Source organism: Mesorhizobium sp. P2_B11 (assembly GCF_056404855.1).
Map to the genome: position 1 here is coordinate 328,723 of NZ_JBFUDF010000008.1, position 56,557 is coordinate 385,279.

Consider the following 56,557-nt stretch of genomic DNA (forward strand, 5'->3'; position numbering starts at 1 on the left):
GCTTGCCGCTGCCGGCAAGGCCGGCACCGACGCGCCGATCAATGTCGCCGCCGGCGACGGTTCGGAATCGGCCTATCAGCGCATCCGCGCCGGCCAGTTCCAGAAGGTGACGGTCGCCGAACCGCTCAACCTGCAGGGCTGGCAACTGGTCGACGAATTGAACCGCGCCATCGCCGGCGAAAAATGGTCGGGCTATCTGTCGCCGCTGCATGTGGTGACTGCCGACAATGTCGAGTTCGACGGTGGCCCGAAGAATGCCTTCGACCCCGAGAATGGCTACCGCGACCAGTACAAGAAAATCTGGGGCAAATAAGCACGCACGGAGGCGGGCGCATCACCTGATGCGCCCGCAAGCCGACAGACTTCTCAAGCGCACAAAATCAGGAAAGCCTCGCCATGATCATTCGCTACGCCCTCTTCGAAGGTGAAATCCATCCCGGACAAGAGAGCGAATTCCGGCGCTTCGTCAGGGACAGGCTGGTGCCGCTGTGGACGCAGTTTCCCGGCGCCGAGGAAGTGCGCGTTCTCGACGGCACGGCGCGCGACGAAGGCGCCCCCACCTACGCGATGGCGCTGGCCATTCGCTATCCCGACATGGACACCTGCAACCGGGCGCTTCAATCCGATGTAAGATTTCTGAGCCGCGACGTCACCGGCGAACTGCTCAGAATGTTCACCGGCCGTGTGCATCACCATGTTTTCGAGGCGAATGAATACGCTCCCGCCTGATCATCATCCTGACCGGCCATGCACTGTCGCCAGCATGTGGCTCGGCCAGCCCTGGGCGATCGAGCGAGGGTAGGATGCCGACAAGCAGCCAGTCACCTACGCATTGGCCAGCCAGGCCTTCGGCTGATCTCCGCGGCATTTGATGGCCTTGAGGTAGACGACTAGCGACGCAAGTCCATCGGGCCAGAGAAAATCGGGAGCCGCAGCCAAGAGCTGAACGATGTCGGCGCCGTTCATGCGAACAAATGATGGGCGTCGCCGGAAACAGCTTGCGCCTGAGCCAAATCTCGACGGCGCTTGATTGGCTCGCGATCAGCTCATTTGGACACCCAGAATTTGTGAGCGGCAAAATCCGTGGATCGGGAACGATGAGACGTAACGGCCCACCTTTTTTTCATCGCCGCTGCAGCGGCTGTCTGCAACAGTTTCCCCAAAATTCAATCATCACTTTTGATGGTACTCCGAGCACCGCTTCCCCCAAAGCGGTGCCTCAAACCGTCCTCAGTCTTCAGGTTCAAAAGCAGGCGAGGGCTAAGGCTGTGTGAGGCAGACAAGCAGCTTGAGAAGCCCAAGAAAATCATCGACGAAGGTGAAGATGACGGGAAGGGCAACGGGGCTGAGGACGGTGAAAGTCATCAGGCCGCCGATGACCACAATTGCCATCAGCTGACGGAAGCTGGAGTCGCCGCCGCTGAAACTGAGGGCTACGGGAAGCGCTGGGGCGGGATGCCCGCCAGACCTCTGCGAGAATGGTTCCGCGAACAGACGACTCTCAAGAAGCTCGCGAAGCATCGGACTGGAGCTTGACTCTGTAGCCATGCCATTAATCGGCGAATACCATGCTGTCGTCGGATCGTCGCTTCGCTTCAGGAATCGAGAGCAGAAGCTGTTTTCGCGGACCAGACTTTGACCCGGCGAGCTCCGTCGAAGTCAGATCAGACCCTGAGTTGAGGCCTATCATCAGGATCAGCTAAAGTTGCGGTTGAGTAACCGGCGCAACGCCGATTTTCTCACCGTTGCGGAAAAATCGGAAGGTAATTCCTTATCTCTATAGATTTTGTCGAATATCGTCTGCCCCGGTTTGAAAGTGGCCTAATGCGCTTGCAGGGCTTGGGAGATTGACGAATTGGCACGGCTATCGGTTTTGGGAATATCAGGCGGCGTCAGCACGCCGTCGCGGACCACGGCGGTGGTGAATGCGCTGGTCAAGGCGATCGCATCGCGTATCCCGTCGGATACCGGCCTGATCGAAATCACCGAGGCAGCGCCGTCGCTTTTCGCCGGACTTTCCCGGGGTATGCTCGGTCCGTCTGGCGAAGCCATCGTACAACGCGTCGAAAAGGCCGACCTGCTCGTGGTCGGGACTCCCGTCTACAGGGCTTCCTATACCGGCGCCCTCAAGCACCTGTTCGATCTTGTCGATCATCGCGCGCTGACCGGCAAGGCCGTGCTTCTCGCGGCGACCGGTGGCAGCCCCTACCATGGCCTCGTGCTCGAGCATCAGCTCAGGCCGCTGTTCAGCTTCTTTGGCGCCGTCACCGTACCGACGGGCGTCTATGGCGCGCCCGACGATTTTGTCGGCGCCGAAATCGTTGGCGCGGCGATACGCGAACGCATTTCACGGGCCGCATCCGAAGCGGTTTTACTGATCAATTCCAACCATGCAAATGCTGCCGTCGCAGTGCGCGTCGGCTGAGCCAACGAAAAAGGGAACAACGACATGACGTCTTATTCCGACGGCCTGAAATTCGCCTACTGGGTTCCGAACGTCTCCGGCGGCCTGGTCATCTCCAACATCGAACAGCGGACCGGCTGGGACATCGACTATAACCGCAAGCTCGCCCAGATCGCGGAGGCCAACGGCTTCGATTACGCGCTGAGCCAGATACGCTTCACGGCCGGCTACGGCGCCGATAACCAGCACGAATCCGTGTCGTTCAGCCACGCACTGCTGGCCGCGACCACGACACTGAAAGTCATCGCGGCGATCCTGCCCGGCCCGTGGAATCCGGCGCTGGCCGCGAAGCAGATCGCCACCATCAATCACCTGACCAATGGCCGCGTCGCCGTCAATGTCGTCAGCGGCTGGTTCCGCGGCGAGTTTGCTGCCATTGGCGAATTGTGGCTCGACCATGACGAGCGCTACCGGCGCTCGGAGGAATTCATCCGCGCCTTGCGCGGCATCTGGACCGAGGACAATTTCACGTTGAAGGGCGACTTCTACCGCTTCACCAACTACTCGATGAAGCCGAAGCCGATCGATCCGCAGCCGGAGATCTTCCAGGGCGGTTCGTCGCGCGCCGCGCGCGACATGGCTTCGCGTGTGTCCGATTGGTATTTCACCAACGGTAATACGCCCGAAGAGATCAAAAAGCAGGTCGACGACATCCAGGCCAAGGCGAGGGCCAATGGCCACAAGGTGAAGATCGGCGTCAACGCTTTCGCCATCGCTCGCGAGACCGAGCAGGAAGCGCGTGCGGTGCTGGACGAGATCGTCGCCAAAGCCAACCCCGAGGCGGTCCAGGGTTTTGCCGACCAGGTCAAGAATGCCGGCAAGGCTTCGCCGGAAGGCGAGGGCAACTGGGCGAAGTCGTCCCTCGAGGATCTCGTTCAATACAACGACGGTTTCCGCAGCAATCTCATCGGCACGCCCGAACAGATCGCTGAACGCATCCTCAAGCTCAAGGATGCCGGCGCAAGCCTGATCCTGCTCGGCTTCCTGCATTTCCAGGAAGAGGTCGAGTTCTTCGGCAAACACGTCATCCCGCTGGTGCGCGAACTGGAAGCCGCGCGCGACAGGGAGCTTGTCGCCGCGGAATAGGCCAGGCGCGGCCTGCGGGCCGCGCACTCCTTCAAAATCAGGAACGTGTCATGATTGGTGCTTCGCTGGGAGCCGCCGCATACGAGCGTGCGCCCGAAATCTCCGGCATTCTTGCTGGCGCAGGTCCTCTCGGGGATGCGCGCTCGGCGCTCCTGCCGGCAAAGGCCGATCCAATCCTGGCGCTGACCGGCATCGGTATTTCCTTTGGCGGCGTCACGGCGCTGAGTGACGTCGACCTCGAGGTCAAAAGCGGTGAGATCCGCGCGGTGATCGGCCCCAACGGCGCCGGCAAATCCTCGCTGATCAACATCATCAGCGGCCTCTATCACGCCGACCACGGCAAGATCGCGATCGCAGGCCAGTCATTCTCCCGTGTGCCTGCGAGCCGTCTGGCACGCCTGGGCGTCGCGCGCACCTTCCAGAACCTGGCGCTGTTTGGCGGGCTTTCGGTGCGCGACAACATCGCGTCGGGCCGCGTCCACACCAGGCGCGCTAGTTTCGTCGAGCATATTGCCGGCCTGCCGCGCGCCCGGCGCGAAGATGCGGGAATCGCCGAAAAGGTCGACCTGACAATCGCCTTCCTGCATCTGGAGGCTGTCGCCGATCGCTTGGTCGCGACGCTGCCCTACGGCTTGCAGAAGCGGGTCGAATTGGCGCGCGCGCTGGTCGCCGAGCCGAAGATCCTGCTGCTCGACGAGCCGATGGCCGGCATGACGGCGACCGAGAAGGCTGAGATGGCCGGGTTCGTGCGCGCCGCGCGCGACCGGCACGGCGTCACCATCATCCTGATCGAGCACGATATCGGCGTCGTCATGGGCCTCTCCGACCGCGTCGCCGTGCTCGACTATGGCCGCAAGATCGCCGACGGCACGCCAGCCGAGGTGCGCGCCGATCCAGAGGTGATCCGTGCCTATCTCGGCACTGCCGAAGGCGAAGACGGCGAGGGCATCTGATGAGCTACTATGATTTTCTCTTCGTCATCGAAGTGCTGGTCGGCGGTTTGCTGTCCGGCGTCATGTATTCGCTCGTCGCCATCGGCTTCGTGCTGATCTACAAAACGTCGGGCGTGCTGAATTTCGCGCAAGGGTCGATGGTGCTGTTTGCAGCACTCACCTTCGTCAGCCTGGTCGAACGCGGCATCCCGTTTGCGCTTGCGCTGCTCATCACCTTCGCGGTCATGGTTGCGCTCGGCTTCACCATCGAGCGGACCGTGCTCAGGCCGCTGGTCAACCGCTCGCCGATGACACTGTTCATGGCGACGCTCGGCCTGTCCTACATCATCGAGGGTGCTGCCCAGCTGATCTGGGGCACGCAGGTGCATGGGCTCGACCTCGGCATCGACGACACGCCCTTCGAGGTCGGCGGCATCCTGATCTCGTCCTTCGACCTGCTGGCAGCCGGCATAGCCGCGGCGATGGTCGCCGGCTTGAGCGCCTTCTTCTACTGGACCCGGATCGGCCTGGCATTTCGCGCCGTCGCCGACGATCAGTTCGCGGCCCTTGCCGTCGGACTGCGCCTGCCCCGCATCTGGGGAACGGTCTGGACGGCCGCGGGCTTCGTGGCGCTGGTCGCGGGATTGCTGTGGGGTGCCCGCCTCGGCGTCCAGTTCTCGCTGTCGCTGATCGTGCTGAAGGCGCTGCCGGTGCTGGTGCTTGGCGGCTTCGATTCCATCCTCGGCGCAATCGTTGGCGGCCTAATCATCGGCGCCAGCGAAAAGCTTGCCGAGGTCTATCTCGGCCCGTTCGTCGGCGGCGGCATCGAAGGCTGGTTCGCCTATGCGCTGGCGCTGGTCGTGTTGCTGGTGCGCCCCTCCGGCCTGTTTGGCCAGAAAACCGTCGAAAGGGTCTGACCGATGGCCGTGCAAGCGCTCGATGCCGCAAGGCTTCCAATCGACGGGCACAAGTTTGCCCGAAAGTTCGCTTTGCCGGCCGTGGCGATCGTCGTCGCCTACGGCCTGATCCCGGCCTATGCCTCAAGCTATCTGGTCGAGGCGATCCTGCTGCCTTTCCTGGCGCTCAGCCTGGCGGCGGTCGGCCTCAACTTGCTGACCGGCTATTGCGGCCAGCTTTCGCTGGGTTCCTCAGCCTTCATGGCGGTCGGCGCCTTCGCCGCCTACAATTTCAACCTGCGGGTCGAAGGACTGCCGCTGGCGGCGACCATGATCCTGGCGGGAATTTCGGCCGCCGGCATCGGCGTCATCTTCGGCTTGCCGAGCCTGCGCCTGCGCGGCTTCTATCTCGCGGTCTCGACGCTCGCCGCCCAGTTTTTCGTGCAGTGGGCGCTTACCAAGTTCGGCTGGTTCTCCAACGACAATCCGTCCGGGGTGATTTCCGCGCCGCACCTTGCCGTCGCCGGGTTTTCGCTCGACGGCGCCACCGGACGATACCTGCTCTCGGTCACAACGGTCATCGTGCTGACGGCGTTGGTCTGGCGCCTGGTCAACAGCGCCACCGGCCGCAACTTCATCGCCGTACGTGACAACGAAACGGCTGCCCGCGTCATCGGCGTGCCGGTGCTGCGGACCAAGCTGCTGGCGTTCGCCATCTCGTCCTTCATCATCGGCGTCGCCGGCGTGTTGTGGGCCTTCACCTATCTGCGCACCGTCGAGCCGGCCGGGTTCAATCTCGACCGCTCGTTCCAGATCCTGTTCATCATCATCATAGGTGGGCTGGCCTCGATACGCGGCGCGTTTCTCGGGGCAGCGTTCATCGTCGTCTTTCCGCTTTTTCTGTCCCGGTTCGGCGCCTTCGTGTTCGGCGGCCTGTTCGATTCGGGTGTGCTCGACATGAGCCAGCGCATCGTGCTCGGCGCCCTCATCATCATTTTCCTCATCGCGGAACCGAACGGGCTGTCGGCCCTCTTCGACCGCCTGAAACGACGGATCGGCTCAAGGTCCAGCTGAGCGCCGCTCGACATTCTCTCACGGACCCAAAACCTCAGGAGACGCAACTCATGACCTTCTTCAGTCATCTCAAGAAAGCGGCGATCGCCACCGCCTTCGTGCTCGGCGCGACGGCCGTTCATGCCGACGAACAGTATTTCCCACTGCAGAGCTACCGCGTCGGCCCCTATGCCGCCGGCGGCACCGGCTTCTTCGGCGGCTTTATCGACTACCTCAACCTGATCAACATCCGCGACGGCGGCGTCAATGGCGTCAAGCTGACCTGGAGCGAAGGCGAGACGCAGTATGAGGTCGAGAAGGGCGTCGAGGTCTATGAGCGCCTGAAGAGCAATCCCGGCATCGCCGCCTGGAACCCGCTCTCGGTCGGCATCGCCTACGCCATGATCGACCGCATCACCGACGACAAGGTGCCGCTGATCACCATCAACCACGGCCGTACCGACACCACCGACGGCCGCGTGTTCCCCTACGTCTTCCCGCTGCTGCTCAACCCCTACAGCGAGACGTCGGGCATCGTGAACTACATCGCCTCCAAGGAGGGCGGCCTCGACAAGCTCAAGGGCAAGAAGATCGTCGTGCTCTATCACGGCTCGCCCTATGGCAAGGAGACGATCCCGATCTATGAGCTGCTGTCGCAGAAATACGGCTTCGAGCTGTCGCAGATCGAGGTGCCGCATCCGGGCAACGAGCAGCAGGCGCAGTGGCTGACGATCCGTCGCGAGCACCCCGACTATGTCGTGCTGCGCGGCTGGGGCGTTATGAACCCGGTCGCCCTCAAAACCGCCCAGAAGACCGGCTTCCCGGCCGACCACATCGTCGGCAATGTCTGGTCCAATTCCGAAGAGGACGTCATCCCCGCCGGCGACGCCGCCAAGGGCTACACCGCCATCACCACCCAGGCGTCGGGCGCCGACTATCCGGTCGTCAAGGAGATCGTCAAGACGGTCTACGACGCCGGCAAGGGCAACCTCGAGGACAAGAGCCGCATCGGCTCGGTCTACCACAATCTCGGCATCGTCAACGGCATCCTCAATGTCGAAGCCATCCGCATTGCGCAGGCCAAGTTCGGCAATCGCACGCTGACCGGCGATGAGGTCCGCTGGGGCTTCGAACACCTCAAGCTCGACCCGGCGCGCGTCGAGGCGCTCGGCGCCAAGGACCTGTTCCACTCGATCAACGTCTCCTGGGACAATCACGAGGGTGACGGCTACGTGACCTTCCAGCAGTGGGACGGCAAGAAGTGGAACGTCGTGTCCGACTGGATCGCGCCGGACTGGAAGCTGCTGCGCCCGATCATCGAGAAGTCGTCCGAGGCCTATGCCAAGGAAAAGGGCCTCAAGATCCGCACGGCCGAAGACGCCGATGCGGTGGTCAGCAACTGAGTTTGACGATCTCGCGGCCGGCCCACGGGCCGGCCGTGCCATCCATCTTCGCAGCGGAGTTATCGATGTCCAGCCCGGAAAATCCGATCCTGTCGGTCAGCCGCGTCGAGGCCGTCTACAACGGCGCCATCGCCGCCCTGCACGGCGTCGACCTGACGGTGGGCAAAGGCGAGATCGTCGCGCTGCTCGGCTCCAATGGCGCCGGCAAGACGACGCTGTTGCGCGCCGCATCCAATCTTCTGCCGGCCGAGCGCGGCACCGTTACCGCGGGCCAGATCATTTTCGACGGCGAGGATGTTTCCAGGGCAAGTCCCTCGCACCTCGTCCGCAAGGGCCTGGTCCAGGTTCTCGAGGGCCGGCACTGTTTCCGCTCGCTGACGGTCGAGGAAAACCTTCTGACCGGCGCGTTGGGACGCTCGTCCTCGCGCACCGGCGTCAAGGCCGATCTTGAGCGTGTCTATGCATTGTTCCCCAGGCTCGCCGAAAAGCGACGCACGCGGTCCGGCCTCACCTCCGGCGGCGAGCAGCAGATGACCGCGATCGGTCGCGGGCTGATGTCGCGGCCGAAACTCTTCGTGCTCGATGAGCCCTCGATGGGGCTGGCGCCGCTGATCGTCGACGAGATTTTCAGCGCTTTGAAGCGTCTCAATCGGGACGAAGGTCTTTCGATCCTTGTCGCCGAGCAGAATTCGGCGGTGGCACTGAAATATGCCGACCGCGCCACCGTGCTCGAAAACGGAAAAAGCGTGCTGGAAGGGTCGGCTGCCGACCTGCGCCAGCGCGACGATATCAAGACCTACTATCTCGGCGGCGCGCCGCTGCCATTGCAACACTTTCCCCAGGAGACAGCAGCATGACCATCCAATCCAAGCAGCCGTCCGACGCGCGCGTCGCCGTGCCTCCGGTCGAGCGCCCGTCGGCCAAGGCGCATGTCATCAAGACAGATGCCGAGGCGATCGCGATCGCAGAAAAACTGGCGGTTGAATTCGCCAGGGAAGCCTCGAAGCGGGACCGCGAGCGCATCTGGCCGAAGGAAGAGCTGGATGCGTTTTCACAGAGCGGCCTGTGGTCGATCAATGTGCCGAAGGCCTATGGCGGACCCGAGGTCTCCTATGTGACGCTGTCGAAGGTGATCACCATCATCTCGGCGGCCGATCCGTCGCTCGGCCAGATACCGCAGAACCATCTCGGCGTCGTCGCCGCCATCCGCACCGTCTCGGACGAGGCGCAGAAAAAGCTGCTCTTTGCCGAGGCGCTGTCCGGCACGCGTTTCGGCAATGCGTTCTCGGAGTTCGGCTCCAAGCGGGCGGCGGATTTCGCGACGAAGTTCGTCGATGCCGGCGACCATGTCGTCGTCAACGGCCAGAAATTCTATTCGAGCGGCGCGCTGCTTGCCCATCTGGTGCCGATCGTGGCGCTCGATGACGAGGGCCGCGCCTGGTACGCCATCGCCGATCGCGGCGCGCCCGGGCTGACCGTCATCGACGACTGGTCGAGCTTCGGCCAGAAGACGACGCTCTCCGGCACCGTCCTGCTCGACAATGTGAAGGTGCCGAAGACGCATCTCGTCCCCGGCTACAAGGGTTATGACCGGCCGACGGCCGACGGCCCCATCTTCCAGATCATCCAGGCCGCGGTCGATCTCGGCATCGCCAAGGCGGCGATCGACGAGACGGTCAGCTTCGTGCGCACCAAGTCGCGCGCGTGGATCGACAGCGGCGTCGATCATGCCTGGCAGGATCCCTACACCATCCAGGCGATCGGCGACCTTCGCCTGCGCGCCAATGCGGCCGAGGCGGTGCTGGAAAAGGCCGGGCTTGCGGTCGATCGCGCCGTGGCCGACCCCAACGAGAAGACGGTCGCGCAAGCGCAGATCGCGGTTGCCGAATCAAAGATCCTCACCACCGAGATCGCCATCAACGCCACCAACAAACTGTTCGAACTCGCCGGCACACGATCCACACTGGCCGAGCACAATCTCGACCGTCACTGGCGCAATGCCCGCACCCACACGCTGCACGATCCGGTCCGCTGGAAATACGCGATCCTCGGCAATTACTACCTGAACGAGGTCAATCCGCCGCTCCACGCCTGGAGCTGAGCGGGAACGTCGCAAAGTCACAAAGGACTCTCCATGAGCACTGCCACTCCCGACAGGATCAAGGTCCTGTGGTTTCTCCCGACCCATGGCGACAGCCGCTATCTCGGCACCTCCGAGGGGGGCAGGGCGGTCGATCTGCCTTATCTCACCCAGGTCGCCAAGGCTGCCGACGCCATCGGCTACTACGGCGCGCTGCTGCCGACCGGGCGCAGTTGCGAGGACAGCTGGGTGGTGGCATCGGCGCTGGCGCCGCTGACGCAGCGGCTGCGCTTCCTCGTCGCGGTGCGGCCAGGGCTGCAGTCGCCGACGCTCGCGGCGCGCATGACCTCGACGCTCGACCGCATTTCCGGCGGGCGTCTGCTGATCAATGTGGTCACCGGCGGCGACCCGGTCGAGAACAAGGGCGACGGCATCTTCCTCAGCCATGACGAGCGCTATGAGGTGACGCGGGAATTCCTCGATATCTACAAGGCGGTGCTCAGCGGCGAAACCGTCGCGTTCGAGGGCAAGCATTTCCATATCGAGGACGGCCGGCTGCTGTTCCCGCCGGTGCAGACGCCGCATCCGCCGCTCTATTTCGGCGGCTCGTCGGAGGCGGCCAACGCGGTCGCTGCCGAGCAGATCGACAAGTACCTGACCTGGGGCGAGTCGCCGGCGGACGTGGCTGCCAAGGTCGAGCATGTGCGCGGCCTTGCCGAAAAAGCCGGCCGCGAAGTGAGCTTTGGCATCCGATTGCATGTCATCGTCCGTGAGACCAATGACGAGGCATGGGCGGACGCAGATCGCCTGATCAGCCGTCTCGATGACAAGACGATTGCCGAGGCCCAAAAGGTTTTCGCGCGTATGGATTCGGTCGGCCAGTCGCGCATGAGCCGGTTGCATGGCGGCAGCCGCGACAAGCTCGAAATCAGCCCGAACCTGTGGGCTGGCGTCGGCCTCGTGCGCGGCGGCGCCGGCACCGCTTTGGTCGGCGATGCGGCGACCGTGGCGGAGCGGATCGACGAATACCGGCGCATCGGCATCGATACCTTCATCCTGTCCGGTTATCCGCATCTGGAAGAGGCCTATCGCTTCGGCGAACTCGTGCTGCCGCTGTTGCCGCTCGATCATGAAATCTCGACGCGGCCGACGAATGTGAACATGGGGCCGTTCGGCGAAACCGTGGCCGGCGATCATCGACCGTCGGCTCTGCGCGCGAGCCAATCTTGAGCGCTTCCCAAATGGCCAGGAAACCGGCGGTCGCCGTCATTGGCGGCGGCTTTTCCGGTGCCGCAACCGCCTTTCACCTGGCGCGGCTGCTGCCGACTGGTGTGGCCGATATCGTGGTCGTCGAACCGCGCGAGGCGCTCGGCCATGGGTTGGCCTATTCGACGGCCGATCCTTCTCACCGCATCAACGTGCGAGCATCCAGGATGACGTTGATCTCCACCGAGGCCAGCCATTTTTCCGACTGGCTGGAGCAGACCGGCGCCATTCTGGACGATACGCAGGCCATCGCCGCCAGCGGCGCGATCTACCCGCAGCGTCGGGTTTTCGGCCGCTATGTCGAATCCCACCTGCAGCCCTTCCTGCAAAGCAAGGCGATCCGCCATGTCAGGGCCGAAGTTGCGTCGGTCGAGCGCAGTGGTGAGGGCTACAGGCTCGTCCTGTCCGATGGCGCAACGCTTGCCGCCGACGCCGTGGTGATCGCGGCGACGCATCCATTGCCGGCCCTGCCGGTACCGCTGCGCAGCGTAGCCGCCGCTGCCGGACTGGTGGCCAATCCCTACGATCTCGAACGGCTGCAGGCGATTGGGCGCGACGACCATGTTCTCATCGTCGGCACCGGTCTGACCTCGGCGGACGTCATTGCAACGCTCGATCGCAGAGGTCATCGCGGCCGCATCACAGCACTGTCGCGCCATGGCTATCGCTCGCATGTGCAGGCCGCGATGCAGGGCGATCCGATTGGCGACTTCACCAGCCTGCCTTCGCGCAGTGCGACAGAGCTGCTCCGGCGCATCCGGGCCACGATCGCGGCAGCGACGCGACAGGGCGAAGACTGGTATCCCATCCTCGACGCTGTCCGGCGTCAGGGGCAGGCGATCTGGCAGGCCTTGCCGCTCGCCGAGCAACGCCGCGTGGTGCGCCATCTTCGCGCGCTCTGGGACGTGCATCGCTTCCGCGTCGCGCCGCAGGTAGCGGCCGTGCTGGATCGTCGTCTTGCCGAGGGCACGCTCGCTTATCGCGCCGCATCGATTGTCGCGGCCGAAGAGGCCGGCGGGCGTATCCGCGTCACGCTGCGGCCAAGGCGCCAACACAGCCGCATCGTCGAAGCGTTCGACAGCGTGATTGTGACGACCGGCCCGGCGCATGCTGACATTCTTCGCACCAACACGGCGATTGCCACCCTTGGACATCGGGGCTTGGTCCGTCTTGACCCGACCGGCCTTGGTCTGGAGACCGACGGACAGGGCCGCGCGGTCGGCGCGTCAGGTCAGCCGGCTGACAATATTTTCGTCAGTGGGCCACTGGCGCGCGGCAGCGTCGGCGAACTGATGGGAATTCCCGAAGTCACCGCGCATGCCGAGGGCATCGCTGCCGAAATTCACCAATGGTTGGGATACCAAACGACGTTGCGTCGCAAGGCGTCGTGACGCCGCAAACACGATGAGGCTATCCAGATGACTCTGACCGAACGCATTCTCCTTGATGAAACCCGGATCCCGCTGAAATTTGCGATGCGACATCTGGCCGGAGCCGTCTCCGTGGTCACCGCAGGTGTCGGCGACGAGCGGACGGGAGCGACCGTCACCACCGCCCACTCCTTGTCGGTCGAACCGGAGGTGATGGTCGTCAGCATCAACCTGAGCTCATCGACATGGACGGCCATCAACCGGCACCGGCATTTCTGCGTGAATGTGCTGCGTGCCGACCAGATTGCGATTGCCGACCGTTTTGCCGGACGCGGCGGCCTCAAGGGGCAGGCGCGTTACGAGGGCGCTCGCTGGTCCAGCCACGCGACCGGCGCACTGGCACTTGAAGGCGCACTTGCCGCGGTCGACTGCACCGTAGAGGACACCATTGTTCGCCACAGCCACGCGCTGATCCTCGGCACCGTACGGCATGTGGTGATCGGCGAGCCAGGTCCAGCACTGATCTACCATCATGGCGCATATGGATCGTCGTGAGTGCCGGCGTCGATCGTTCGCTTTGAGTAGAGATCGTCTGGACAATCCAAACTTTCGAGTCTTGCGAAAACACACGGCGCGTTTTTCTGGTTCGCTGGACCATACAGAACGGTGCGGGAAACCTTCTGATTTTGGCCCACGAAATAGCCAATGAAATCAATAGTTCTCACCCGCCCTCAGAGGCTAACATAATCGTTATTTATCAATTGGTTACGAAGCGGTTAGCCCAAATTGATTCAAGAAGCCGATCCAGCCACTCGCCCACCGTATTTATCTTCTACCGAATGGCAGCTTTGCGCCTATATCGGTCATCGAGGCGAACTTTGCCTCCGCCTGGAAGCAGACATTGCGGTTGACCACGCTGGCGGTCGTGGTCGCGCCGGGACCGGACATTGCATGGCTGGCATGTGCGTCATCATGCCCGCAGCTTGTCGAGCAAGGTCTTAGCCTCTTTCAAATCGAGCGTGTCGAAGCCTTCGGTGAACCAGCCGTAGGTCGGCGCGAGCAGGTCGTGCGCCTCGGCGCGCTTGCCCTGTTCGGCCAAAAGGCGCGCAAGCGATGTGGCGGCGCGCAGCTCCCAGGATTTGGCACCTTGCTTGCGAGACCGTTCGATCGCTTGGCGGAACGAGATTTCAGCCTCGTGGCGATCGCTTGGTTCCGCGGCAGCCAATATAGCACCTCGGAGCCGCAGCAATTCGGCGTCGCACCACTGCTCGCGGGTCCGGCTCACCTGGTCGAGAGCCCGATCGATCAGGCGCACGCCGTCCGACGCGCGATTGACACTCCCGAGCACCTCCCCGAGGAATCCCATTGTGTACGCCTGCGTCACTTGCGTTCCGACGGCCTGCATCCGGGCCAGGCTATCCTCAATTTGGGCGATCGCTCGCTCCTTCTGGCCCTGCTTCGCCGAGAGCCATCCCTTCTGCTGGGCGGCCATGGAAACCCAGAAGGGATAGGCCTGCTCGGTCGCGAAAGTGAGCGCACGGTTGATCCGCTCCTCGGCTTCGGCCACCTCGCGTCGGAAAATTCGTAACCACGCTGCCCATACCAGCACGTAAGCGCGGCTGAAGGGGTGCGCCAATCGCTCGGCCAAGACAAGGGCGTCTTCCATCCGGGTCAGCGCCTGGTCGGGGTAGCCGAGGTGCCAAAGCACCGCTGACCCACGACATAAGCAAATCGGTCCGGGATCCTGGCCGTAGAGGGCGAGATGAGCTCGATGTCGCTGTGGGCGATACGCTTCGGAGGCCAGCTCTAGATGTTTCCGTGCCTCCCTGAAGTCGCCGCGCCAAGAACAGCTGACCCCCCGAGCATAATGGGCTTCGACCACCCACACGGGATCGTTACTCTGCAGGGCAAGGTCGAGAAGCCGTCCGCTCAGCTCGTGCGCCGCCGTGAGTTCGGCGCGCGTGGCCGAGTAGATGGCCAGGCCGAGCAGAACCGGGAAGACAACCGCATCTTCTGACATCACCTCGCAGAGGCGGCGCGCGCGAGAATAAATCGGCTCGACCTCGGCATTTGCGTAGCCATTCTTGGCGGTGAGCACGCGGCCGAGCACCGTTAGCGCTGCGAGCTCCCGTCGCTTGCGCTCTGGGCCTGCGGGGAGCGTTTCGATTAAGTTCAGCGCTTTCTGCAGATGGCTCTGGGCCTCATCGTTGGCCGAACGGTCGTTGGCGCTCTCTCCCGCGCGCTGCCAATAGCTGATGGCCTGAAGGGAGAGGCCTGCAGCCGTATAGTGCTGAGCCACGATCTCGGGCTCGTGTTCGACGACCTCGCCGAAATGCTGCTCGAGCGCGTGGGCGATCCGGGTGTGCAGCTGCTGGCGGCGACTGCGCAACAAGGTGGAATAGGCGGCATCTCCCACCAACGCGTGCTTGAAGATGCACGTCGCGTGCGGCGGCCGACCGCGCGCGATCACGAGTTCGGCGCTGATTAGTTGGTCGAGTGCGCCATGCAGTTCCCGTTCCTCGCGTTGCGCGACCGCCGCCAGCAGCTCATAAGAAAATTCGCGGCCGATGGCGGCGCCAATCTGCGCGACCTCCCGCGCTGGCGTCATTAGCCGATCGAGCCGCGCCAGCAGAGAATCCTGCAGGGTTGCCGGGATCGCCAATGGTGGCAGCGGGCCCGAGAGTGCGTAACGGTCGCCTTCATCGGTCAGCACGTCAGATTCAATTACGGCCTTGGTCACCTCCTCGAGGAACAGGGGCACGCCGTCTGTCTTGGCCACCATCTGCTCTAGCAACCCGCCCGGCAGCGCCTTGCCCCCGGTCAACCGCTCCACCAGGGCCGCGCCCTGTCGGCGGCTTAAGCGGTTCAGCGCGAGCGAGGTGACTTGCGGGTGATCGATCCACCGCGGCTCGAACTCAGGGCGGAAACTGAAGATCGCCAGTACCGCAAGGCGGGGGATCTGCTGGACCAATCGGTCGAGAAGCTCTAGCGAAGTTGGATCGATCCAGTGGATATCCTCGAAAACCATCAGCACGGGCTGGCGGGCCGCTAAGCCAATAAGCTGTCGGGCCAGAGCATCGAGGATCAGCTCCTTCTGGCGCTGAGGGCTGAGGTTCAGGGGTGCGTAGCGGTTGCCTACCGGAAGCGAAAGAAACGCCGACAACAAAGGGGCGACTTCCCGGACCTTGTCTGTGGACCGTGCCAAGAGACGCTCTAGCTTGTCGAGTTTTACGCTCGGCGAATCGTCTGGATGGAAGCCAGCCGCGCGGGTGAGCTGGATAATCGACGGGCGAAGGGCGCTATTTGCGTGGAACGGCGAGCACTGGCAGCGGATGCGGATGTGCGGCCGGTCCCGCAGGCGCTCGCGGAGCGCCTGAATCAGGTGCGACTTGCCGATGCCGGGCTCGCCGGAGAGCAGGACCACCTGCCCCTCGCCGGACGCGGCCTTGCCCCAGAGCTCCGCGAGCAGAGCAAGCTCGTGCTCGCGCCCAACAGTGGGGGCGAGGCCGCTCGTCGCGCGCGCTTCGAACCGGGTCTCGGCGGTACTCTCGCGAAGCACGCGCCACGCGCGGATCGGGGCGTCGAACCCTTTCAGGTCGTGCAGACCCAGGTCGGTGAACTCGAACAGCCCACCGAGTAGTTGGCGCGTCGCGAGCGGGATCACGATCTGGCCGGGCGCCGCCAATGCTTGCAGCCGGGCCGCTAAGTTTGGCGACTCGCCGACCACCGCTTCCTCCTGCGCCGCTCCTTCGCCGATGAGGTCGCCCACCACCACCAGCCCCGTTGCGATGCCGACACGTATCGCCAGCGCCGCTTGTGCCGGGGTCGCGAGCCTTGCGATCGAATCAACGACCGCCAGCCCCGCGCGCACGGCTCGCTCTGCGTCGTCCTCATGCGCTTTCGGATAGCCAAAATACACCAGCACGCCGTCGCCCATGTATTTAGCCACAAACCCGCCAAAGCGACGCACGGCCTCGGCAACGCACTTCTGATAGGCCGCAATCACCTCACGCAAATCCTCAGGGTCCATTCGCGCGGAGAGTGCAGTCGAGCCGACAAGGTCCGAGAACATCACGGTGACCTGGCGGCGCTCGGCGGTGTCTTTCGCGGCGTTGTCGATTGCCTGAGGCGCATCGGATAACAGCGATGTTGGTGCGCTTACTTGAGCGCGCAAGGCTGCGATGGCGTCGAGCAGCTTACGACGATGTCCGACAAATCCGACACCAAGATCCTTCAAGTCCTCGGCCGTCAACCTCGGCAGGACCGTGTCGTCGATCTTATTCTCGCGGAAGGAGGCCTCATACTGTTCAAGGCCAAGCCTCCGCAGCCAACCTCCAACGTCCATGGTGGCGCCCCTGGCTTGCCTACCCACGCATGATCCACCAGGGGAGACAGCCTGTCTAGGACCGGGTTTTGAATGACCGGTTCGGGTCAGTTTGAGACTTCCGACCCACCGGATTGAATATCTGCATCCTCACGCGTTCCTACCAGAACCGGTCGGGCCGCTTCCGGCCCCAACTGCGGCCACTCTGGAGCATCGCTCTGCCCGTTCGCAAATGATGTTTGCTAAAGTCGACTGTATGGCGTCACGGGACCGTGCGGAACGATACGGGAAGATTTCTGATTTTGGCCCACGAAAAACTCAACAAATCAACGTTTTGATATACCCGCCGGGCCCACCAACTTGTTACAAATCAGTGATTTATGCTTGATTCTTTGAGTTTGAATTTAGCGTTATCGGGTAAGTCTCTGCCTTTTGTGTGAAATGGTTTTGGGCCCGTTCATCAATTTTCTCCGTTTCATCGATGGCGCCTGTCACACGTAGCTCAACCCTCCCGGTCTCGAAAGACCCTGCAACGATGCGTGCGGTAATCGGGGGCAACGACGTACAATTAGGCGGGTTCTGAACTCTGTGGCGAGGAGAAGTATGAAGACGACTACCTGGGCGCGTCCAGATCGTCGTCCATCAGGATACGTGCCGCAGCCCCGTCCAGATCCTCGTACTGCTCATTTCGCAATGTCCACATGAAAGCCGCCAGACCCAGCAGGCCGAGCAGGATTGCGACGGGGACAAGGAAAGCCAGATAGCTCATGTCGCCGCCTTCAATGTCTGGGCGGAAGCCAGGCCTGACGCCCCGCGCCTGAAAGGCGCGCGGTAACCCAGACGCATGGCATTGGCCACCACCAACACAGACGAGAGCGACATCGCGCCCGCCGCCACGAGCGGCGTGATGTAGCCACAGACGGCAAAAGGCACCGCAATGGCGTTGTAGCCGACTGCCAGGGCAAAGTTTTGCCGGATCAGCTTTCCGGCGTTGCGCGAAATCTCGTAGGCATCGGCGACGCTCGCAAGGCTTTCCTTCAGGAACACGAAGTCGGCTGCATTGCGGCCGACATCGGCGGCGGTCGCAGGAGCCATGGAGACGTGCGCGGCCGCCAGCGCCGGCGCGTCGTTCAGCCCGTCTCCCACCATCAACACCCTGGAGTGGGCAGCGGTGAGAGCCGCGATCCGCTCAACCTTGTCGGATGGAAGCATTTCCGCCGTGAAATCATCGACGCCGAGGTTCGAAGCCAGATTGGCCACGGCAGATTGGCGGTCACCGGACAGGATCCCGACACTGAGGCCCTGCCGGCGCAATCGATCGATCGTCGAACGTGCGCCGCCTCGTATGGTGTCTTCAAATATCAACCGTGCCAGTTGCTGCCCGTTCTGGACCAGCAGCGACACAGAAAACCAGCCGTCCGCGCCTTCCGGCATTTTGCGACCGAGCGCCCAGTCCGGTCGACCCAGGCGGTAGATGGTGGTTCCCGTCCTGGCTTCGAGGCCGCGGCCGGGGTATTCGGCGAGGCTGTTCATCGGGGTCGCTCCAACCGAGCCTTGCGGTGCGGCGGCCAGAATCGCGACGGACATTGGATGCCTCGATCCCGCCGCCATTTTGGCCGCAAGCGCCAGCGCACCGGGATCAACTTCAGCCTTGTTGACGAGATGGGGCCGGCCGAGCGTCAGTGTGCCGGTCTTGTCGAACAGCACCTTGTCGACTTCGGCGAGGCGCTCGAGAGCAGAACCATCCCTTACCATTACGCCTTTTTCGAAGAGCCGCCGGGCGGCGACGACCTGCACGATCGGGACGGCAAGACCGAGCGCGCACGGGCAGGTTATGATCAGCACGGCGATGGCAATCGAAACCGATGCGTGCCAGTCCCTGGTGATGGACAGCCAGCCCAGAAAGGACAGCAAGGCGATGGAGTGCACGACAGGCGAATAGAGCGCCGAGGCACGATCCGCCAGCCTGCGATAGTGCGCCCTGCCGCCTTCGGCGGCTTCCATCATTCTGACCATTTCCGCCAGAAATGAATCCTTTGCCGCGGCTGCGGCTGTTATCGTCAGCGGCCCCGTCAGATTGAGCAGCCCGGCCTGGACCAGGGTTCCCGCAATGGCGGGCCTGGGTGCCGTCTCTCCGGTGACGACCGAACAATCGAGTTCAGAAGCGCCCTCCGTGACGATCCCGTCGACAGGGACCCTGTCGCCGGCGGCAATGAGGATGGAGGTTCCCGGCCTGATCTCGGCGATCGGGACATAGCGCCGGCCATCGGCATCCATCACGATCGCCCCCCTCGGCGCGAGGCTCGCAAGCCCCGCCACGGCCGAGCGCGCCTTTTCCCGCATCACATGGTCGAGCGTGCGGCCGATGAGCAGGAAGAACAGAAGCGATGTCGCTGCGTCGAAATAGGCATGCGGCCCACCATGGATGGTGTCGTAGAGGCTGAGCCCGAACGCCATCAGCACGCCGATGGAAATCGGCACATCCATGTTTGTCCGGCCGCTTCGCAAGGCTGTCCAGGCCGAGAAAAAGAATATTCGTCCCGAATAGACGATTGCCGGCGAGGCGAGCCCTGCGGAGATCCAGTGAAACGCCTGCCGGGTTCCGCCTTCAGCTCCGGACCAGACCGAAACCGACAGCAGCATGATGTTCATGGCGCAGAAGCCGGCGACGGCGAGCGCCTTGATCAGCCGGGAATATTCGGGACTGCGCTGGTCGGTTTCGGCGGTGAAGACATGTGAGGCGTAGCCCGCCGCTCTTAGCGCGCCAATGAGATCGGGGGCCTCATCGGCAATCGGGCGCCATTTCACGATGGTCCGTTTCATCGAAAGGTTGGCCCGGGCATATTCGACACCGGGCAAGGCAGACAGAGTGCGTTCGACTGTGGCCATGCAGGAAGCACAATGAATTTCGGGCACCGACAGGTCGGCCTGGTAAAGGCCGCCACCGAGGTTGCGGCTTACCAGGACAAGCTCTTCGCGCGGACTGGAAACCCGGTCCGCCGGACCGATCTCCAGGGCGGCCTCGGCCCCGGGTGCGCAGCAGCTCATCAGCGCTACTCCTTCGGCCCCGGCTCAAGCGAAATCGTCCTGTAGGCATGCCATGTGGCATGCCCCAGCAGCGGAAAGGTGACGATCAATCCAACCAGTCCGGTTCCAAGGCCAACAAGGGTCAGCAGCAGCACGATCGCACCCCAACTGATCATCACCGGCCGATTGTTCCAGACCAGCGAAATGCTGGTGCCCATCGCGGTAAAGGCATCCGTTCGCCGGTCAAGCAGCATGGGGACCGAAAAGGCGCTGATGGCGAAGGAGAATGCCGCGAACACCCCGCCAACCACCGTACCGACAGCCAACATTGCCCAGCCGATGGTGGTGGTGAAAAGCATCGGCGCAAGATGGTCGAGACCTAGAAATGGCCGCCAGCCGAAGAACAGCGCATAGATGATGACCGCGGCACGCATCCACAACAGCGCCAGGCCGAGCATGATGAAGCCGACGAAGAGAATCTGGGCGCCTGAGGCCGGCCGCACAAAAATCATCCTGGCAAGAGAGACGGCTTTGCCCTGTTCCAATGCTCGGCTTTTTTCGTAGAGGCCGACCGCGATCAGCGGGCCGACCACCATGAAGGCCGCAGTGGCGGGAAACAGGATGTAGTCGAGGCGAAACAGGAAAAGCCCGCCGACGATCACGGCGGACACGGCAAAGACTGCCAGCCCATACGCGAGACTGGGCGCCGGCGTCGCCATCAGGTCGTGCCAGCCGTCGCGCAGCCAGCCGAACGCGGCGCTGGCCGGGAGACCGCGGTTACGCGATGCGACACGGACGAATTCTTCGTCGGTTGCCAGATGGAGATCACTCATTCCCATGATCCTTCCTGTCGTTTCGCCGGTTGCGCAGCTTGAGCGTCAGCACGACGAACTGGCCGCAGCGTAGCTGTTCTTCGTGGGGTCGCCGGGTTCCTTCAGATGCGGCACGCAATCGGCTTGCGACGCGAAGGACACGTAGACCAGATGGACATTGGCGGCGGCGACCAGCGCCAGACCCACCGCGACCAGGACGAGCGCGACAATCCGCGAGCGTGATCGCGGCCTCGACGGCGGGGCGGGGTCCAGGCTCACCGGGGCGCCTTCTGGAGGGAGAGCACATAGAGGGCAAGTATCTTGCGCTGGGTCGCGGAGAGGCGCTGTTCCCAAGTGGGCATGGTGCCTTGCCGGCCGCCATAGACTGTCGTGGTGACGGACTGGAGGTCGCCGCCATAGATCCAGTTGCTGTCAGTCAGGTCAGGCGCACCGACGTCGCGCTTGCCCTTGGCATCGTCGCCATGACAGGCGATGCAGTTCTGTTTGAACACGTCCTGTCCGGCGGCAATGCTTTGCGGATCGGCATCGCGGCCATCGGTGGTGCCTCCGAGAGACCGCACATAGGCGACAACGTCAGCCAGCTGCTTGCTCTCGATCACCCCGTCGCGGCCAAAGGCCAACATCTGCGAGGTCCGCGTATCGGGATGGGTAGAGTTGATGCCGACCCGCAGCGTTTCAACGATTGTCTTGGGATCGCCGCCCCAGAGCCAGATACCGGCGGTGAGGTTGGGAAATCCGGGACCGCCCGTGGCTTTGGTGCCATGGCAGGCCGCACAATTGTCGCCAAACAGCGTGTGGCCGGTTTCTTCGACGATTGTCATCATCGAAGAATCGGCCTGAATTGCCGCAAAATCCATTTGATCGAACTTTTTCGTCCAGGCGGAACGCTCCAGCGTCGCATCCTTTACCAGGCGTTCGACGCTGGTCTTCTGGTCAATTCCAAGCAGGCCCTTGGTGTAGGTTTTGCCCAATGGCCAGGCAGGCATGAGGACCCAGTAGCACACGGCAAAGAGGATGGTGGTGGCCAGGAAGAAGAATACAATGCGCGGAATTGGCGTGTAGAGCTCCTTGATGCCATTCCACTCATGACCGGTCGTGACCTGTCCCGTGACGGGATCGCGCTCGCCTATTTCCATGGCTTGTCATCTCCGTCGAGAATGCTGTCTTTCGCCCTTTCGAAGCGCTTCTTGTTCGACGGCCAGAATGTGTAGACGAGGACACCTACGGCCATCGCGATCAGATAGAAAAGGCCCCAGCTTTTGGAGAAAGCGACGACAGCTTCGTGTTCCCAGCTCATTCGCCGTCCTCCGGCTGGACGACAGTTTCCGCTTGGGCGGCGCCGGTCAGGTGGCCAAGGATCTGCAGATAGGCGACCAGCGCATCCATTTCGGTAACAGTCGCCGGATTGCCGTCAAACGCTCTGACCTGCGTTGCTTCTCCATAGCGCTTGATAACGCCGGCGGCGTAATCACCGTCCGGTGCGGTCTGGCCGAGCGCATCCTGGGTCGCGTTCGCGATCATGTCGTCAGTGTAGGGAACGCCGACGTCCCTGAGAGCGGTGAGATGCTCGCCGAGGTCGTCGATGCGCAGCGGGTTGTCGCGCAGCCAGCCAAATTTGGGCATGATCGATTCCGGAACCACCGCGCGCGGGTTGATCAGGTGGGCGACCTGCCAGGCGTCGGAATATTTTCCGCCGATGCGGGCCAGATCCGGCCCCGTGCGCTTTGATCCCCACAGCATCGGATGATCGTATTTCGATTCAACGGCGAGCGAATAAGGGCCGTAGCGTTCGACTTCGTCGCGCAGGGTCCGGATCATTTGAGAATGGCAGGCGTAGCAGCCCTCGCGCATGTAGATGTTGCGGCCGGCCTGCTCCAGCGGGGTGTAGACCCGCATGTCCGGCGCGTTCTCGACCGTGTTGTCGATGGTGAACAGCGGGGCGATTTCCACGAAGCCGCCGATGCTGGAGACCACGACGATGGCGAGGACGAAGCCGATGGCGCTGCGTTCGATTTTGCGGTGAAATTCGCGCATGATCCTCTCACTCCGCCGGCTGGGCGACAGGCGCCAGATTGCGCTGCGGCGTGTCGTCGCCCGGTTGCAGCGCGGCTTGCGAATGGCCGCGGATCGTCATCCAGATGTTGTAGGAGCCGGTGATGGCGCCGAGCAGGAACAGCAGCCCGCCAAAGGCGCGCGCGATGTAATAGGGATGCATCGCCACCATGGATTCGATGAAGGAATAGGTGAGCGTTCCGTTCTCGTTGTAGGTCCGCCACATCAAACCTTGCAGAATGCCGGAATTCCACATGGCGAAGACGTAGATAACCGTTCCCGAGATCGCCAACCAGAAGTGTACCTCGACCAGTCCGGCCGAATACATCCGCTCGCGCTTCCACAATGCCGGGACCAGACAGTAGATCGAGCCGAAGGTGATCAGCGCCACCCAACCCAGGGCACCGGCATGAACGTGACCGACGGTCCAGTCCGTATAGTGGGAAAGCGCGTTGACCGGACGGATCGCCATGAACGATCCTTCAAAGGTGGTCAGGCCGTAGAAGACCGCCGCCGCCATCATGAAACGCAGCGTGGCGTCGTCGCGCACCTTGTGCCAGGCGCCGTTCAGCGTTGCGAGCGCGTTTCCCGCCGAGGCCCAGGATGGCACCAGGAGGACCAGCGAGAACGTCATGCCCAGCGTCTGCACCCATTCGGGCAGGGCGGTGTAATGCAGGTGGTGTGACCCCGCCCACATATACATGAAGGTGATGCCCCAGAAGCTGATGATCGACAGCCGGTAGGAATAGATCGGCCGGCCGGCGCGCTTCGGCAGGTAGTAGTACATCATCCCGAGAAAGCCGGAGGTGAGGAAGAACGCGACGGCGTTGTGGCCGTACCACCACTGGGTCATGGCGTCCTGAACGCCGGAGAACGCCGAATAGCTTTTGGCATGGCCGAACGACACCGGGACGGCGAGATTGTTCACGATATGGAGGATCGCCACGACCAGGATGAAGGCCATGTAGTACCAGTTGGCGACATAGATGTGTGGCTCCTTGCGGCGAGCCAGCGTGCGAATGTAGATCGCGAAATACACCACCCAGACAATGACCAGCCAGATATCGGCGTACCATTCCGGTTCCGCATATTCCTTCGATTGCGTGACGCCCATGAAATAGCCACTCGCGGCCAGGACGCAGAACAGATTGTAGCCGAGCAGGACGAACCAGGGGCTGAACTGGTCGGGCAGCCGGGCGCGCGACGTTCGCTGCAGCACATGGAAAGACGTGGCGATCAGCGCGTTGCCGCCGAAGCCGAAGATCACGCCGCTGGTATGAACCGGCCGCAAGCGGCCAAAGCTTGCCCAGGCCGCGTCGAAGGTCAGATCGGGCCAGGCCAGCAGGCTCGCCACCCAGACGCCGAAGAGCATGCCGACCATGGCCCAGATCATGGTCAGGATGACGCCGACCTTGCTCGGGTCGTCATAATAGTGATCCAGGCGTTCGGCAGAGGGCTCGGGGGCATAGAGCGCCGAAAGCATGACGAAGAGCATCGCAAGGCTGGCAACAACGACGATAAAGCCATGCACGCCGATCGGATCGCTGCGACCGGCTGCCGCCATAGCCAGTCCGACCATGGTCATCAGGATCAGCACGACGATTGAAAGTTGGCGTTCGCCGGATGTCAGTTGAGCGAGCATGTGCGTCCACCGTCAGATGCCCGTCAGGGCGAAATCGTCCCTCGGGTGTCGCATGGCTGCGCGGCTGCTGATTTGATCTGGCGCAAAAACGACGCTGATTGCATCCGGAAAAGAGAGTGCCGCCTTCGGGTGGCCGTTCGACGGGGGAACCACGCAAGGTCCGGCTCAGCCGTCCTTGGCCGCGGCATCGTTGCCCGCTGATGAACTGGGAAGCGGAAGGCGAAAGAACATCGCCAGCTTCAGGCTTTTGGCAATGCGTTCGGCGCGATCGACAAATACCGCAGCCGTTTGTGGCGCAAAGAGCGCGGCCGCTGTCTCCGCAAATATGCGAAGCCAGATGTCGAAATCGGCCTCGGTCACGTCTTTCAGTTTCAGATGCGCAGGCACCGGGCGTCCGTGATAGTCGCCGGTCTTGAGAATGACGGAACACCAGAAGTCCGTCATTTTCTTGAGATGCGGTTCCCAGTCGCCGGTGATCTCACGTGCGAAGATCGGCCCGAGCCGTTCGTTTTTCCGCAGTCTGGAATAGAATTCGCGGACCAGCGCGCCAATGCTCGCCTGGTCAACGCGAGGATCGGCCAGAGGTTGCTCGGCAGCCGGCCGCGGCTGTTCGACGGCGGATGAACTCATGGTGGTCCTTTCGGGTCAGGAAGATCCAAGACGCCGCAAGGCGGCTCGGAGGACGTTGAGACGTTCGCGGACAAGGCGGAAACCCAGATTGTCGGGCGGCGTGCCGACCGCGCAACCGCCACTTTTCCCGTCGCGGATGAAGTTGGACATGTAAGTGCGGTGGAAGCCCTCCACGACGTGCACACCGCAATTGTCGATCGAACTCATAACGCTGATGCCGTCGGCGGCTATCGTTGCGTGGACGTAGCAGGTCGATGTCCATTCCCAGACATTGCCCGCGGCGTCAGCCAGCCCTTTTGAGTTGACACCAAATGCCCCCTGAACCCGTGGCTCGGGATCGGATTTCCGTCCGAGAGAAGCCTCGGTATGATACTGGGTGAGCCAGCGCAGCGCCGGATTGTTGGGGTCGCCGGCGCTGCCCTCGATATCGCCGCGGAACCGTTCGCTGGCGGCGTAGGCCCATTCCGTATCTGTCGGCAGCCGCCATGTCGCGCCGGTCTGGGCCGAGAGCCAGGCCGCATAGGCTTCGGCGTCGATGTGACTTACGCCGGTGACCGGAAAATTGCCGGTATCCAGAGTGTCGGCCGCCTTGCAACTGCCTGATGTCACGCACCGTCCGTATTCCGCTGCGCTCACCTGATATTTCATGATTTTCAGTGGAGCACCGACCGTTGCCAGGATTCGCTGCGCCGCGACAGGGTGGCCTTCGCCGAGGAATTCGCCTGACTGAGGATGGTCGAACGATCCGGGCGCGAGGGTCACAAGTTCGGGACCTGCCACGGGCAGACCGGCCAACTGATCGAGCGCACTGGTCGCGCCCATGACGATGAGCGCGGCAGCTGCGATACTTCCGATGGCTACGATTGGATTGAACGACATGGCATTTCATCCAAAGCGCACGCGAACTTGCGCAGATTGGCGCAAGGTCGCGCCGATGCTCACGCCGTAATAGCCCTTGGGGCTTCGACCTGCGTCATCAGGTCGTCATCCCAGGTTCCATCGACCGTAAAATGCGCGGTTGCGCCGAGTTCCACGGCCTCGATCAGATTGTGGTTCACGTAGGCGTAGACGCCCGGCTGCAGGAATGTGTAGAGGGCCGAGCCGGCCGAGCCGCCGCGAATGAACCAGGTTTCCAGGTCCTTTGCCGGAGGGTTGGCGAACTTGCCCTGTTCCCAGACATAGTCGCCATGGCCGCCGATCAGATGCGGCCGCGTATCGCGATTGGCTTGCGAATGGACGATCAGGACCGTCTCGCCGACCTTCGCCTTCATGGCGTTCTCGCCGGTCAGCGATCCTGCGCTGCCATTGAACACGACGTGGGTCGGAATCAGCCCGCGCATGACCTTCATCGTGTCATCGAAATTGTCGCCGGCCGTTTCGTATTTCTTGAATTTCCCCTGCTCGTCGCGCGGGACGTAAAAATCGTTTTCGCCGATATAGTAGATGCGGTCGTAGCGGATGGGTTTGCCCTTGTCGTTTCTCAGGCCGTCGCGTGGCAGCACCATTACCGCACCGCTCATGCCGGACACGACGTGCCATGGGATCATCGGTCCGCCGGGCGCGCAGTGGTAGACGAACGTCCCGGTGCGCGTTGCCTTGAAGCGCAGCGTTACCTGCTCGCCGGGGTTGACCAGTGTCAGCGCCCCGCCGCCGAGCGCGCCGGTGGCAGCGTGGAAGTCGATGTTGTGCGCAAGCGTGTTGGTGTCGGGATTGATGAGGGTGAGCTCGAGATAGTCGCCTTCATGGACAACCATCAGGGGGCCGGGGATCGAGCCATTGTAGGTCATCGCATTGAGCTGCGTCCCATCGGCGTCGATGACGACGGACTTTTCCTCGATCGTCATCGTGAACTCGACGACTTTCGGGCCGTCCTTGGCCACCTGGTCGTGCGCATGGACGAAGGGGGGCGCGACGAGGGTGATCTTTTCGCGCGACAGTCCGGCCACTTCCTTGGCGCTGGCAACGGCCGGCATTGCGCCGATCGCCGCCGCCGCGGCGGCGGTAAGGACAGATCCCAACAGAGCTTCACGTCGCGTAAGCATTTCAATCTCCTTGTGCGTCAGCCACTTGATGACCGTAGATTAGCTTGCATGCGGAGATCGTCTTTGCGCTGGCGCAAACCGCAGTCATTTCATGCGACTGTCGAGTTGGAGATGTGGAACGGCTCGTGTTCCGCGGCGCACATCTGTTCATAAGAAATAGGCCGGACCGAACCTCCCCGCGGTCCAGTCCGGCCGTTTCCCCCCGGCTATCGCCAACCGGAGGGTATCCATCGAGATGTCAGTTGGAGGCGGCCTTCGTCGCCTCGCCGAACAGTTCCGCAAACACCGTTTTGGCCTTGCCGGTCTGCTTAACGGCTTGCGCCGCGTCGAGGTTCACAGGCTTGCCGACCACGATCAGCGCCACCATGCCCATGCCGTAATGCGGGGCGCACTTCACGCCATAGACGCCTTCCTGGGTCATGGTCACGGTGATCTCCGTGTTCGCCTTTCCCTTGAAGGCTTCGGCGCCATCCGGCATCATTCCCTTGATGGTCTCGGCATTGTGGGACTTGTCGGTGGGCACGAACTTGATTGTGTCGCCGGGCACCGCTTTTACGTAGGCGGGCTGGAAAACCATCGAACCCTTCTCGCCCTTGTTGAGCATCTGGACGACGTGTTCTTCAGCGCTTGCTGCGCCGGTCAGAGCCAACAAAGCGATGGCCGCGGCGATCAGAGGCAGTTTCATGGGATAGTCCTTTCCTAAAGTTCATCACGGCATCAACCGTTGCGGCCTTGTACTGTGCGGGATGACGTTGCGATTTGCGCTGGCGCAAACCGGCACGCGAAATATCTGGATAAGACGCGGCGATCCGGCGCCGGTGAGGAGCCCTGGCCGGCTCGCTTGCCTTGCGCGGCCTGCGCTTTCTTTCATTCTGTTCGGGACGAACGGAAAAAATGCCCTAAGTGACAAGCGTTCAGTTACGTTGGCTGAGCTTGGCAGCATCCTTTCAGCTCAGCGGTAACGAATTTCATGCCAGCGCGGGACATTAGCGGTATCAAAGGACGCTTCTTGCAAGCGGTGCTGTCTCGCCGTTTCGAAGGACGCGATGGTTATTTGCTGGCGATTGTCATGGTCGCAGCCGCTGTGATTATCCGAATTCTGCTGCAGGGAGTGCTCGAAGACCGGGCGACTTTTACCCTCTTTACGCCTGCCATCCTCGTCGCATCGATCGCTGGCGGCATCTGGCCTGGGCTGTTGTCCGTGGCGCTTTCGCTAGGCGGAGCATTCTGGCTGGACAACCTTCAGCACGATCTTGCCCACAATCCGGTTGAACTCGTCGTCTTCGCCCTGGTCGGCCTTGCAATCGCCTGGATGGGCGAAATGCTGCACCACGCCAGCAAGGCAATCGATCGGGCGGAAGGCGCGCTGGGGGCCCGCGAGGCCCATCTTCGCTCCATTCTCGATACGGTGACCGACGCGACCGTCGTCATCGAAAAGGACGGCACGATCGTTTCGTTCAATGCCGCCGCGATTCGGCAGTTCGGCTACGCCGAAGAAGAGGTCGTCGGAGAAAATGTGCGCCTGCTGATGCCGGAGCCTTATCGCCATGAGCATGATGGCTATATGCACAGGTACCTGACCACCGGGGAAAAACGGATTATCGGCGTCGATCGCGTTGTTGTCGGGCGACGCAAGGACGGCTCGACGTTTCCGATGAAACTGGCTGTCGGCGAGATGAAGTCGGGCGACAAGACCTATTTTACCGGCTTCATCCGCGACCTCACGGAGCGTCAGGAATCGGCGGCGCGTCTCCATGAAGTCCAGGGCGAACTGGCGAGGTTGGCACGCCTCAACGAACTTGGCGAAATGGCCTCGACGCTCGCCCACGAGTTGAACCAGCCGCTTTCGGCGATTGCGAATTACGTTCAAGGCTGCGCCCGCCTGCTTCGCGACATGGACGACACCGTGGCGGCCAAGATGCGGGCTGCACTGGAAGAAACCGCGCGGCAGTCGCTGCGTGCAGGGCAGATCATCCGCCATCTTCGCGAATTCGTGACCAAGGGCGCCACCGAAAAGGCGCCGGAGAACATTCGCAGCCTGGTGGAGGAGGCAGGGGCTCTGGCGCTGGTGGGGTCGCGAGAGCGCGGGGTGCGGACGGTGTTCGACTTTGCCCCCGGGCCGGCAACCGTGCTGGTCGACCGCATACAGATCCAACAGGTGCTGACCAATCTGATGCGCAACGCGATGGACGCCATGCACGACAGCGCGCGCCGTGAGCTTGTCGTGCGCACCCAGGCCGCGCAGGATGGCGAAATCGCCGTCGTCGTCGAAGATACGGGGCCAGGGATTTCCGAGGAGATTTCGGCCCAGCTTTTCAAACCCTTCGTAACGACAAAGCCTGGAGGAATGGGAATTGGACTGTCGATCTCCAAGCGGATCGTCGAGGCGCATGGTGGCACGATGACGGTGAGCCGGAACGCCGATGGTGGCGCGACATTCAGGTTTACACTCCCCGCATTCACGGAAGAGGACGCGCATGGAGACGGGTGACTACATCGTTCACATCGTCGATGACGAAGAACCGGTCAGGAAGTCGTTGGCTTTTCTGCTCACAATGTCCGGCTTCGCCGTCAAGATGCATGAGAGCGCAACCGACTTTCTGGCCGCGGCTTCAAGCATCAGAAATGGCGTTCTGGTGACCGACCTGCGCATGCCTGACATGACCGGGGTGGAACTCCTGCGGAATCTCGTCAGCGCAAGCGCGTCGCTTCCGGCCGTTGTCATCACCGGTCACGGCGATGTCCCGATGGCGGTTGAGGCGATGAAGGCCGGCGCCACGGATTTCATCGAGAAGCCATTCGAGGACGGTGTCCTGATCGAAGCCATCCAGCGCGCGGCCGAACAGCTCGTCGACAAGCCGATGGAACTCGACGATGTCGCTTCGATCCAGACAAGGCTTGGGCGGCTCAGCGACCGTGAACGCCAGGTTCTCTCTGGTGTGGTGGCCGGATTGCCAAACAAGTCGATTGCCTATGATCTGAACATCAGCCCACGCACCGTCGAGGTGCACCGCGCCAATGTCATGGCCAAGATGCAGGCAACAAGCCTGCCGCAGCTCGTGCGCATGGCATTGGCCGCCGGTTTCGGCCCAGCCTGAATTTCGCCTCAGCCTGAATTTTTGCGGAGGATTGATCTGGCGCAAGGCATGAGGCGCCGTATTGCCGCTGGCTGTGAGACGACCGGCGGGATGAGCTCGCTGGCACATCCGGAAGCTGTCATCCTTGCCCGCCGTCAACACCATCATAGTCGTGGCGCCCGACCCCGGGCTCAGGCGTTCGCTCGAGTTCGCGCTCGAAGTCGAAGGCTTCGCGGTTGAATCGCATGCGTCGCTTTCAACAGTCGAGTCTTCGCACGAGGCAAATGCCGCGGCCTGCCTCATCGTCGATGAAAGTGCGATCCGGCTCAGCCCTGCCGGGCGCCAGGCACTTGCCGGTTTCGCGGGGCGGGTGATTCTGCTTGTCGAAGACGTTGATCCAACCGCCGACCCCGAGGGGTTCGCCGTCCTGACCAAACCGGTCGAGGGCAACGACCTGATCGACATGGTGCAGATCTTTTCGGCCCGCCACGTCCCGGCTGACTAAGCCACCACCTCGCTGACTACGTAGAATCCCTTAGGACATAACCCAATTTCGCGGACCGGCATTCCGCGCCATTGCTGTTTCACCGAAATCTGGGAAACAGCCATGAACGCGATCGCCGACACTCGGGTGCCCTTCGAGATCCTGACCGCCCTGGCTCCGCAACTGGACGTGTCGAATGATGGCCGGCCGGTGCCGCTCTCGTTCTTCAACGCAGGCGCGGAGATCTACGCACAGGGCGAAAAGGTCACTTCCCACTACCAGATCGAGTTCGGCGCGGTCCGCATCTACCGTCTGCTTGCCGATGGACGCAGGCAGATCACGGCCTTCCATCTGGCGGGAGAGACGTTTGGCTTTGAGGCCGACCTTGCCCACCATTTCTTTGCAGAGGCCATCGTCACGACGGGATTGCGGACATTCCGCCCGGTGGCCGGCCTGGACAGATCGCGCGAACTGCTGCCGCTTGCCCTTCGCTGCATGGTGCGGGCGCAGGAGCACTTGCTGGTGGTCGGCCGGCAGACAGCGATCGAACGCATCGCCGCTTTCCTGGTCGACATGGCTGGACGACAGGGAGATCTCGTTCAGATCGAGCTGCCGATGTCGCGACAGGATATCGGCGACTACCTCGGTCTCACCATCGAGACTGTATCGCGCGTGCTATCGAGACTGCGCGACAAGGGTGTGCTCAAGTTTCACGGACTTCGCACCCTCGAAATCCGCAAGCCTGAAACACTCCGTTCCATGTGCGAGTGATCCATAAACTAGAGTCGTCGTAGTAGCCGATATGGCCGCGTGTGCGGCACAGCCGCAGATGTACCCACTCCGAACCGCTTTTCGGGTTTTGCCGCAGTGCACTTCGCAATGGCAGATGAATCCGTCTCTATGCGACGCGTTTGCGTCAGCCAGCCGTCGTTCTTCAACGGTGGCGATGTCTTGAGGCACTGACAACAGCCTAGTCACTTGCATCCCGGCCGGACACCTGCTCGACGAAGATCCGGAAGAAGACGTGTGGCGTGCTATCTGAGACCAGAGCCGCAACCGGCTTGAGGGCGCCAGGCTCCCACCAGTCGGCGTGCTTGCTCAGCATCGTCCAGGCGTGGTCGCGCTCGAGCTTGTGGCCTATCCGGTCAGGCAATTCCTCATAGCGGCCATCGACAACCACGCTTTTCCAGCCCCGCCCTTCGTCGCGTTCGTCGACCTGGGCGGACACCAGTGGGTTGGCGCGCATCCAGTCGATCTTCTTGCCCGGCATGGAAAACGCGTAGAGATGATTGTCGGCGTACGCATAGTGCACCGGAACGACATAAGGCTGCCCGTCCTTGGCGCACGCCAAGCGGGCCACTCGATTGGCCGTCAGCACCTTGGTGCATTCCAGGGCAGAAAGTGTGCGGATTTGCATCGTGCGATCTCCTGCGTTCTGCGTCGATTCTGCTGTTAAGTGTCGTCAGCCAGGGCTCAGCCTGTCATCCAATGTTGCGAGCACCGAACCGGGTTCGATGACGGCGTTGGTTGCCGCGACAATCGTTGCGCGCCCGCCTGCTGGCGCGACGATCTCGTGCAGCGCGTCCTCAATTCGAACTTCCGCTATCCGCTCACCGACCTTGATTGTGGCACCGCTGGCGATGAACCATCGCTCTACGCTGCCCTCGGGCAACATGCTGGATGCCCATAGTGCCTCATCGACCTTGATGTTCTGCATCTTGGTTCCCCTTTGAAAGGAGAATGATAGTCCCCTCACCAAGGCAGTCTTTGATCACGATCAAGCCGCAGGATTTGGCGTTTGCCGGCGGCGAGATACTCGCCCATGATGAACCGACATCAGGGTCGATCGGAAAACCGAGCTTGCATCTCGGGTTGGCTAGGCCCCGCATTCGGTGGTGGTTTGACACCCAATCAGAAATGCTCCCCGGCCTTGAACGGGCCGATGCGCGTTCCCGCCGCGATCAGGTAGGCGGTCGACCAGCCAATGAGCAGAAATCCGTTCACGCCCTCCAGTGCCGCCAAGACGCGCCATGCGTGTGCGGGTATGACGTCGCCATAGCCGACCGTTGAAAAGGTAATGGTCGAGAAGTACAGGGCGGTCTCGAAGTCGGCGAAGATATCAAGCAGCCGGTACAGCCCGGCCCACAGCCAGATCTCGATTGTCATGACGGCGAACAGTCCCATCACCACGCTGATCATTGCTACCGTGCGGCTGTGACGCCCGTGCATGCGAAACCGGGTTACAAGGTACCCCACCGCATGGGTTAAGGCGATCAGGCCAAACGTATGGACCAGGACCGTCAGACTGATGACGACGGTGCCGATGAGCAGATTGAGGATCATGCGCGGAACCTAGTGACTCCGAAGGGCCGTAGTCCTTGTGCAAGATCAATCTTGGCGCCGGCGAACTCCGTGGCGGGTTTGAAGCACATACGCGGAGAGAGCGGTTCTTTTCGATTTCAAAGTCGTCGCGGGACGATGCGGAACGATACGGGAAGATTTCTGATTTTGGCCCACGAAAAACTCAATAAAATCAACGATCTTAATACGCCCTCCGGGCCCACCATTATCTTTATTTATCAAATACTTGTCGACAGGTTCGCCACGAGGTTCGCCAACAGTGTGCGCGGGATGCGGCCGTGTTCTTCCTGCGCTTGGGCGGCATTTATCCTCCCGGCATGGTTCGCCGGCTGTTCCCATTTGCGCAATCCGTTGCAGGCTAAATCCGGAATGTGAACGCGGCATTGGCTTTCGACCCGAAGCCGCGTTGATGGGCTGGTGAGGGGATAAACAAGTGAACAAAATCAAATAGTTGTTGGAGGTCGCGCGCAAGAACCGCATACGAAAGTTCTCGTCGTGCGAAGGGCGGCGCCGATATCAAGGTTGTTGGCCAGCATCGAGGCCGATATGCCTCAACTTTCGATATATTCGTGCTCGAACCCGGCGAACTTGGTCAGAGCCGGTTGATCGAGCACGCGAACATTGCCCTGGCGGAATTCGAGAAAGTTGCGCTCGCGCAGTTCCCGCAGCATTCGATTGACATGAATGGGAGTGAGGCCGAGAGCGTCGGCGAGATCGTACTGGGTGAGCGGGCATTCATAGCAGTTGCGGGTGACAGAGCCGATACGTTCCAGACGGGCCCTCAGTTCGAGGAACAGATGCGCCGTCCGCGCCAAGGCGCTGCGTCGTCCTACATTGGTGAGATGTTGAGCGACAACTGCTCCGTGGTGCACGAGCGTTTCGAGAATAAGGGAGAAAATATGAGGAGACTTCATGGCGGCAAGGGTAAATGTCTTGCTCGAAGCCACCAACACCAGAAGTTCGGTTTGAGCCACAAACGTTCCAAGAGCGCTGCCCGCGGGTGACTGAAGCAGGACGATATCGCCCTTCAGTGCAAAATCCAGAATTTGTCGCTGCCCGCCCGCGAGTTCATGAGAAATGCAGCCCCAGCCCGACTCGATTATGAATACACGATCGCTGTCCTCGCCTTGGTTGACGATGACCGTCTCCGCCGGATAGCGCTTGGGCGTAAACCCCATCGCCTTGATAAGCGCCATATCGTCGTCGTTAAGTCCGACGTACGTCTGACGATTTTCACTTCCGCGCAAAAGGGGATGTGAAGCATACGTCATCTACAAGCCCGCCCATTTTTCCTTTCCCCTCCCGTAGTACGTACATCAAATTTAACGCGATGAGTATCCGTTCAATGGCAACTATCGAGCGCATGGTGTGGTGACGGCCACTTTTCGTTGAATGCAGAGGTTCGGCATGCTTGCCAGAGCCACGATTGAAATCGCTCCGAGACACTGGTCAAGCTTTATTTCTCTTGAAGTTTTCCCACATGGACTCGACTATTTCGCCGGCAACGGCACAGCTGCGGTTATCCACTTGATCGGCGGCATTGCGTAGCGTCGTTGACGCGTCCTTGAGCAATCCTCTGATCTCTGCCGCTGACAACACGTCGGATGCTTCGAGCTCCAGCAGCACGGATTCACTCACGTGCAGCGCAGCAAGTGCCACCGCCCTCGGCTTGGTGGCAAGCAGTTTCAGGAGATCACCGCTAGATCTGGCACGCGATTTTCTTTTTGCCATAGTTGCGTCTCAACCGTTCGGACAAGAAGGTTCACTGGCTCAAAATTACGACGCCTTGACGAGTTATCGCAGTTCCAGGATGGGTCGTCCAATGCTCATTTTAGACATATCTTATGAACATACTATCCCGGTTTGCAGCCGCGACACAGAGGCAAGGGATACCGAATTAGCCGTAGCTACTACTTCTCTACCCCCCTGGGCATCACCGCGATCACGTCGAAGAAAGCAACCCGAATGATCCAGCACCGAAAGGACCATCGTCGGGGAAAGGACCAACCGACCAGAACCGGAAACAGGGTCGCATTCAACTGCCTGCCACACCCTCATACTCTCCTAGCATGTGCGGTATCTTTCCGCGCCAAAGTGGCCGACGGTCGGAGTCAGCCGTAAACCCGCTTCGGAACGGTCTTGCCCATCGCCAAAGCTGACAGCGGGAAAGGTTCGACCTGTCCGCCAGTCTTGTCCAGATACTGCATCAACGCCGTCACCAGGTGATAGAAGATGCTCGCTGGGACCTCCGTAGCCAGTGACCTTCCGCGCTCATCAATCCTGTCGACCCACAAGCCAAGCGGTGCCGGATCGATATGCCATCGGAAGAGGCGGGCGACACGAGCCTCTATCTCGGGTTTCAAATCCGGTCCGCCAATTCCGTCCAGGGCGACTGCTGCCTTGATGGCCTCGCATTGCGGCCAGCTGCGGGAGAGCCGGTCGAGGGGCAATCCCTGCCGCGAGACAGCCGCATACGCTAAGCCCGTGGCCCGGTTCAATCCGCTGGCGACCGCCGACGAATAGAGCTTCCTTGCGTAGGCTGCCAAGTCCTTCTGCCCGCTCGCTCGCGCGAATTCGACGAGGAGCGAGGCCCATTCGAAATGGTGCCCCGGTTCGGTCCACTGTCCCTCGTCACCCGGCATCGGCAGCCAATCGACGTCGAAATGTTCCCCGAGCGTCCAGCTCTCCTGGTCAAAGAAATGGCACCGGAAGAGATCGATCACGCGTGCTGCTCGACGCAGATATGCACGGTCGCCGGTGGCGCCATGCCAGGCAAGGAAGGATTCCAGCATGTGCATGTGCGGGTTCGAGAACCGCACTCCCTTCCAGCCGGGGGTCTCGAGGAAGCCGTTCAGGCTGTCGTCCTCAAGATGGGCGTCGACGAAACGGAATGTCTCTTGTGCAAGCCGCAAGGCATCCTGATGGCCGCATCGGTGAGCATGGGCAAGCGCCAGGAGCACGCAGGAATGGTCGTAGGCATCCTCCGTCGGGTCAGCCACACTGCCGTTTGCATTCAGCGTGCGCACCCAGCCGCCGCGGTCGGTCCGGCCGTATTTCGCGATGAAGTCGATGCCGTGGTCGATCAGCTTGTCGGCAGGTCCGTCCCAGCCGCGTTCCTTGGCCACCGCGAAAGCATAAATCTGGCGAGCCATCGTTCGCATGCGCTTGGGTTTGCCCAACGGCCTCGCATCAAAACCGAGAGCCTCGTGGAAGCCGCCATGCGCATCGTCGACACCTGCGGTGGACCACAGCGGCAGGGTTTCCTCGAAGAGCCAGTGCTCGACGCGCTTGCGCCATGACCCGCTGATGATGACCCGGTCTTCCGACGCCGTGAACTTCGTTTCGAGGCGTCCGCTCTTCTCCAGCTGTTCGACGACCTTCTTCACGTTCTGGCTGTGGCTGACGGGAGCGACGAATACGGCGTCCGGTGTCGCCACCACCGCCACATCCTTCATTCCGATGACGGTCAGCAGCCTGCCCTGGCTCCTGAGGTAGGAACTGCCGCAATCCATGGCGATGACGTCGCCCATGACGACATTGCCATCGCCGTCCGTCGGGCTGGCTTCGAGCAGCGATTGCCACGATCCAAGGTCGTTCCAGCGGAAGGAAGCCGTAACCATCGCGATACCGCGTGCATGCTCCATGACTGCGTAGTCGATCGATGTCGACGGGACGGCGGAGTAGAAGCCATGGGGCAGGTAGATGCCCGACACGTCGGCCCGTGCGGTCTTGTAGGCCCGTTCCGAGCTTTCCCATATGTCGGGTCGGAGATCGAGGAATGCTTGCCGCATCGTGTCGGCCCGAAACAGGAAGATGCCGGCGTTCCAGTAGAATCGTCCCGAAGACACATATTGGCCGGCTGTCTCGGCATTGGGCTTTTCGACAAAACGCGAAACGGCGGCAATTCCGTCACCATTCGGCGAAACCTCGATGTAACCGAACCCGGTTTCGGGATGCGTCGGCTTGATGCCGAACACGACAATGCTTCCTGAATCGGCGGCCGGCATGCCCGTCTCGACGGTTTGCCAGAATTGCGTTTCGGTCGAGATCTCATGGTCGGAGGGGACCACAAGCACAAGCGCGTCGCCGCCATGCTCGCAGATCGTGTGCAGGGTGGCTATGGCGACCGCTGCGGCGGTATTGCGGCCAACGGGCTCGAAAATCGGTTTGCCCCCGTTCAGGCCGAGCGGACCGATGTCGGAGATAACGCGGTCGGCGTGCCGTTCGGAAGCTATCAGGTAGATCGGCGCCTCACCTTGCGGCCGCGCCTTGAGGCGTCGGACAGTCTTCGCGAGCATGGAGCCGTCGCCCGAAAGGTCATGGAATTGCTTGGGATTGTCCTCGCGCGAGAGCGGCCACAGCCGTGAGCCAACGCCCCCACTCATGACAAAACTGACGATCCGGTCCGGCATGGTCCAGTTCCTCTCAGAATGTCTGATTGTAGACCCCGACCTCTGGATTGCGGCGCAGCACCGCATCGAGAGCCTCGAACATCTCGCGACGTCGCTCCGGCGACACGGGGCTTTCCACCACGACGACAATTTCCGGTTTGTTCGACGAGGCCCTGACCAGACCCCACGTGCCGTCTTGGGCAACGACACGCACCCCATTCACTGTGACGAGATCGGCCAGCGGCTGGCCGGCGAACTCGATCCCATCTCCCTTCATTTTTGTGAATTCCCCGACAACTTTCGCGACCACCCCGTATTTCACCTCGTCGGGACAGTGGGGCGACATCGTCGGGGTGCCGAAGGTCAGCGGCAGCTCGCGGTAAAGGTCGGCGAGTGCCTTGCCAGGGTTGCGGTCGAGCATCTCGCAGACGGCGATCGCGGTGAGGAGCCCGTCGTCGTAGCCGCGTCCGATCGGCGGGTTGAAGAAGAAATGACCTGACTTCTCGAAACCAGCTATGGCATTGAGTTCGGCGACGCGCCTCTTGATGTAGGAGTGACCGGTCTTCCAGTAATCTGTCCTTGCACCATTTTGCGCGAGAATGGGGTCCGTCATGAAAAGTCCCGTCGACTTGACGTCGACGACGAAGGCGGATTTCGGGTGCAGCCCGGAAATATCTCGCGCCAGCATGACGCCGACCTTGTCGGCGAATATCTCGTTACCCTCGTTGTCGACCACGCCACAGCGGTCGCCGTCGCCGTCGAAGCCGAGCCCGACATCGGCACCCGTCTCCAGAACCTTGTCCCGGATAGCATGCAGCATCTGCATGTCTTCGGGATTGGGGTTGTAGCGTGGAAAGGTGTGGTCGAGCTCTACGTCGAGCGGGATCACTTCGCAGCCGATGCCCTCCAGCACCTGCGGCGCAAAAGCGCCCGCGGTGCCGTTGCCGCAGGCAGCCACCACCCTCAGCTTTCGACCGACGTTCTTTCCGGCGGTCAGGTCTTCGATATACCTCTCGCGAAATCCCGGGATGAATTCATAGTTTCCCCCGCCTATGAGATCGAAATCGCCGCCCAGCACGAGCGCTTTCAACGCTGTCATCTCCTCTGGGCCGAATGTCAGAGGCCTTTGCGCGCCCATCTTCACTCCGGTCCAGCCGTTTTCATTGTGGGAAGCCGTCACCATGGCCACCGACGGAGCGTCCAGTGCGAACTGGGCGAAGTAGGCAGTGGGAGAAAGTGCCAAACCGATGTCCTTGACGCGCGCGCCGGCCGCCATCAGGCCGGAGACCAGTGCCATCTTGATGGCCATGGAATAACTGCGGAAGTCGTGGCCGGCGACGATGTCCGGGCCGACACCCATTCGGTGGATCAAGGTGCCGAGCCCCATGCCGATCGCCTGCACGCCCATCAGGTTGAGTTCGGGCTCCTTCTCCGAGCCGGGATGCCCGAACCACCAACGCGCGTCGTATTCCCGGAAGCCAGTGGCTTTGATGAGAGCACTGGTTTCGAAGGTGAATGTGTTTGGCCTGGCTTGGCCGATAATGTTCACGGTCGCGGTTTCCGCTCTGCAATTGCGAGGAACAGTCGTAGCACGCCGCTGGACGCGGACCCCTTCATGAATTCGAGTAGCCCCAACGCCCTGGCACGCGCGCCCTCATCCAATAGGAGCATGCCTGCCGACGGCCGAAAGGATGTCTCGTCCAAGCATTGGGGGCTTGTATTCTGGGAAGGTGCGTCCCGGTCGGGCGCTGGCGACAGGGTGGGCTGCAAGATGCCGCTGACCGCATTGAGGTTTGCGTTCCAAGAGAATGTCGACGAAAGGCGGTTCGGTCGCCTGGCTCACCTTCTCACGGTCATTCAGTTGGAAATCGAAAGGGAATCCGCGGATCTGGGACCGTTCGTTGAAAGGATGACGGACTGCGCCGCGTTCTCTTCGGAGGCGATGGAAAATGGCGAGGTGCCCGAACACATGTCGGCGCGGATCGATGCCCTCGCGCGGAAGCTGGCGCTCAACCGCGAACGGCAGGTCTCGCTGGAACAGCAAATGTCATTTGTCGACAGGACGAGAAAAGGGCTCTTGCGCATTCTCCCTCCCCATGGGGCGTAGTGCCCATACGCCAATTGACGGCATTTACCGTCCTGGGCGCAGGCGTAGTCTTCCGCTGCGGTCTGGGATCGCGGGGCCTCGGCTTTCTATAAAAACATTGGCCGAACGCCTTGGACCGCCTGCATGGGGCGGCCTGCGCGCAGGACTTCCCCGCACGCCTGCCGGAGGAATTGAATGAACCGCATGTTCCCCAATCAATGGCCCTCGACAGCGGACCAGCAGGCTTCCGCCGGCCAGGAGTTTATCGGCCTCTCCGACATAGCCGAATTTCTGCGGCGCTATATTGGAACCATCATCGCCTGTCTTGCCGCGGCCCTGTTGGTGGCCGGGTTCTACAATTTGACCACCGACCCGACTTTTACCGCCAGCGCGCAGATCCTGATCGAGCCGAAATTGCCGCAACACTTGCAGGAGGCCGGCGAAGTAAATCTGTCATTGGACACCGCCCAGGTGGAAAGCCAGATCGCAGTTATGCAGTCGGAAAAGATCGCTGCGATGGTCCTCGACCAGTTGAAGCTTGTAGATGATCCCGAATTCAACCGTCCGCAGGTTCCGTTTTTGCTGGAGAGGTTTAGGAGGATAGGAGCTGCCCTGCTGGATGGTTCCGGGCTTCGGAAAAGCGCCTGGTTCACCTCGCTTTGGGAGTATTTCGGCCTAAGCGTTCCTGAAACGACTGCGACGCTGACCGACTACCAAAAATCCCGGCGCAGTATGTTGATTTTCCGCGACGGCCTCGACGTCCGCAGGGTCGGCGTTTCCTACGCGATAGAGATATCCTTCACCTCTCTTGATCCCGAAGGCGCAGCCAGGATTGCGAACGCCACGGCCGATGCCTTCGTGCGTGAGCAGATCGAAACCAAGACCGACGCTGCAAAGGAAGGCGGCGCGTGGCTGGAGAAGCGTCTTCGGCAGTTGCGCACCCAGATGAACGAGGCCATGGCGAAAGCGCAGCAGTTCCGGTCACGGCACGACTACAGCGTCGGCAGTGAAGCCAATGAGGAAGGCGGGACGAACGCTGAGCCTACTCTCGAAGAACTTGAGGTGACCGCGGAAACCTATCAGAAGATGTACGAGAGCTTCCTGCAGGCCTACACCAACTCGGTAAGCCAGCAGTCGTATCCGGTTGCCGACGCAAGGGTGATCACGGCGGCGACCGCACCGCGCTATCCGAGCGCTCCAAGGCCGAAGTTATTGCTGGCCTTCGCGGCTGCTGCCGGGTTTATTCTCGGCATCGGACTTTCGTTTGTAAGGCAAACGTTCGACTGGACCGTAAGGTCGCCACGGCACATCAGGGACAACCTGGGTGTCGAATGCCTCGGAGAACTGCCCTCCACCAGCAGGAGAAGGGAAAGCAGCCACGTCGACGAAGTGGCAAGGTATCCGCACTCCCCATACAGCCACAGCCTCAGGAAAGCACGCACCGAAATCAGCCTCGCTGAAACCAGCCAGCCGATCAGGTTCCTTGGGCTGACCGCTGTGTCCAACGACAGTTCGAAGAGTTCCGTCGCCAGCAATCTTGCAACACTTTACTCGATGTCGGGCCTGAAGACGTTGGTGATTGACGCCGACGTCCGGTGGCCAATCATGACCAAGCGGCTGCTCGGCTCATCGAGCGCCCTCGGCAGATCTTGCGAGGACCCTGTCCGGCTCAACATCGTGCGCGCCCCCGGGCGGCCGTTCGACATCCTTCCAAGTTCGGTTGTGGAAGCCAAGCACCTGTTGGCACCAGGCAAAATGGAGGCGTTCCTTTCGGAGCTTACCGATTGCGACCTTGCCGCCTACGAACTTGCCGCCTACGACATTGTCATCGTCGACCTGCCAACGCTTGCCTCGGGAGCCGACGAACTGATTGTCGGATCGGTCCTGGACAACGTCGTAGTCGTTGCCGAGTGGGGCAAGACAAATGTCGAAACGCTGCGGGACTTTGTCAGGATGCTGCAGGCCAGCAGAACGCCGGTCCTTGGCGTACTCCTGACGAAGGCTCGCGCGATGACGCCCTGGCGCCGCAAAGCATGAACCGGGTAGGGGTAGTCGTCCCTCGGAAGGTCGCAAAAGCGTGTAGGGGATCATTCCTTGGGATTAGGGGGATAGCCCTGGAACGTGACGCTACCTCCTTTGCCATTCTTGCCGACAAGCCCCGACCTTGGAACAGTGTCGGGAACAATTCGAAACAGCGACCGTCCCATGACAACGAATGCCTTCGAGTCGCATCAGGGAACCCCAATCTGGGTTCAGCCACCTCTACCCGTGGCGGCTGAAAGCCGAACGGCAGCCCTGCACGTTGTTCCCGCGCCTGACCATAGCGGTGCCGGAGCAGTGTTGGCAGAGATGTCGCCCGGCATCAGGGCAGGAACGACGAACCCACCTCTGGGAGGCCTGCTGAAGCGGATCATGGATCTGGTGATAGCGGCTACGGCACTTGTCATGGCTGCGCCAGTGATGATCGTCGTTGCCCTGCTGATCAGAGTGACGGCAGGAGGCCCGGCGGTGTTCTCGCACAGCCGTGTCGGCTTCGGCGGAAAGCCGTTCAACTGCTACAAGTTCCGCTCGATGGTTGCCAATTCGGAAGAAGTTCTGAAAGCATATCTCGAAGCCAATCCTCATATCGGCAGGGAGTGGGAGGAAACCCACAAGATCAGGAACGACCCCCGCGTCACATCCCTTGGGTGGATGCTCCGCAAGTCCAGCCTCGACGAACTCCCCCAGCTCTTCAACATCATCCGCGGCGACATGAGCTGCGTGGGTCCAAGGCCCATCGTGACGGACGAACTCAACCGCTACGGCGACCACCTGGGTGAATACCTTCGGACAAGGCCGGGACTTACTGGTCTCTGGCAGGTGAGCGGAAGAAGCAGCATGGACTACGCCAGCCGCGTGGCGCTGGACAGTCAATATGTGCGAAACTGGTCGATCTGGCTCGACATGGTGATCTTGTTCAGGACTATCTTCGCGGTGCTGCGCTTCGACAGGACTTCATGAAGTCCCGATGGGTTACCGTTCGTCTTGCTTCCGGTGGACGGACAAGGTCAGGCCGATGATGTAGGCGCAAGCCAACACGAATGCCAGGAGCAGGAATTTTGTGACGGTCACATAGCCCGGTAACCCAAGGCCATTCCAGGCAAAGCTTCCGATCAGAAGCAGAGCAGTCGCCGCTATCAGGGCGGGAGCCTTGAACCGCAGCCCCATCAGAACGCCTGCTGCCGATACGGCGATTATGCTCATGAGCACCGACATCTCCAGTGGCGCCCGCAGGACTGATGGCTCACTGCGGCAGGAAGGCGCCGTCAGGGATCCAAGGGGTCCAGCGCGTGTGCTCACTGATATGCGGCCTCAAAGTGCAAGGCAAGTGCCGAGGGGGACATTGCACAGATGGTGCAGCGACCAAGCCTGTCACGCCCACAATGCTCTTCATCCGTCCGGGCGGCCTCCAGCAGCCGCGCTTTCTGCATAGAGGCCCATGCCAAACGGGGCGCAGCGAACCATGCAAGCTTGATCAGTTGGTGCCCTGAACCGGAAGCGTTTCCGCCTGAATGCCGCGGCTTACAGGTAGGGCAGCCAGGCCCGACTGCGGCGGCGGGAGCTCGATCTTCACGGTGTCGCCTGGTTCGATCGGCGTCGTTTCCTCAGCCGTGAGTTCTTCCGAGCCGCTGTTCGTCATCCTCACGATCTTGAAGATCGGCACGGCACTTTCGTAACGATCCCTGAGGGCAAGCAGTGCAGGTGCGGTGACCTCGGTTTCGTGCAGCAACTGCACCGCAGTATCGACTTTGCTGGCAACTTCATTGAGTTGCTGCTGTGTCTCGCGCAAAGCCTGGGCGACTTCGTTGGCTCGGCTGTTGCCAAGGTTGAGGATCTCGATGTCAGTCTTGCTTATCTCCTGCCTGGCTTGCAAGAGCGACGTCTCGGCAGCCAACCTGTCGCTCTGCATCTGTGCCACCGTCCCCTCAAGAGAGAGTTCCCGCGGTGCTACCGCCAGACCCTTCTGGACAAGGTTGGAAACACCCGCAAGTTCCTTCTGGATGAGTGCAATCTGCTTGTCGCGGAAGGTCAGTTGCTGTTCGAGTGAGACCAGTTCCTTTTCCAGGAAATCCCTGAGTTCGTGGAGGGAACGGAGTTGCGTCGTCATCGCATCCTTGCGAACGGCAAAGATCTTGCGCTCCTGCTCCATCGCCATCGCGACCGTCTCGTTCGAAGCCCTGTCTTTCAAGTCCGCAGGGAAAGCGATATCGTCGCTGCCTGCCAGTTCGGATTCCAGCCGCGCTTTGCGCGCGAGCAGATTGACGTTGCTCAGCGCGAGCAAACCCACGTCGCCCTGACCCGAGATGACTTCACGCTCGAGCCTCGACATGTCTTCCTCGTGTGTCCGCAGGCCGCCGGCGATACCCAGCGCCTGCAGCACCGTCAGGCCAGGCCGATAGGGAAACTCGCCGGGCTGCGTGACGTAGCCGACTATATAGAACGGCCTGTACTGGACGATCTCGACGGCGACATTCGGCTGGCGGCCGAGGCCCATGTTCTGCATCAGGCGGTCGCCGATCGCGCGGGCGAGGTCGCCGGGGGCGGTGCCCTGCGCGCGTATCTGGCCGACAAATGGAAGGAAGAGCGTGCCGTCGGCACCCACAACGAAACTGTCGTTGAGCGCCGTCCATTCGAAGATCACATCGCGTGACGCGCGCCATTCGTAAACCTTGAGCCTAACCTTGTCCTGAGGCCCGAGGAGATACTCGGCAGCCCCCGCCGGCAAGACGCAGACAGTCGCCGCCGCCAATGAAGCCGCCACCGTCACAAGCCATTTCCGCATTGTCTTCCCCGTCGTCAGATTTTCAGGATGTATTCAGGTTCGATCCGTCCCATGGCGACATGCAGGATCGCGAGCATATTGCCCCTGAGCCTGCCTCTCCGGTCGACATAGGGCTCCGGCCGCAGGCTCTTTGCGAGGTTGGCCGCTATATTCCTGAACATCAGGGGAAGCGCGAAAGAGGCCGGAACGGAACCCTTCCTGATCAGGTAGATCGGGTTGGCAACCTGGGAATACCCGAACCGCGTCCCGCTGGTGCGCGCCGACTTGATGCCGAGATGGACGCCCATGATCGAGGTCACGCAGACCACACGGCCTCTGGACCTCAGTCGGCTGGTGAAGTCGATGTCTTCCTGCCAGCCGTAAAGGACGAGGCGCTCGTCGAAACGCAAGTCGCCCACAAGCGATGAACGGACGGACATGTTGCAGCCGTAAGCTCCGACATGGTCGACCACCAGCGGTCCAGGATGCGTTTTGCCCTCGGCTTCGCGCAGGGCGGTTTCGGCATCTTCCCAGGTGAGGCCCGCATTCGTGGCTCCGTCTCTAACGACCCTGCCCATCACCACTGCCCATCCGTCATTTTCCGTAAAAGCGTTCTCGACCTGCTCCAGGTATTGGGCGGAGGGAACGAAATCATCGTCGAAGAATGTGATGAGGTCGAAGCGCTGCAGGGAAGGCGCGAGAGCCGTGTTGCGCTGGACGGAAGATCCCTTTGGTCCGAAAACGACCGATAGCGGGAAAGGACAGTCTTGTGGCAACTCGACATGGGCAGTGTCAGGCGCCGACAATATGACCTCGTCGGGAAGTCTCGTCTGGCCGCCCAGATATTCGATCAGGCGCGTGAGCTGTTCCCTGCGGCCGAGGGTCGGGATGATCACTACGAGTTTCATGCTCGATCCAGGTTTCGGTTTCGCCAACGCTAGACCGACGAGAGCAGCAAAACAGCCTGCATAAAAGGAGACGGAATGAGCTTGCCTACCTCCTGACACCGGCTTTTGGAGTATTCCCACCGACGACACACATCCGGAAGCATTAGGCCGGCGTGCGGCCGGAGCGGCTTGTAGCCGATCGGACAACTTGCCGGGACGATGACGTGGAATGGAGACTGCCGGGTCTGCTGGTGCGAGGGGATCCATGCTCCACGAACGCTCTTCCGATCTGACGGTCGCGGCCAAGGTCGATGTGCCCATCGAAGAGTTGCCGGCCACGTCGGAGCTTCGCGTCGACAGGTACGCGAAGATAGCTGTCGTTCACGATTGGTGCCCGAACTTCCGGGGCGGCGAACGGGTTCTGGCGCAAATCTGCAAGCAGTTCCCCAATGCCGAAGTGTTCACGCTTTTCGATTTCCTGCCGGCCGAGGTGAAGGAGCAATATTTCCGCGACGTCGAATTCCATACGTCCGCTGCCAACCGGATCCCGATGGTGCAGAAATTCTATCGGTCGCTGTTTTTCTTCTGCCCTTTCCTGATCGAGCAGTTCGACGTGACAGGCTACGACGCGGTGATCTCGTCTTCGGCCGCATTTTCGCGCGGCGTGATCACCAGGCCGGACCAACCGCATCTTTGCTATGTGCACAGCCCGGTCCGCTACGCCTGGGACGAGCAGTTTTCCTATCTTCAGCAGGGTCACCTCGGGTTTGGCCCCAAGGGAATGCTCTACCGCTACATGCTCCATCGTTTGAGGACCTGGGACACGCGAACCGCGCACGGTCCGGACATGATGCTGGCGAATTCGAATTATGTCCGCTCCCGTATCCAGCACATCTACGGGCGCGAGGCCCGCGTCGTCTTTCCGCCGGTTGCCCTCGCGGAGCTGCCCTGCGTCGAGGACAAGCATGACTACTATGTCTCGGCATCGTTCCTTGCGCCGTACAAGCGCACCGACCTCGTCATCCGGGCCTTCAATGAGATGCCGTCGCGGCGGCTGGTCATCGTTGGCGAAGGGCAGCAATCCTCCAGCCTGCGGGCGCTTGCCGGCCCGAATATCACCTTCTCGGGCTACCTGCCCCGGCAAGACTATGTGAACACCCTGGCGCGCGCAAAGGCGATGGTTTTTGCGGGTTGCGAGGATTTTGGCATAGCGCTGGCCGAGGCGCAGGCTTGCGGAACGCCGCTGATCGCCTTCGGCCGCGGCGGAGCGGTCGACATTGTGAGGCGCTTTGGGTCATCGCCCGAGCCGACAGGGGTGCTGTTCAAGGCTCAGACCGTCGATCACCTCAAGGAGGCAGTCGAGCGGTTCGAAGAGAACCGCCATGCCATCGCGCCCCGCGACTGCGCCAGAAATGCCGGACGTTTTTCCGAAGAGAACTTCGACCGCGCCATCCTGGAATCGCTCGGGGCCGTCCAGGCGCTGCACGAGCTTACGTGAACTCTCGCGCCCTGACGATCTTCGTTTCCGTGTCGACGCCGTCCGCGGCGGCCATCGCCTTGAGATAATGCAGGGCTGTCGCTCTCCAACGGTAGGTCGAAGCTCTCGCCCGTCCCTTGGCTATCATCTGCAGTCGCAGGGCTTCAGAATTGCGAAGCTGCATGAAACGGTCGAACCATGCCTCCGGGTCGTCGGGAGGCGCAAACAGCGCTGCGCTCCCGCAGACTTCAGGCAGGCTGGCTCGGTCGGAAACCACCACCGGGCAGCCGAGCGCCATCGCCTCGAGGGCGGGGAGGCCGAAGCCCTCCGTGAGCGAGGGGAACGCCAGGCATAGTGAATCCCCGAGAAGGGCAGCCAACTCGCCATCGGAAATGCGGCCGAGCCAGTGGATGTTTTGGGCTTTTGCGCTGGTTGGCCCTGACTTGAAAACGCGCGAATCCGACATGCCGACAACCGCAATCCTGAGCCCGGCATCGGCAAGGCGGGCGGCCATGTCCAGGACAAGCCCTACATTCTTGTGGGGCGCGGTACTGCCGATCATGACGATGGTTTCCCGTGAGGCCGCCATTCGTGTCCTGACCGAGTGTTCAGGCGTCCATCGCAAGGCATGCTCATGGCCGTTCTGGGCTAGGAAAGCCCGTTGCCCGGGGACGACGCCGCGGTGGACCAGTTCGCTCAGCGAGAAATCGGAAACCGTCGAAACACGCCATGCCGTCTTGCCAAGCCACGGCAACAACGTTTTGTAGACGCTCCTGAAGGCACGCGAATAGCTTTGCGGCGCATTCCAGACGTTTGCATCATGGATGCAGACGATATGCTTTCGGGTAAGCAGTGGTCCGGTGTTGCAGAGGCTGAGGAGCCCGCCTCCGTCCAGCGACAGCGGGAGCTGCGTCTGCTCCCAGATATGGCCGCCCGCGTGGCCGATCTCGCGGCGCTCGATGAAAGCCAGGGGGATCTTGTCGGAGCCAAGGGGACAATGCAGTCCGATTTCGAGGCCGCGGGCGAGGGGGTCCTGTTCCGCGATCAAGGCGTCGAGCGCGCGGACGACCTCGCGCGCGTAGCGCTGGACGCCTGTTGTCGCTTGGGAAAGAAAACGCCCATTGATTGTCCAGCGCCGTGCCATCGCGCGCCCCCTTTGTGGCCTTCAGTGTGGGGCTGCGAAGACGCCGGGTCACCATGGCCATCGGGTCATCCGGTTAACCGGGGAAGCATCCGGATAGGCGAGGTCCGGCATTGTGCCTACCTCAAACGTCTGAGGACCTTAGTGCCCCCGGGAATGCTAGTCTTGCCCAGGGAGCCGAAAGGGCCGGGGAAGGTGGTGGACATGGGCAAGCTCGAGTTCGGCACGACGCAGGCGCCACCGCCAAGACCGGCCGGACGGTTGAATGGCCACCACGCCGAGACACCACTGGCGAGATCGCCTGCCGACGCTGCCCAATCGGCGATCGGGCATTCCGCCTGGGCGTGGGCGGACCAGGATGCGCCAAGACGACGCTGGACGATAAATGGAGACTTCACGACGCTTCGGCCGACCGGCGTTGCCCGCTACGCCCGCGAAGTGACCATGGCCCTCGACGCCCTCCTTTCGGAAGGGCATCCGCTCGGTCGCGACCTGGAGATCGATCTCGTGGTGCCGCGTCCGCTTTCGGAACCTCTCCGCCTCGACGCTATCCCGGTCCGGGTCGTTCCTGAATTCAGCAGGCCGCGACTGCCGCAATTCTGGGTGCAGGCGCAGTTGCCCTGGCACGTGCCGGGAGGGTTGCTGAGCTTCTGCAACCTCGCTCCCGTCGCGCTGCGGCGCCAGATCGCGTGCATCCACGACATGCACACCAGGCTGATGCCGTCGAGCTACGGGTTCGGTTTCCGCTGGGCGCACCGCCTGATCCTGCCGGCACTTGGCAGGCGGGCCGCCCGCATCACCACCGTCTCGCAACTCTCGCGCAACCATCTGATGGATTTTGGCATCGCGCCGGACGAGAACATCGTCGTCACCTACAACGGCAGCGACCATGCGAAGAGATGGGATGCAACGAGATCGTCGCTGACCGTCGACCGCGGCAGGCCGTATGTGCTCTGCCTTGGACGGCGAGATCAGGAATACAAGAACATGGGGCTTCTCGCCAGGCTGGCCCCGCTCCTCGACGAGATGGGCCTCGATCTCTGGATGCCAGGCGATGTCGATGAGACCACGGTCCTGCGCTACGTCCCGGAAATGCCTGGCAACATCGTCCTGCTTGGTCACATAGGGGACGACGACTTCAAGAAGGCACTCGAAGGCGCCCTGTGCTTCCTGTTCCCGTCACGCATCGAGGGTTTCGGTCTTCCGGCCGTCGAAGCGATGGCATCGGGTTGCCCCGTCATTGCATCGACCTCGGCGTGCCTTCCGGAGATCTGTGGTGATTCAGCTCTCTATGCCGATCCCGATGACGTGCTGTCCTGGGCCGAAAAAATCCGCCTGCTGATGCTCACCCCATCACTGCGCGAATGGCTTGTGACCAAGGGAAACACCAGGGCAAGCAGCTATTCCTGGCGGTGGATCGCGTGGAAATATCTTGAGCTCATGATGCAGGTCGACGCCGATTTCGGTGAGTTCGACAATGATCGGATGTGAGTTTGAGGCAGGAATGGCTTTTTGAAGTCTCGCGTGTGGCCAGAGATTCAGGAGCAGCATGATGAATGAGCGGATCGACCTGGACAGATTGCAAGGCGCGGGCACAGAAGTATCCCCCAGGGTGGTTCTTTTCGACAACTCGCTGTCGATCCTGAACCGGACCGGCGCCTATCACATCGCCAAGGATCTGACCCGGGAATTTGTCCCGGGTCGGGCCGGGGTCCGGTACTGGCGGCTGGGTTCATTCGCTCCCGAAGGGCTGGTTCGGAAGATTGCCGCCCGGCTGATGATGCTTGAGATCAACTGGCTCCAGGACAGTGAGTTCTTCCCGATCCGTGACCGTATCGAAGAGCGCGGCTTTCGGCTGTTTCTGGATCCGCTTTATGTTCTGAGGTCACGTTTGACGAAGAACGATATCGTCCTGTGCCACGACGTAGGCCCGCTGACGCATAGCGAGCTCTACGACGAACGGACCAGCGCCAACTACGAACGCGCTTACCAGAAAATCCGCCGCGCCAAGCCGGGTGTCGTCTTCGTCAGCGACTTCTCCGCGAGGCAGTTCATATCCCTTTTCGGGTCAGATTTCCGGTTCTTGCGGGTAATTCCCCTGTATCTGCGCACCGAACTGTTCAATGGTCCGGCAGAGAAGACCCCCGGAATCGACGGTCGGTATTTTCTCACCGTCGGCGCGTTTGAAACCCGCAAGAACCAAATCGCCGCTCTGATGGCGTATCGAGACGGCGGATTCCATAGTCAGGGTATTGAATACCTGCTGTGTGGGTCGCGCGGTGACGGCCATGCAGATATCGTCGAACTCGCGAGGACCATCGCCGGAGTAAAGCTCATGGGTTACGTGCCCGATGCACAACTGCGCTGGCTCTATGCAAACGCCGAGGCATTCCTGCTGCCAAGCCTTCTCGAAGGTTTCGGGATGCCGGCGCTGGAGGCGGCCTATATGGGACTGCTCCCGATCGTGTCCGAAGGCAGCGCCCTTGTGGAAGCCGTCGGAGGCAAATGCATTCAGGTACGGCCTGACCATCCTGCTGAGATTGCACACGCGATGCGGAAAGCGCTTCTTCGGAGCCCCGCGGAAAAATCGAAAACAAGTCGCGCGCTGCGCGACATGGCGTCAGCTGCAACCAAGGATCGCTTTCTGCAGCAGTGGAAGGATTTGCTGGCGGGACGCGGCCAGAGTTGATTCTCCGACAGTCCCGCGACCGTGAAGCCCCAATGCTGGCGTGGATATGGAGCCGGCGACGCTCGCCGCAACCTAGGAGTCTCCACACTATCGCTATCGGCGGCAGTTCGCACCGAGCGAGGCGCCTTCGAGTTCGCTGGCGTAGAAGCAGATAGCGCGCCTGCCTGACAAGCATCCGAAGGTGGTAGCGGGGCGACAGGCTATACATACTTATGCAGCGGTTCTTTCCCGGCGCGATGCGCCTATTTTCCTGCGAGGTGTGGCAACCTGCAACAGAAGCCCTTGCCGCTGGCAGGAGCGTCTGACCTTGGAGTGAACCCGATGAGTACTGGGTTCGCATTCGCCACTCTTGGGCTGGCGGCACTGGCCGCAAGCACGCTGTTGATGTTTCTCCTGCGGGCCTATCCGGGCTCAGCCCTCCATAGTGGGCTGGGCCGAGCGTCCAGCTCGCGGCTATTGGGGACAGCGCGCAAGCAGTTGGCCATGGTCGCGTCACGGATCAACGAGGAATACCGGCTCACCGCAAGGCAGGTGGCGGCTTCGCGGGACAAGCTTTTCTGGAACAACATCCAGATCCTCAGGCTCGTTGCGGCCTATGGCATCGTCTACGTCCATCTCGAGCCCGTCTTTATCGCAATGGGGGCGGGTTCAGCCATCGTCGATTTGCTACGCTTCGGAACTGACCTTTTCCTTGTCGTGTCGGGCTTCCTTTCAGCACACGTCCTTGGCAACCCGAGCAGGACGGCGCTGGGCTATCTGCGCGACAGGGCCATTCGCATCCTGCCGCTCTACTGGGGGTTCACGCTGCTGGCCTTTTTCGCCAAGGACGCGGTGGCGGGTTACGGCGCGCCGACCGTCCGCGAGCTCGCGATGTCGATGCTGTTCATTCCCTATGGACCTTATCCAATCTTGCATCCTACCTGGACGCTGGTCGTCATCGTTCAGTTCAGCGTGATCATGGCCGTGTGCTTGGCCGTGAGCCGCCGGAACGCGGCCTATCTGGCCTCGGCCTTCGTCATCCTGCTTGTGCTCTGCGGTCACATATTCCAGCCGCAGAACCCGGCGCTGGCGGCTTACACCGATCCGATTCTGATCGATTTCGCCTTCGGCGTCCTGATTTACAAGGCGACTGCAGGCGAGCTGCACTGGCAGGGGAAGGACCGCGCCGTCGGATGGGCGCTGCTGGCGCTTGGCATCGGCGTGGCGGCCGTGGTGCTAAGGCCAGTGTTCTGGCCAGATCTGCCCCGGCTCGTCGATCTGGGGCTGCCGGCAGCGCTGCTGCTGTTCGGAACGGTGATGCTGGAGAAGGCCGGCCATGTCGTGCGGTCGCCGTCAGTCAATTTCGTCGCCCGCTGCACCTACGCCATCTATCTGTGCCATCAGTTCGTCAACAATACGTCCGAAAAAATCGTGTCGCTCGGTCCGACCTCACGCATCATCCCGATCCTCATATTGGCGGCAACTCCCCTGCTTGTCACAGTCGTTGCTGTATTCATTTTCGGCTATGTCGAAGCGCCAGTGACACGCTATCTCAACCGGCGTTGGGTGTGATAGCGCCACCGACCTCTGACCCTGATAGTGTCCGCGGATTTTGTAGGCCTGATCTGCCGAACCTAACGCCTCGCATGGCGGGCCGCCGCTCGTTCAGTCGCTACCCCTCTTGCGGCGGCCACCTAGCCGATCGCGCAACGATGCCTATTGGGCGGCGACAAGGCGGTCGCCGAACCGGAGCACTTTGCCGGCAGTTTCGGTACCGTCATCGTAAAGTCTGACGACTTCCTCGGGGAGGAGCCGACCGACATCGGCCGCGCAGATGTAGTCGCGCATGGTGGTTCCCGTGGCGCGGGAATCCACATTGGCCGCACCGCGGTGAGCGATCACGTCATCGAGGTGGACTGTCCTGAAGTCGATGCTGTACCTCGCGACTCCGGTCGTGTTTGGAACGGTTTCGTGCAGCTGCGCGCCGGAGAAGGCGATAATGCCGCCCGGCGGGGGCAGGTAGCGAAGCGATTGTTCGTTCAGCTCCTGCTGCGGCTTAGGCTGCTCTCGGGCATCGCTCTTAACGTGCTTGGCAGCGTCGGCGCGGCTCTTGGTGTTCCATTCGTAGTAGTTATAGATCTCGGAATTGTTCTCCACCGGAACATCGAAGTAGCCAGGGTAGAAGCCCATCGCGTTTTCCGGATCGAGCGGATAGATCGGTATCCACCAGTTGATCTGACACATCGGAGCCGAATACCAGGTGTCGCGATGCGGATGGAAAGCATAGGCAATCCCTGATGACAGGAAATGGGACGGATATGCCGACCTCATCCTCGGGACGTCGAAATAGAGCTTCTCAAGGTCCATCCCCCGCTCCTGCATGATGAGGGAGATCAGCCTCTTGCATTCCGGGTGATGGATGAAGGCGGGCTTTGTCTTGCCAAGAATCGAGGCGACGTGCTCCGCCGTCAGGTGCTCGTGAATCGCTCGCGGGTCATGCGGTGCGAACGCCTCTTCCAACATCTCCCTGGCGAGGGCGATCAAGGCCTCGGTATTCGGCGACGCCGAGAAGATGAAGATGTCTCCCGAGTAAAGCCTGCGCCGACGCTGTTCGTCGTCGTGGTTCGAGTCGATGAACAAGGCTGCCATGGAAATCTCCCACAGAAACGGCTGCCGCAAACGCACCCGCCGGTATTCGGAAACTAGCCTGCTGGCCGCGACCGGCGACAGCGCCTCATTCGGAGTAGGGAACCACGCGAGGCATGGCATTTTGCCTTAGCGACCTCCTGGGTTACCCCAAAAGTAGCATCCCGTAAGCCTATCAGCCGAGGCACGACCGCGGGCTGCTTTCAGTCACACCGGCTACCGTGCCAAGGTCGACACCATCTCTTTTTTGGCAATTCCAACCGGCCGTCGAAAACAGGGGTTTCCGTAAGAGCGCATCGCTTCCAAACCTTCGGTTTCTGAATGAGGGCGGATGGGTTGGCGACGAGGCACCGCTAACCCTTTTGGTCGATTGCCGCCCCCTAGCCTTTTAGACGGCATGACCTTCCAGCCGATCTGTTAGAGGATGGTTTCGGGAACCCAAGCCCTTGTCCTCGACCATGGTTTGGCGCGGTTCCGGGGCAGTCCGGCCGACAACAAGGCGACTACAAAAGGAACCTGTGCTGATGTCCAGCATCAATGTAGTCATACCCTGCTACAACGCTGGTCGGTTCCTCGCGCAATGTATCCACAGTGTGCTTTCGCAAAACATCGATGATCTTCGGATTGTCGTCATCGATAATGCGTCAACAGACGATAGCGTGGAAGTGGCGCGCCGACTTGCCGCCGAGGACAGCCGAGTTGAAGTCGTGTGCCACGCCAGGAACCTGGGACCAGTGGTGTCCTACAACGAAGGCGTGGACATCGCGCGCGGAGATTATTTCATGCTTTTGTGCGCCGATGATCTACTGACCGAAGGCTCACTTCGGCGCGCCGTTGAGGTCCTCGATAGCAATCCCAGGGCTGTCTTCACCATCGGGCCTAAGCTCGATATGATTGACGGGGAAAATTTCGTCGAGCCGAGTCAGCCAGATGGATGGCGGGTAACGGAAGGGGTGCAGTTCATCGAGGACTGCTGCCGCCATCTAGGCAATTCCATTGCCCTGGGATCGGTGTTGGTCAGGATGCCTGCGCAAAAGGCGGTGGGGCACTACCGCGCGTCGCTTCCCCACGCGAACGACCTTGAGATGGCGCTTCGCCTAGCCCAGTTGGGGCAGGTCGTGGAGTTCGAGGGCGCTCTCGGTATCAATCGTCTGCATGCAGCACAAATAACGGCCGTCTACTTTTCAGATAAGCTGACCCAATTGAAGCAAAGACTGGCCGTATTTGACAGCTTCTTCTCGCGGGAAGGAGCTGCCATGCCGGAGGCAAACCGATTGCATCGCATAGCCATTCACAAGGTTGCCGACGTTGCCTATTGGCAGGCTATTTTGAATCTGTTCCGGGGAAAGACTGCCTTTGGTGTCGAGCTGCTCAGATATTGCTTTTCATTGACACCCGCATCGAGGCTGTTTCCGCCGCTGGGACATTTCTATCGATCGAAGGGAGCGTTCAAACGAGCGCTATTGGTGATTTCAGGCCGGAGCTTGGGGGGGCACTATCCGGGAGACGGGCGTGGTGACGAAATTCGTGGCAAGCACGATGTAGCGTTCACCCGTACCCATCAGTAGCGCGTAAGCGGCTCCATGGCCATCGGCCTCATAACTTGGGGCGTTTGCCCGCTCTCGACCTGCCTCACAATTCGCTCTCGACCGTGTCCGCGTCAGACGGGCATTCTTGTGGATGCTCATCCGATCCTTCGGGAATCATTGAAGTTTCGAAAGCTCATAGCTAGGCAATTCGGCACCGCGATTTGTCTTCAGTTTGGCTGGCCTCTCTCTCGCCGAGCCAGGACAGGAAAGGGCCATAGCACGCGTCGCAGGAAAAGAGCCTGGCGAAGACGCGCACGGTGCCCTCGGATTTCCGATGCCGGAGTTCGGTATTGCTCAACAGAGAGATGACCGCCCGGGCAAAGTCTGCCGCATTATCAGCCACGATCGCYCCCTCGTCGAGCTGATGGGCGTCGGCGGCGTCCACACCTATCGAGGTCGTCACGAGGGGCCGCCCGTAAGACATGGCTTCGGCCACCTTGATCTTGACGCCGGCTGTGCCGGACACGAGCGGAGCCACGACAACCTGCGCGCGCCGATATTCCGGAGCGAGGTCCGGCAACGGCCCCACACACTCGACGCCGCCGGCCGGGGCGCCCTCAAATGTGCGGGCCGCGGTTCCGACGATCCGAAATCTTGCCGTGCTGCATAAGGTTCGAACCGCGGGCCAGACCTCCGACAGGAACCACGACAGCGCCGCGCGATTGGGGTCTGTGGCATTCCCCACGAAAAGGACGACGGCCTCATTGCTGTCCGGTTGCCTTTCGTAATTGTTGTAGCCCATACCCAGAGAGATGACGCGTTTCACCCCGAGCCGGTCGCGGGCGTAGCAAGCGTCATCCATGCTGTTGAAACCGACGCAATCCGCCGCCTTCAGGGACTGAGATAGTTTCAGCTCTTCGGCCCAAATTTTATCTGTGCCGGGGTTTCCATCAGCCAGGGCCGATGCTCCACGACGGTGCTTGAGATGGCCGACGAGTGAGAAAACCCTGTGGCCGCTGTGAGAGAGCCAAGAAGCGAAATGCACGGCATCATGGAACAGTATGATAGCGTCTGGTCTCAGCGTGTCGATACGTTCCAGCACCCACTGGATTTCGTCATCGGGGAAGTTTTGGTCCCTTGTTGAAGGAACAGCAGCGGGCTTGCGTCCGAGGAGCGATCCGGCCAAATTTCTGGGGCGAAGCAATTCCGTGGACAGAAAGGTTCTCTGAGCCAATCTGACGCTTTTGCGAACCTGCCACGAAGAATACTTCTCTATTTCGTATGCGCTTCTGCAAATTGGGCTCCTTCTTCCGCGCGTCATGTCGGAAACATACCCATGAACCTCGTGGCCGACCTTCAAGAGATATTGCCCGAACGCTTGAACATAGGCGCCGTCACCGCCGTAAAAAGCGTCGTATGGATAGCTGTGGACAATTGCTACAATGGCCATTTGCCACTCCGCAGAGCTTCACTTGGGCAGCAAGCATTTCGCCGCTCGGTGGCCCATATCCGACACCACCTTGGTCGGCCGACGTGTGCCGGCGTCACGCGCCGACCCGCGCCTCGCGCCGGAAGCTTTGAAGCACGTCCTGAAACAGATTCAGCTGCCCGAAGATGAACAGCAAGACGAACCCGTAGATGGTGCTCAGGACCACTCCTCCCGCGACAAGCCGCGCAAGGGCAGGAACCTCCGGACCGAGATAGTGCTGTATCGCCAACGCGCCCGCCGACGCCACCATGCCTGACATCCACGGCCTCACGATGGCCCGCAACAGGTCCCCGACTGAAATCGGCGTACGATGCAGACTCCAGACCAAATGGGGGTAGAGCCAGAGGGTCAGCGCTATCGAGTAGCTCAAGGCCACGCCCTCGGGGCCGAAGGAAATCCCGATACAGTAGGAAGCAATGA

Annotated in this window: 52 protein-coding genes and 1 pseudogene (2 of these 53 running past the window's edge); 25 read left to right on the forward strand and 28 right to left on the reverse strand. The window is 61.4% G+C overall.

The features are described 5' to 3' along the window. Together AC1DYJ_RS26480 and AC1DYJ_RS26485 are read left to right on the forward strand one after the other, a co-directional pair. Nucleotides 1-313, forward strand: partial view of an ABC transporter substrate-binding protein gene (locus AC1DYJ_RS26480; protein WP_477284966.1) — the 3' portion only. 803 nt of this gene lie to the left of the window's left edge; the window shows 313 of its 1,116 coding nt (coding positions 804-1,116); the start codon falls outside the window, past its left edge; it ends in the stop codon at nt 311-313. An 83-nt stretch (nt 314-396) separates the two neighbouring features. Next, the gene (locus AC1DYJ_RS26485) at nt 397-729 is read left to right on the forward strand and encodes a hypothetical protein (protein WP_477284964.1); all 333 of its coding nucleotides are present in this window, start codon (nt 397-399) and stop codon (nt 727-729) included. A 531-nt stretch (nt 730-1,260) separates the two neighbouring features. Here the strand turns inward: AC1DYJ_RS26485 and AC1DYJ_RS26490 are convergent. Beyond that, nucleotides 1,261-1,443 (reverse strand): annotated as a pseudogene (locus AC1DYJ_RS26490) (hypothetical protein); the annotation flags it as partial. A gap of 412 nt (nt 1,444-1,855) precedes the next feature. Between AC1DYJ_RS26490 and msuE the strand changes: the two are divergent. The 11 genes from msuE (at nt 1,856) to AC1DYJ_RS26545 (ending at nt 13,105) form a co-directional block, all read left to right on the forward strand. Next, entirely contained in the window at nt 1,856-2,425 is a 570-nt protein-coding gene (msuE, locus tag AC1DYJ_RS26495) for an FMN reductase (RefSeq protein WP_477284962.1), read from the forward strand. Nucleotides 2,426-2,449: 24 nt separating this feature from the next. Next, on the forward strand, nt 2,450-3,550 hold the full coding sequence (gene sfnG, locus AC1DYJ_RS26500) for a dimethylsulfone monooxygenase SfnG (protein WP_477284960.1): 1,101 nt from the start codon (nt 2,450-2,452) through the stop codon (nt 3,548-3,550). Between the two features lie 50 nt (nt 3,551-3,600). Next, entirely contained in the window at nt 3,601-4,503 is a 903-nt protein-coding gene (locus tag AC1DYJ_RS26505; protein WP_477284958.1) for an ABC transporter ATP-binding protein, read from the forward strand. Next, nucleotides 4,503-5,399, forward strand: coding sequence for a branched-chain amino acid ABC transporter permease (locus AC1DYJ_RS26510; protein ID WP_477284956.1), 897 nt, complete (start codon nt 4,503-4,505; stop codon nt 5,397-5,399). The genes AC1DYJ_RS26505 and AC1DYJ_RS26510 overlap by 1 nt, the downstream gene beginning before the upstream one ends. Before the next feature lie 3 nt (nt 5,400-5,402). Then, on the forward strand, nt 5,403-6,452 hold the full coding sequence (locus AC1DYJ_RS26515) for a branched-chain amino acid ABC transporter permease (protein ID WP_477284954.1): 1,050 nt from the start codon (nt 5,403-5,405) through the stop codon (nt 6,450-6,452). A gap of 50 nt (nt 6,453-6,502) precedes the next feature. Then, nucleotides 6,503-7,834 carry an ABC transporter substrate-binding protein gene (locus AC1DYJ_RS26520; protein WP_352536716.1) on the forward strand — a complete coding sequence of 444 codons (1,332 nt, stop codon included), beginning with the start codon at nt 6,503-6,505 and terminating at the stop codon, nt 7,832-7,834. 65 nt (nt 7,835-7,899) lie between these two features. After that, entirely contained in the window at nt 7,900-8,691 is a 792-nt protein-coding gene (locus tag AC1DYJ_RS26525) for an ABC transporter ATP-binding protein (protein ID WP_477284952.1), read from the forward strand. Further along, nucleotides 8,688-9,935: an SfnB family sulfur acquisition oxidoreductase gene (locus tag AC1DYJ_RS26530; RefSeq protein WP_477284950.1), complete on the forward strand. Its 1,248-nt coding sequence runs from the start codon at nt 8,688-8,690 to the stop codon at nt 9,933-9,935. The genes AC1DYJ_RS26525 and AC1DYJ_RS26530 overlap by 4 nt, the downstream gene beginning before the upstream one ends. Before the next feature lie 33 nt (nt 9,936-9,968). Beyond that, a complete protein-coding gene (gene ssuD / locus AC1DYJ_RS26535) occupies nt 9,969-11,144 on the forward strand; it encodes an FMNH2-dependent alkanesulfonate monooxygenase (protein WP_477284948.1) in 1,176 nt (391 codons plus the stop codon). An 11-nt stretch (nt 11,145-11,155) separates the two neighbouring features. Further along, entirely contained in the window at nt 11,156-12,571 is a 1,416-nt protein-coding gene (locus AC1DYJ_RS26540; RefSeq protein WP_477426301.1) for an FAD/NAD(P)-binding protein, read from the forward strand. A 27-nt stretch (nt 12,572-12,598) separates the two neighbouring features. Then, nucleotides 12,599-13,105 (forward strand): flavin reductase family protein, encoded by a 507-nt coding sequence (locus AC1DYJ_RS26545; protein WP_477284944.1) that lies wholly within the window; start codon nt 12,599-12,601, stop codon nt 13,103-13,105. A gap of 415 nt (nt 13,106-13,520) precedes the next feature. Here AC1DYJ_RS26545 and AC1DYJ_RS26550 read toward each other — a convergent pair whose 3' ends face one another. From AC1DYJ_RS26550 to AC1DYJ_RS26610, 13 genes are all read right to left on the reverse strand, one after another. Then, nucleotides 13,521-16,895, reverse strand: coding sequence for an adenylate/guanylate cyclase domain-containing protein (locus tag AC1DYJ_RS26550; protein WP_477284942.1), 3,375 nt, complete (start codon nt 16,893-16,895; stop codon nt 13,521-13,523). A gap of 592 nt (nt 16,896-17,487) precedes the next feature. After that, entirely contained in the window at nt 17,488-17,643 is a 156-nt protein-coding gene (ccoS, locus tag AC1DYJ_RS26555) for a cbb3-type cytochrome oxidase assembly protein CcoS (protein WP_477284940.1), read from the reverse strand. Beyond that, the gene (locus tag AC1DYJ_RS26560; RefSeq protein ID WP_477284938.1) at nt 17,640-19,922 is read right to left on the reverse strand and encodes a cation-translocating P-type ATPase; all 2,283 of its coding nucleotides are present in this window, start codon (nt 19,920-19,922) and stop codon (nt 17,640-17,642) included. Before AC1DYJ_RS26560 ends, ccoS begins: the two co-directional genes overlap by 4 nt. A gap of 5 nt (nt 19,923-19,927) precedes the next feature. Then, complete coding sequence (locus tag AC1DYJ_RS26565) at nt 19,928-20,734, reverse strand: DUF2189 domain-containing protein (RefSeq protein WP_477284936.1); 807 nt, start codon at nt 20,732-20,734, stop codon at nt 19,928-19,930. A 45-nt stretch (nt 20,735-20,779) separates the two neighbouring features. Further along, nucleotides 20,780-20,992 (reverse strand): hypothetical protein, encoded by a 213-nt coding sequence (locus AC1DYJ_RS26570; protein ID WP_477284935.1) that lies wholly within the window; start codon nt 20,990-20,992, stop codon nt 20,780-20,782. Further along, nucleotides 20,989-21,870 (reverse strand): cytochrome-c oxidase, cbb3-type subunit III, encoded by an 882-nt coding sequence (gene ccoP / locus AC1DYJ_RS26575; RefSeq protein ID WP_477284933.1) that lies wholly within the window; start codon nt 21,868-21,870, stop codon nt 20,989-20,991. The genes AC1DYJ_RS26570 and ccoP overlap by 4 nt, the downstream gene beginning before the upstream one ends. Beyond that, nucleotides 21,861-22,031: a cbb3-type cytochrome c oxidase subunit 3 gene (locus AC1DYJ_RS26580; protein ID WP_379092680.1), complete on the reverse strand. Its 171-nt coding sequence runs from the start codon at nt 22,029-22,031 to the stop codon at nt 21,861-21,863. The genes ccoP and AC1DYJ_RS26580 overlap by 10 nt, the downstream gene beginning before the upstream one ends. Further along, entirely contained in the window at nt 22,028-22,768 is a 741-nt protein-coding gene (gene ccoO / locus AC1DYJ_RS26585) for a cytochrome-c oxidase, cbb3-type subunit II (RefSeq protein ID WP_477284931.1), read from the reverse strand. Before ccoO ends, AC1DYJ_RS26580 begins: the two co-directional genes overlap by 4 nt. A 7-nt stretch (nt 22,769-22,775) precedes the next feature. Further along, the gene (gene ccoN, locus AC1DYJ_RS26590) at nt 22,776-24,428 is read right to left on the reverse strand and encodes a cytochrome-c oxidase, cbb3-type subunit I (protein ID WP_477284929.1); all 1,653 of its coding nucleotides are present in this window, start codon (nt 24,426-24,428) and stop codon (nt 22,776-22,778) included. A gap of 165 nt (nt 24,429-24,593) precedes the next feature. Continuing rightward, nucleotides 24,594-25,058, reverse strand: a complete 465-nt coding sequence (locus tag AC1DYJ_RS26595) for a group III truncated hemoglobin (RefSeq protein WP_477284927.1) — start codon at nt 25,056-25,058, stop codon at nt 24,594-24,596. A gap of 15 nt (nt 25,059-25,073) precedes the next feature. Then, nucleotides 25,074-25,937, reverse strand: coding sequence for an SUMF1/EgtB/PvdO family nonheme iron enzyme (locus AC1DYJ_RS26600; protein ID WP_477284925.1), 864 nt, complete (start codon nt 25,935-25,937; stop codon nt 25,074-25,076). A gap of 59 nt (nt 25,938-25,996) precedes the next feature. Further along, on the reverse strand, nt 25,997-27,100 hold the full coding sequence (nirK, locus tag AC1DYJ_RS26605; RefSeq protein WP_477284923.1) for a copper-containing nitrite reductase: 1,104 nt from the start codon (nt 27,098-27,100) through the stop codon (nt 25,997-25,999). A gap of 238 nt (nt 27,101-27,338) precedes the next feature. Continuing rightward, nucleotides 27,339-27,785, reverse strand: coding sequence for a pseudoazurin (locus AC1DYJ_RS26610; RefSeq protein ID WP_477284921.1), 447 nt, complete (start codon nt 27,783-27,785; stop codon nt 27,339-27,341). Nucleotides 27,786-28,070: 285 nt separating this feature from the next. Here AC1DYJ_RS26610 and AC1DYJ_RS26615 point away from each other — a divergent pair, with 285 nt between their 5' ends. From AC1DYJ_RS26615 to AC1DYJ_RS26630, 4 genes are all read left to right on the forward strand, one after another. Then, nucleotides 28,071-29,591: a PAS domain S-box protein gene (locus AC1DYJ_RS26615; protein WP_477284919.1), complete on the forward strand. Its 1,521-nt coding sequence runs from the start codon at nt 28,071-28,073 to the stop codon at nt 29,589-29,591. After that, on the forward strand, nt 29,578-30,198 hold the full coding sequence (gene fixJ / locus AC1DYJ_RS26620) for a response regulator FixJ (RefSeq protein ID WP_477284917.1): 621 nt from the start codon (nt 29,578-29,580) through the stop codon (nt 30,196-30,198). Before AC1DYJ_RS26615 ends, fixJ begins: the two co-directional genes overlap by 14 nt. A 124-nt stretch (nt 30,199-30,322) precedes the next feature. Continuing rightward, the gene (locus tag AC1DYJ_RS26625) at nt 30,323-30,682 is read left to right on the forward strand and encodes a transcriptional regulator (RefSeq protein ID WP_477284915.1); all 360 of its coding nucleotides are present in this window, start codon (nt 30,323-30,325) and stop codon (nt 30,680-30,682) included. A gap of 102 nt (nt 30,683-30,784) precedes the next feature. Then, entirely contained in the window at nt 30,785-31,432 is a 648-nt protein-coding gene (locus AC1DYJ_RS26630) for a helix-turn-helix domain-containing protein (protein WP_477284913.1), read from the forward strand. A gap of 199 nt (nt 31,433-31,631) precedes the next feature. Here AC1DYJ_RS26630 and AC1DYJ_RS26635 read toward each other — a convergent pair whose 3' ends face one another. The 7 genes from AC1DYJ_RS26635 to AC1DYJ_RS26665 all read right to left on the reverse strand — a co-directional run bounded on the left by AC1DYJ_RS26635 (nt 31,632) and on the right by AC1DYJ_RS26665 (nt 38,962). Further along, nucleotides 31,632-32,078, reverse strand: a complete 447-nt coding sequence (locus AC1DYJ_RS26635; protein ID WP_477284911.1) for a pyridoxamine 5'-phosphate oxidase family protein — start codon at nt 32,076-32,078, stop codon at nt 31,632-31,634. A 45-nt stretch (nt 32,079-32,123) separates the two neighbouring features. Then, nucleotides 32,124-32,378 carry a lipoyl domain-containing protein gene (locus AC1DYJ_RS26640; protein ID WP_477284909.1) on the reverse strand — a complete coding sequence of 85 codons (255 nt, stop codon included), beginning with the start codon at nt 32,376-32,378 and terminating at the stop codon, nt 32,124-32,126. Nucleotides 32,379-32,572: 194 nt separating this feature from the next. Beyond that, nucleotides 32,573-33,004: a potassium channel family protein gene (locus AC1DYJ_RS26645; protein WP_477284907.1), complete on the reverse strand. Its 432-nt coding sequence runs from the start codon at nt 33,002-33,004 to the stop codon at nt 32,573-32,575. A gap of 569 nt (nt 33,005-33,573) precedes the next feature. Next, nucleotides 33,574-34,218 carry a Crp/Fnr family transcriptional regulator gene (locus AC1DYJ_RS26650; protein WP_477284905.1) on the reverse strand — a complete coding sequence of 215 codons (645 nt, stop codon included), beginning with the start codon at nt 34,216-34,218 and terminating at the stop codon, nt 33,574-33,576. Between the two features lie 253 nt (nt 34,219-34,471). Further along, nucleotides 34,472-34,753 carry a hypothetical protein gene (locus tag AC1DYJ_RS26655; protein WP_477284903.1) on the reverse strand — a complete coding sequence of 94 codons (282 nt, stop codon included), beginning with the start codon at nt 34,751-34,753 and terminating at the stop codon, nt 34,472-34,474. Between the two features lie 380 nt (nt 34,754-35,133). Continuing rightward, complete coding sequence (locus AC1DYJ_RS26660; RefSeq protein ID WP_477285530.1) at nt 35,134-37,434, reverse strand: AGE family epimerase/isomerase; 2,301 nt, start codon at nt 37,432-37,434, stop codon at nt 35,134-35,136. Between the two features lie 13 nt (nt 37,435-37,447). Next, complete coding sequence (locus AC1DYJ_RS26665) at nt 37,448-38,962, reverse strand: phosphomannomutase/phosphoglucomutase (protein WP_477284901.1); 1,515 nt, start codon at nt 38,960-38,962, stop codon at nt 37,448-37,450. 222 nt (nt 38,963-39,184) lie between these two features. Between AC1DYJ_RS26665 and AC1DYJ_RS26670 the strand changes: the two genes are divergently transcribed. From AC1DYJ_RS26670 to AC1DYJ_RS26680, 3 genes are all read left to right on the forward strand, one after another. Further along, on the forward strand, nt 39,185-39,520 hold the full coding sequence (locus tag AC1DYJ_RS26670) for a hypothetical protein (protein WP_477284899.1): 336 nt from the start codon (nt 39,185-39,187) through the stop codon (nt 39,518-39,520). Nucleotides 39,521-39,694: 174 nt separating this feature from the next. Continuing rightward, nucleotides 39,695-41,536 (forward strand): GumC family protein, encoded by a 1,842-nt coding sequence (locus tag AC1DYJ_RS26675; RefSeq protein WP_477284897.1) that lies wholly within the window; start codon nt 39,695-39,697, stop codon nt 41,534-41,536. A gap of 168 nt (nt 41,537-41,704) precedes the next feature. Then, complete coding sequence (locus AC1DYJ_RS26680; protein WP_477284895.1) at nt 41,705-42,499, forward strand: sugar transferase; 795 nt, start codon at nt 41,705-41,707, stop codon at nt 42,497-42,499. Nucleotides 42,500-42,511: 12 nt separating this feature from the next. Here the strand turns inward: AC1DYJ_RS26680 and AC1DYJ_RS26685 are convergent, their stop codons facing one another. The 3 genes from AC1DYJ_RS26685 to AC1DYJ_RS26695 form a co-directional block, all read right to left on the reverse strand. Next, nucleotides 42,512-42,742, reverse strand: a complete 231-nt coding sequence (locus tag AC1DYJ_RS26685; protein ID WP_477284893.1) for a hypothetical protein — start codon at nt 42,740-42,742, stop codon at nt 42,512-42,514. Between the two features lie 271 nt (nt 42,743-43,013). Next, nucleotides 43,014-44,321, reverse strand: coding sequence for a polysaccharide biosynthesis/export family protein (locus AC1DYJ_RS26690; protein ID WP_477284891.1), 1,308 nt, complete (start codon nt 44,319-44,321; stop codon nt 43,014-43,016). Nucleotides 44,322-44,335: 14 nt separating this feature from the next. Continuing rightward, nucleotides 44,336-45,208, reverse strand: a complete 873-nt coding sequence (locus AC1DYJ_RS26695) for a glycosyltransferase family 2 protein (protein WP_477284890.1) — start codon at nt 45,206-45,208, stop codon at nt 44,336-44,338. 208 nt (nt 45,209-45,416) lie between these two features. On the opposite strand from AC1DYJ_RS26695, the gene AC1DYJ_RS26700 reads away from it, so the two are divergent. Continuing rightward, on the forward strand, nt 45,417-46,685 hold the full coding sequence (locus tag AC1DYJ_RS26700) for a glycosyltransferase (RefSeq protein ID WP_477284888.1): 1,269 nt from the start codon (nt 45,417-45,419) through the stop codon (nt 46,683-46,685). Here the strand turns inward: AC1DYJ_RS26700 and AC1DYJ_RS26705 are convergent. Continuing rightward, nucleotides 46,678-47,808, reverse strand: a complete 1,131-nt coding sequence (locus tag AC1DYJ_RS26705) for a glycosyltransferase family 4 protein (RefSeq protein ID WP_477284886.1) — start codon at nt 47,806-47,808, stop codon at nt 46,678-46,680. The two genes, AC1DYJ_RS26700 and AC1DYJ_RS26705, sit on opposite strands and share 8 nt — an antisense overlap. Nucleotides 47,809-48,249: 441 nt before the next feature. Between AC1DYJ_RS26705 and AC1DYJ_RS26710 the strand changes: the two genes are divergently transcribed. From AC1DYJ_RS26710 to AC1DYJ_RS26720, 3 genes are all read left to right on the forward strand, one after another. Beyond that, nucleotides 48,250-49,296, forward strand: a complete 1,047-nt coding sequence (locus tag AC1DYJ_RS26710; protein WP_477284884.1) for a glycosyltransferase family 4 protein — start codon at nt 48,250-48,252, stop codon at nt 49,294-49,296. A gap of 61 nt (nt 49,297-49,357) precedes the next feature. Then, nucleotides 49,358-50,494, forward strand: coding sequence for a glycosyltransferase (locus tag AC1DYJ_RS26715; protein WP_477284883.1), 1,137 nt, complete (start codon nt 49,358-49,360; stop codon nt 50,492-50,494). Between the two features lie 282 nt (nt 50,495-50,776). Next, on the forward strand, nt 50,777-52,045 hold the full coding sequence (locus tag AC1DYJ_RS26720; protein ID WP_477284881.1) for an acyltransferase family protein: 1,269 nt from the start codon (nt 50,777-50,779) through the stop codon (nt 52,043-52,045). 144 nt (nt 52,046-52,189) lie between these two features. Here AC1DYJ_RS26720 and AC1DYJ_RS26725 read toward each other — a convergent pair whose 3' ends face one another. Beyond that, complete coding sequence (locus tag AC1DYJ_RS26725; RefSeq protein WP_477284879.1) at nt 52,190-53,122, reverse strand: phytanoyl-CoA dioxygenase family protein; 933 nt, start codon at nt 53,120-53,122, stop codon at nt 52,190-52,192. A 521-nt stretch (nt 53,123-53,643) separates the two neighbouring features. Between AC1DYJ_RS26725 and AC1DYJ_RS26730 the strand changes: the two genes are divergently transcribed. After that, nucleotides 53,644-54,687, forward strand: a complete 1,044-nt coding sequence (locus AC1DYJ_RS26730) for a glycosyltransferase family 2 protein (RefSeq protein WP_477284877.1) — start codon at nt 53,644-53,646, stop codon at nt 54,685-54,687. Between the two features lie 160 nt (nt 54,688-54,847). On the opposite strand, the gene AC1DYJ_RS26735 is transcribed toward AC1DYJ_RS26730, so the two are convergent. Further along, nucleotides 54,848-56,098: a glycosyltransferase gene (locus tag AC1DYJ_RS26735; RefSeq protein ID WP_477284875.1), complete on the reverse strand. Its 1,251-nt coding sequence runs from the start codon at nt 56,096-56,098 to the stop codon at nt 54,848-54,850. Nucleotides 56,099-56,192: 94 nt separating this feature from the next. Beyond that, nucleotides 56,193-56,557, reverse strand: partial view of a lipopolysaccharide biosynthesis protein gene (locus AC1DYJ_RS26740; protein ID WP_477284873.1) — the end only. It continues 1,129 nt past the right edge of the window; 365 of the gene's 1,494 nt are visible here — the last part of the coding sequence; its start codon lies beyond the right edge, outside the window — the gene reads right to left on this strand; it ends in the stop codon at nt 56,193-56,195.

Excerpts from the sequence above, each read along its gene's own strand:
- AC1DYJ_RS26485 (WP_477284964.1), top strand. The coding sequence starts at position 397 with ATGATCATTCGCTACGCCCTCTTCGAAGGTGAAATCCATCCCGGACAA.
- sfnG (WP_477284960.1), top strand. The coding sequence starts at position 2,450 with ATGACGTCTTATTCCGACGGCCTGAAATTCGCCTACTGGGTTCCGAAC.
- AC1DYJ_RS26505 (WP_477284958.1), top strand. The coding sequence starts at position 3,601 with ATGATTGGTGCTTCGCTGGGAGCCGCCGCATACGAGCGTGCGCCCGAA.
- AC1DYJ_RS26510 (WP_477284956.1), top strand. The coding sequence starts at position 4,503 with ATGAGCTACTATGATTTTCTCTTCGTCATCGAAGTGCTGGTCGGCGGT.
- AC1DYJ_RS26515 (WP_477284954.1), top strand. The coding sequence starts at position 5,403 with ATGGCCGTGCAAGCGCTCGATGCCGCAAGGCTTCCAATCGACGGGCAC.
- AC1DYJ_RS26520 (WP_352536716.1), top strand. The coding sequence starts at position 6,503 with ATGACCTTCTTCAGTCATCTCAAGAAAGCGGCGATCGCCACCGCCTTC.
- AC1DYJ_RS26525 (WP_477284952.1), top strand. The coding sequence starts at position 7,900 with ATGTCCAGCCCGGAAAATCCGATCCTGTCGGTCAGCCGCGTCGAGGCC.
- AC1DYJ_RS26530 (WP_477284950.1), top strand. The coding sequence starts at position 8,688 with ATGACCATCCAATCCAAGCAGCCGTCCGACGCGCGCGTCGCCGTGCCT.
- ssuD (WP_477284948.1), top strand. The coding sequence starts at position 9,969 with ATGAGCACTGCCACTCCCGACAGGATCAAGGTCCTGTGGTTTCTCCCG.
- AC1DYJ_RS26540 (WP_477426301.1), top strand. The coding sequence starts at position 11,156 with ATGGCCAGGAAACCGGCGGTCGCCGTCATTGGCGGCGGCTTTTCCGGT.
- AC1DYJ_RS26545 (WP_477284944.1), top strand. The coding sequence starts at position 12,599 with ATGACTCTGACCGAACGCATTCTCCTTGATGAAACCCGGATCCCGCTG.
- AC1DYJ_RS26550 (WP_477284942.1), bottom strand. The coding sequence starts at position 16,895 with ATGGACGTTGGAGGTTGGCTGCGGAGGCTTGGCCTTGAACAGTATGAG.
- ccoS (WP_477284940.1), bottom strand. The coding sequence starts at position 17,643 with ATGAGCTATCTGGCTTTCCTTGTCCCCGTCGCAATCCTGCTCGGCCTG.
- AC1DYJ_RS26560 (WP_477284938.1), bottom strand. The coding sequence starts at position 19,922 with ATGAGCTGCTGCGCACCCGGGGCCGAGGCCGCCCTGGAGATCGGTCCG.
- AC1DYJ_RS26565 (WP_477284936.1), bottom strand. The coding sequence starts at position 20,734 with ATGAGTGATCTCCATCTGGCAACCGACGAAGAATTCGTCCGTGTCGCA.
- ccoP (WP_477284933.1), bottom strand. The coding sequence starts at position 21,870 with ATGGAAATAGGCGAGCGCGATCCCGTCACGGGACAGGTCACGACCGGT.
- AC1DYJ_RS26580 (WP_379092680.1), bottom strand. The coding sequence starts at position 22,031 with ATGAGCTGGGAACACGAAGCTGTCGTCGCTTTCTCCAAAAGCTGGGGC.
- ccoO (WP_477284931.1), bottom strand. The coding sequence starts at position 22,768 with ATGCGCGAATTTCACCGCAAAATCGAACGCAGCGCCATCGGCTTCGTC.
- ccoN (WP_477284929.1), bottom strand. The coding sequence starts at position 24,428 with ATGCTCGCTCAACTGACATCCGGCGAACGCCAACTTTCAATCGTCGTG.
- AC1DYJ_RS26595 (WP_477284927.1), bottom strand. The coding sequence starts at position 25,058 with ATGAGTTCATCCGCCGTCGAACAGCCGCGGCCGGCTGCCGAGCAACCT.
- AC1DYJ_RS26600 (WP_477284925.1), bottom strand. The coding sequence starts at position 25,937 with ATGTCGTTCAATCCAATCGTAGCCATCGGAAGTATCGCAGCTGCCGCG.
- nirK (WP_477284923.1), bottom strand. The coding sequence starts at position 27,100 with ATGCTTACGCGACGTGAAGCTCTGTTGGGATCTGTCCTTACCGCCGCC.
- AC1DYJ_RS26610 (WP_477284921.1), bottom strand. The coding sequence starts at position 27,785 with ATGAAACTGCCTCTGATCGCCGCGGCCATCGCTTTGTTGGCTCTGACC.
- AC1DYJ_RS26615 (WP_477284919.1), top strand. The coding sequence starts at position 28,071 with ATGCCAGCGCGGGACATTAGCGGTATCAAAGGACGCTTCTTGCAAGCG.
- fixJ (WP_477284917.1), top strand. The coding sequence starts at position 29,578 with ATGGAGACGGGTGACTACATCGTTCACATCGTCGATGACGAAGAACCG.
- AC1DYJ_RS26630 (WP_477284913.1), top strand. The coding sequence starts at position 30,785 with ATGAACGCGATCGCCGACACTCGGGTGCCCTTCGAGATCCTGACCGCC.
- AC1DYJ_RS26635 (WP_477284911.1), bottom strand. The coding sequence starts at position 32,078 with ATGCAAATCCGCACACTTTCTGCCCTGGAATGCACCAAGGTGCTGACG.
- AC1DYJ_RS26640 (WP_477284909.1), bottom strand. The coding sequence starts at position 32,378 with ATGCAGAACATCAAGGTCGATGAGGCACTATGGGCATCCAGCATGTTG.
- AC1DYJ_RS26645 (WP_477284907.1), bottom strand. The coding sequence starts at position 33,004 with ATGATCCTCAATCTGCTCATCGGCACCGTCGTCATCAGTCTGACGGTC.
- AC1DYJ_RS26650 (WP_477284905.1), bottom strand. The coding sequence starts at position 34,218 with ATGGCGCTTATCAAGGCGATGGGGTTTACGCCCAAGCGCTATCCGGCG.
- AC1DYJ_RS26655 (WP_477284903.1), bottom strand. The coding sequence starts at position 34,753 with ATGGCAAAAAGAAAATCGCGTGCCAGATCTAGCGGTGATCTCCTGAAA.
- AC1DYJ_RS26660 (WP_477285530.1), bottom strand. The coding sequence starts at position 37,434 with ATGCCGGACCGGATCGTCAGTTTTGTCATGAGTGGGGGCGTTGGCTCA.
- AC1DYJ_RS26670 (WP_477284899.1), top strand. The coding sequence starts at position 39,185 with ATGCCGCTGACCGCATTGAGGTTTGCGTTCCAAGAGAATGTCGACGAA.
- AC1DYJ_RS26675 (WP_477284897.1), top strand. The coding sequence starts at position 39,695 with ATGAACCGCATGTTCCCCAATCAATGGCCCTCGACAGCGGACCAGCAG.
- AC1DYJ_RS26680 (WP_477284895.1), top strand. The coding sequence starts at position 41,705 with ATGACAACGAATGCCTTCGAGTCGCATCAGGGAACCCCAATCTGGGTT.
- AC1DYJ_RS26685 (WP_477284893.1), bottom strand. The coding sequence starts at position 42,742 with ATGAGCATAATCGCCGTATCGGCAGCAGGCGTTCTGATGGGGCTGCGG.
- AC1DYJ_RS26690 (WP_477284891.1), bottom strand. The coding sequence starts at position 44,321 with ATGCGGAAATGGCTTGTGACGGTGGCGGCTTCATTGGCGGCGGCGACT.
- AC1DYJ_RS26695 (WP_477284890.1), bottom strand. The coding sequence starts at position 45,208 with ATGAAACTCGTAGTGATCATCCCGACCCTCGGCCGCAGGGAACAGCTC.
- AC1DYJ_RS26700 (WP_477284888.1), top strand. The coding sequence starts at position 45,417 with ATGGAGACTGCCGGGTCTGCTGGTGCGAGGGGATCCATGCTCCACGAA.
- AC1DYJ_RS26705 (WP_477284886.1), bottom strand. The coding sequence starts at position 47,808 with ATGGCACGGCGCTGGACAATCAATGGGCGTTTTCTTTCCCAAGCGACA.
- AC1DYJ_RS26710 (WP_477284884.1), top strand. The coding sequence starts at position 48,250 with ATGGCCCTCGACGCCCTCCTTTCGGAAGGGCATCCGCTCGGTCGCGAC.
- AC1DYJ_RS26715 (WP_477284883.1), top strand. The coding sequence starts at position 49,358 with ATGAATGAGCGGATCGACCTGGACAGATTGCAAGGCGCGGGCACAGAA.
- AC1DYJ_RS26725 (WP_477284879.1), bottom strand. The coding sequence starts at position 53,122 with ATGGCAGCCTTGTTCATCGACTCGAACCACGACGACGAACAGCGTCGG.
- AC1DYJ_RS26730 (WP_477284877.1), top strand. The coding sequence starts at position 53,644 with ATGTCCAGCATCAATGTAGTCATACCCTGCTACAACGCTGGTCGGTTC.